At 71.7% G+C, this 55,075-nt stretch carries 50 protein-coding genes (1 of these 50 cut by a window edge); 23 read left to right on the top strand and 27 right to left on the bottom strand.

Annotated elements, in window-relative coordinates; translation table 11 throughout:
- Window positions 1–209 carry the beginning of a class I SAM-dependent methyltransferase gene (locus tag ACFVHO_RS27670; RefSeq protein WP_385720069.1) on the bottom strand. 391 nt of this gene lie to the left of the window's left edge, so only the first 209 of its 600 coding nucleotides appear in the window; its start codon is at window positions 207–209; its stop codon lies off the left edge, out of view.
- Window positions 210–362: 153 nt separating this feature from the next.
- On the opposite strand from ACFVHO_RS27670, the gene ACFVHO_RS27665 reads away from it, so the two are divergent.
- The 5 genes from ACFVHO_RS27665 to ACFVHO_RS27645 all read left to right on the top strand — a co-directional run bounded on the left by ACFVHO_RS27665 (window position 363) and on the right by ACFVHO_RS27645 (window position 5,275).
- Window positions 363–1,136, top strand: a complete 774-nt coding sequence (locus tag ACFVHO_RS27665; RefSeq protein ID WP_385720066.1) for an MHYT domain-containing protein — start codon at window positions 363–365, stop codon at window positions 1,134–1,136.
- Between the two features lie 61 nt (window positions 1,137–1,197).
- Window positions 1,198–3,774: a nitrate- and nitrite sensing domain-containing protein gene (locus ACFVHO_RS27660; RefSeq protein ID WP_385720063.1), complete on the top strand. Its 2,577-nt coding sequence runs from the start codon at window positions 1,198–1,200 to the stop codon at window positions 3,772–3,774.
- Window positions 3,771–4,205, top strand: coding sequence for a roadblock/LC7 domain-containing protein (locus tag ACFVHO_RS27655; RefSeq protein WP_385720061.1), 435 nt, complete (start codon window positions 3,771–3,773; stop codon window positions 4,203–4,205). The genes ACFVHO_RS27660 and ACFVHO_RS27655 overlap by 4 nt, the downstream gene beginning before the upstream one ends.
- 16 nt (window positions 4,206–4,221) lie before the next feature.
- Window positions 4,222–4,644 (top strand): DUF742 domain-containing protein, encoded by a 423-nt coding sequence (locus ACFVHO_RS27650; RefSeq protein ID WP_385720058.1) that lies wholly within the window; start codon window positions 4,222–4,224, stop codon window positions 4,642–4,644.
- A complete protein-coding gene (locus tag ACFVHO_RS27645; RefSeq protein WP_385720055.1) occupies window positions 4,625–5,275 on the top strand; it encodes an ATP/GTP-binding protein in 651 nt (216 codons plus the stop codon). Before ACFVHO_RS27650 ends, ACFVHO_RS27645 begins: the two co-directional genes overlap by 20 nt.
- A gap of 19 nt (window positions 5,276–5,294) precedes the next feature.
- Here ACFVHO_RS27645 and ACFVHO_RS27640 read toward each other — a convergent pair whose 3' ends face one another.
- Complete coding sequence (locus ACFVHO_RS27640; protein WP_385720052.1) at window positions 5,295–5,723, bottom strand: PPOX class F420-dependent oxidoreductase; 429 nt, start codon at window positions 5,721–5,723, stop codon at window positions 5,295–5,297.
- A 93-nt stretch (window positions 5,724–5,816) separates the two neighbouring features.
- Between ACFVHO_RS27640 and ACFVHO_RS27635 the strand changes: the two genes are divergently transcribed.
- The gene (locus tag ACFVHO_RS27635) at window positions 5,817–6,230 is read left to right on the top strand and encodes a roadblock/LC7 domain-containing protein (RefSeq protein ID WP_385720049.1); all 414 of its coding nucleotides are present in this window, start codon (window positions 5,817–5,819) and stop codon (window positions 6,228–6,230) included.
- Between the two features lie 283 nt (window positions 6,231–6,513).
- A complete protein-coding gene (locus ACFVHO_RS27630) occupies window positions 6,514–7,485 on the top strand; it encodes a DUF6397 family protein (RefSeq protein ID WP_385720174.1) in 972 nt (323 codons plus the stop codon).
- Window positions 7,486–7,504: 19 nt separating this feature from the next.
- Here ACFVHO_RS27630 and ACFVHO_RS27625 read toward each other — a convergent pair whose 3' ends face one another.
- The 3 genes from ACFVHO_RS27625 to ACFVHO_RS27615 all read right to left on the bottom strand — a co-directional run bounded on the left by ACFVHO_RS27625 (window position 7,505) and on the right by ACFVHO_RS27615 (window position 11,613).
- Window positions 7,505–8,032, bottom strand: a complete 528-nt coding sequence (locus ACFVHO_RS27625) for a tetratricopeptide repeat protein (RefSeq protein WP_385720172.1) — start codon at window positions 8,030–8,032, stop codon at window positions 7,505–7,507.
- Between the two features lie 67 nt (window positions 8,033–8,099).
- Window positions 8,100–9,002, bottom strand: coding sequence for an acyl-CoA thioesterase (locus ACFVHO_RS27620; protein ID WP_385720047.1), 903 nt, complete (start codon window positions 9,000–9,002; stop codon window positions 8,100–8,102).
- 37 nt (window positions 9,003–9,039) lie between these two features.
- Window positions 9,040–11,613: a DEAD/DEAH box helicase gene (locus ACFVHO_RS27615; protein ID WP_385720044.1), complete on the bottom strand. Its 2,574-nt coding sequence runs from the start codon at window positions 11,611–11,613 to the stop codon at window positions 9,040–9,042.
- 61 nt (window positions 11,614–11,674) lie between these two features.
- Between ACFVHO_RS27615 and ACFVHO_RS27610 the strand changes: the two genes are divergently transcribed.
- The gene (locus ACFVHO_RS27610) at window positions 11,675–12,469 is read left to right on the top strand and encodes a metal-dependent hydrolase (protein WP_385720041.1); all 795 of its coding nucleotides are present in this window, start codon (window positions 11,675–11,677) and stop codon (window positions 12,467–12,469) included.
- 83 nt (window positions 12,470–12,552) lie between these two features.
- On the opposite strand, the gene ACFVHO_RS27605 is transcribed toward ACFVHO_RS27610, so the two are convergent.
- Window positions 12,553–13,167 carry an FMN-binding negative transcriptional regulator gene (locus ACFVHO_RS27605; protein WP_385720038.1) on the bottom strand — a complete coding sequence of 205 codons (615 nt, stop codon included), beginning with the start codon at window positions 13,165–13,167 and terminating at the stop codon, window positions 12,553–12,555.
- Window positions 13,161–14,441 carry an MFS transporter gene (locus ACFVHO_RS27600; RefSeq protein ID WP_385720036.1) on the bottom strand — a complete coding sequence of 427 codons (1,281 nt, stop codon included), beginning with the start codon at window positions 14,439–14,441 and terminating at the stop codon, window positions 13,161–13,163. The genes ACFVHO_RS27605 and ACFVHO_RS27600 overlap by 7 nt, the downstream gene beginning before the upstream one ends.
- Window positions 14,442–14,717: 276 nt before the next feature.
- On the opposite strand from ACFVHO_RS27600, the gene ACFVHO_RS27595 reads away from it, so the two are divergent.
- Window positions 14,718–14,963, top strand: a complete 246-nt coding sequence (locus ACFVHO_RS27595; protein WP_385720034.1) for a chaplin — start codon at window positions 14,718–14,720, stop codon at window positions 14,961–14,963.
- Between the two features lie 96 nt (window positions 14,964–15,059).
- Here the strand turns inward: ACFVHO_RS27595 and dctA are convergent, their stop codons facing one another.
- The 5 genes from dctA to ACFVHO_RS27570 form a co-directional block, all read right to left on the bottom strand.
- A complete protein-coding gene (gene dctA, locus ACFVHO_RS27590; RefSeq protein WP_385720031.1) occupies window positions 15,060–16,463 on the bottom strand; it encodes a C4-dicarboxylate transporter DctA in 1,404 nt (467 codons plus the stop codon).
- 161 nt (window positions 16,464–16,624) lie between these two features.
- Window positions 16,625–17,710, bottom strand: a complete 1,086-nt coding sequence (locus ACFVHO_RS27585) for a tartrate dehydrogenase (protein WP_385720028.1) — start codon at window positions 17,708–17,710, stop codon at window positions 16,625–16,627.
- 130 nt (window positions 17,711–17,840) lie between these two features.
- Window positions 17,841–18,749, bottom strand: coding sequence for a LysR family transcriptional regulator (locus ACFVHO_RS27580; RefSeq protein WP_385720025.1), 909 nt, complete (start codon window positions 18,747–18,749; stop codon window positions 17,841–17,843).
- A 55-nt stretch (window positions 18,750–18,804) separates the two neighbouring features.
- On the bottom strand, window positions 18,805–20,586 hold the full coding sequence (locus ACFVHO_RS27575; RefSeq protein ID WP_385720022.1) for an ABC transporter ATP-binding protein: 1,782 nt from the start codon (window positions 20,584–20,586) through the stop codon (window positions 18,805–18,807).
- Window positions 20,583–22,583, bottom strand: coding sequence for an ABC transporter transmembrane domain-containing protein (locus ACFVHO_RS27570; RefSeq protein WP_385720019.1), 2,001 nt, complete (start codon window positions 22,581–22,583; stop codon window positions 20,583–20,585). Before ACFVHO_RS27570 ends, ACFVHO_RS27575 begins: the two co-directional genes overlap by 4 nt.
- 160 nt (window positions 22,584–22,743) lie before the next feature.
- On the opposite strand from ACFVHO_RS27570, the gene ACFVHO_RS27565 reads away from it, so the two are divergent.
- Complete coding sequence (locus ACFVHO_RS27565; protein ID WP_385720016.1) at window positions 22,744–23,514, top strand: L,D-transpeptidase family protein; 771 nt, start codon at window positions 22,744–22,746, stop codon at window positions 23,512–23,514.
- Between the two features lie 61 nt (window positions 23,515–23,575).
- On the opposite strand, the gene ACFVHO_RS27560 is transcribed toward ACFVHO_RS27565, so the two are convergent.
- From ACFVHO_RS27560 to ACFVHO_RS27545, 4 genes are all read right to left on the bottom strand, one after another.
- Complete coding sequence (locus tag ACFVHO_RS27560; protein WP_385720012.1) at window positions 23,576–25,048, bottom strand: Gfo/Idh/MocA family protein; 1,473 nt, start codon at window positions 25,046–25,048, stop codon at window positions 23,576–23,578.
- 118 nt (window positions 25,049–25,166) lie between these two features.
- Window positions 25,167–25,460, bottom strand: a complete 294-nt coding sequence (locus ACFVHO_RS27555; protein ID WP_385720009.1) for a hypothetical protein — start codon at window positions 25,458–25,460, stop codon at window positions 25,167–25,169.
- 224 nt (window positions 25,461–25,684) lie between these two features.
- Window positions 25,685–28,648, bottom strand: a complete 2,964-nt coding sequence (locus ACFVHO_RS27550; protein ID WP_385720006.1) for an FAD-binding and (Fe-S)-binding domain-containing protein — start codon at window positions 28,646–28,648, stop codon at window positions 25,685–25,687.
- 68 nt (window positions 28,649–28,716) lie between these two features.
- Window positions 28,717–29,160, bottom strand: coding sequence for a MarR family winged helix-turn-helix transcriptional regulator (locus ACFVHO_RS27545; protein WP_385720004.1), 444 nt, complete (start codon window positions 29,158–29,160; stop codon window positions 28,717–28,719).
- A 171-nt stretch (window positions 29,161–29,331) separates the two neighbouring features.
- Here ACFVHO_RS27545 and ACFVHO_RS27540 point away from each other — a divergent pair, with 171 nt between their 5' ends.
- The 10 genes from ACFVHO_RS27540 to ACFVHO_RS27495 all read left to right on the top strand — a co-directional run bounded on the left by ACFVHO_RS27540 (window position 29,332) and on the right by ACFVHO_RS27495 (window position 40,811).
- Window positions 29,332–31,140 carry an ABC transporter ATP-binding protein gene (locus tag ACFVHO_RS27540; RefSeq protein ID WP_385720001.1) on the top strand — a complete coding sequence of 603 codons (1,809 nt, stop codon included), beginning with the start codon at window positions 29,332–29,334 and terminating at the stop codon, window positions 31,138–31,140.
- 65 nt (window positions 31,141–31,205) lie between these two features.
- Window positions 31,206–32,042 carry an endolytic transglycosylase MltG gene (mltG, locus tag ACFVHO_RS27535; protein WP_385719998.1) on the top strand — a complete coding sequence of 279 codons (837 nt, stop codon included), beginning with the start codon at window positions 31,206–31,208 and terminating at the stop codon, window positions 32,040–32,042.
- Between the two features lie 243 nt (window positions 32,043–32,285).
- Entirely contained in the window at window positions 32,286–33,632 is a 1,347-nt protein-coding gene (locus ACFVHO_RS27530) for a S8 family peptidase (RefSeq protein WP_385719995.1), read from the top strand.
- Between the two features lie 438 nt (window positions 33,633–34,070).
- On the top strand, window positions 34,071–34,976 hold the full coding sequence (locus tag ACFVHO_RS27525; RefSeq protein WP_385719992.1) for a helix-turn-helix domain-containing protein: 906 nt from the start codon (window positions 34,071–34,073) through the stop codon (window positions 34,974–34,976).
- A complete protein-coding gene (locus ACFVHO_RS27520; RefSeq protein ID WP_385719989.1) occupies window positions 34,960–35,817 on the top strand; it encodes a hypothetical protein in 858 nt (285 codons plus the stop codon). The genes ACFVHO_RS27525 and ACFVHO_RS27520 overlap by 17 nt, the downstream gene beginning before the upstream one ends.
- A 151-nt stretch (window positions 35,818–35,968) precedes the next feature.
- Window positions 35,969–37,498 (top strand): MFS transporter, encoded by a 1,530-nt coding sequence (locus tag ACFVHO_RS27515; RefSeq protein ID WP_385719986.1) that lies wholly within the window; start codon window positions 35,969–35,971, stop codon window positions 37,496–37,498.
- A gap of 217 nt (window positions 37,499–37,715) precedes the next feature.
- Window positions 37,716–37,859, top strand: a complete 144-nt coding sequence (locus ACFVHO_RS27510; RefSeq protein WP_385719984.1) for a lasso RiPP family leader peptide-containing protein — start codon at window positions 37,716–37,718, stop codon at window positions 37,857–37,859.
- A 132-nt stretch (window positions 37,860–37,991) separates the two neighbouring features.
- The gene (locus tag ACFVHO_RS27505; protein ID WP_385719981.1) at window positions 37,992–39,974 is read left to right on the top strand and encodes an asparagine synthase-related protein; all 1,983 of its coding nucleotides are present in this window, start codon (window positions 37,992–37,994) and stop codon (window positions 39,972–39,974) included.
- 139 nt (window positions 39,975–40,113) lie between these two features.
- Window positions 40,114–40,377, top strand: a complete 264-nt coding sequence (locus ACFVHO_RS27500) for a lasso peptide biosynthesis PqqD family chaperone (RefSeq protein ID WP_385719978.1) — start codon at window positions 40,114–40,116, stop codon at window positions 40,375–40,377.
- Window positions 40,374–40,811, top strand: coding sequence for a lasso peptide biosynthesis B2 protein (locus ACFVHO_RS27495; RefSeq protein ID WP_385719975.1), 438 nt, complete (start codon window positions 40,374–40,376; stop codon window positions 40,809–40,811). The genes ACFVHO_RS27500 and ACFVHO_RS27495 overlap by 4 nt, the downstream gene beginning before the upstream one ends.
- Window positions 40,812–41,012: 201 nt before the next feature.
- Here the strand turns inward: ACFVHO_RS27495 and ACFVHO_RS27490 are convergent, their stop codons facing one another.
- The 6 genes from ACFVHO_RS27490 to ACFVHO_RS27465 form a co-directional block, all read right to left on the bottom strand.
- Window positions 41,013–42,110, bottom strand: a complete 1,098-nt coding sequence (locus ACFVHO_RS27490; protein WP_385719972.1) for an FAD-dependent oxidoreductase — start codon at window positions 42,108–42,110, stop codon at window positions 41,013–41,015.
- Between the two features lie 65 nt (window positions 42,111–42,175).
- Window positions 42,176–43,384 (bottom strand): LLM class flavin-dependent oxidoreductase, encoded by a 1,209-nt coding sequence (locus ACFVHO_RS27485; protein WP_385719969.1) that lies wholly within the window; start codon window positions 43,382–43,384, stop codon window positions 42,176–42,178.
- Between the two features lie 2 nt (window positions 43,385–43,386).
- Window positions 43,387–44,457, bottom strand: a complete 1,071-nt coding sequence (locus ACFVHO_RS27480; RefSeq protein WP_385719966.1) for an ABC transporter substrate-binding protein — start codon at window positions 44,455–44,457, stop codon at window positions 43,387–43,389.
- Between the two features lie 15 nt (window positions 44,458–44,472).
- Entirely contained in the window at window positions 44,473–45,339 is an 867-nt protein-coding gene (locus ACFVHO_RS27475) for an ABC transporter ATP-binding protein (protein ID WP_385719964.1), read from the bottom strand.
- Entirely contained in the window at window positions 45,312–46,214 is a 903-nt protein-coding gene (locus tag ACFVHO_RS27470) for an ABC transporter permease (RefSeq protein WP_385719961.1), read from the bottom strand. The genes ACFVHO_RS27475 and ACFVHO_RS27470 overlap by 28 nt, the downstream gene beginning before the upstream one ends.
- Window positions 46,215–46,401: 187 nt before the next feature.
- Window positions 46,402–46,485 carry a putative leader peptide gene (locus tag ACFVHO_RS27465; RefSeq protein ID WP_380832513.1) on the bottom strand — a complete coding sequence of 28 codons (84 nt, stop codon included), beginning with the start codon at window positions 46,483–46,485 and terminating at the stop codon, window positions 46,402–46,404.
- Between the two features lie 132 nt (window positions 46,486–46,617).
- Between ACFVHO_RS27465 and ACFVHO_RS27460 the strand changes: the two genes are divergently transcribed.
- Window positions 46,618–47,040: a secondary thiamine-phosphate synthase enzyme YjbQ gene (locus ACFVHO_RS27460; protein ID WP_385719959.1), complete on the top strand. Its 423-nt coding sequence runs from the start codon at window positions 46,618–46,620 to the stop codon at window positions 47,038–47,040.
- Between the two features lie 93 nt (window positions 47,041–47,133).
- Here the strand turns inward: ACFVHO_RS27460 and ACFVHO_RS27455 are convergent, their stop codons facing one another.
- From ACFVHO_RS27455 to ACFVHO_RS27445, 3 genes are all read right to left on the bottom strand, one after another.
- Window positions 47,134–47,655, bottom strand: a complete 522-nt coding sequence (locus ACFVHO_RS27455; protein ID WP_385719956.1) for a DUF4188 domain-containing protein — start codon at window positions 47,653–47,655, stop codon at window positions 47,134–47,136.
- A 151-nt stretch (window positions 47,656–47,806) separates the two neighbouring features.
- Window positions 47,807–48,415, bottom strand: coding sequence for a TetR/AcrR family transcriptional regulator (locus ACFVHO_RS27450; protein ID WP_385719954.1), 609 nt, complete (start codon window positions 48,413–48,415; stop codon window positions 47,807–47,809).
- Between the two features lie 10 nt (window positions 48,416–48,425).
- Window positions 48,426–50,246, bottom strand: a complete 1,821-nt coding sequence (locus ACFVHO_RS27445; RefSeq protein WP_385719951.1) for an FAD/NAD(P)-binding protein — start codon at window positions 50,244–50,246, stop codon at window positions 48,426–48,428.
- A 202-nt stretch (window positions 50,247–50,448) separates the two neighbouring features.
- Here ACFVHO_RS27445 and ACFVHO_RS27440 point away from each other — a divergent pair, with 202 nt between their 5' ends.
- Window positions 50,449–51,114, top strand: a complete 666-nt coding sequence (locus ACFVHO_RS27440; protein WP_385719948.1) for an LmbU family transcriptional regulator — start codon at window positions 50,449–50,451, stop codon at window positions 51,112–51,114.
- Window positions 51,115–51,206: 92 nt separating this feature from the next.
- Entirely contained in the window at window positions 51,207–52,433 is a 1,227-nt protein-coding gene (locus tag ACFVHO_RS27435) for a methyltransferase domain-containing protein (protein ID WP_385719945.1), read from the top strand.
- Window positions 52,434–52,506: 73 nt separating this feature from the next.
- Here the strand turns inward: ACFVHO_RS27435 and ACFVHO_RS27430 are convergent, their stop codons facing one another.
- Complete coding sequence (locus ACFVHO_RS27430; protein ID WP_385719942.1) at window positions 52,507–53,820, bottom strand: beta-ketoacyl-[acyl-carrier-protein] synthase family protein; 1,314 nt, start codon at window positions 53,818–53,820, stop codon at window positions 52,507–52,509.
- A 14-nt stretch (window positions 53,821–53,834) separates the two neighbouring features.
- A partial coding sequence (locus tag ACFVHO_RS27425) for a nucleotide disphospho-sugar-binding domain-containing protein (RefSeq protein ID WP_385719940.1) occupies window positions 53,835–55,075 on the bottom strand: 1,241 nt, incomplete at its 5' end.

The raw sequence follows: 55,075 nt of genomic DNA, 5'->3' as shown, positions 1-55,075 counted from the left end.
AGGACGGAGCCCGCGGGCCCCACGGCGTCCCGGAGGGCGGGCAGGGCGCGTCCGGTGCCGCAGCCCGCGTCCAGGACGCGGTCGCCCGGCCGCAGGCCGAGCTCGGCCACCGCAGCGCGGTACACCGGGCCGTCGTCCGGGAAGCGGCTGTCCCAGTCGGCGGCGCGCGCGGTGAAGAACTCCTGGACGTGCGTGTGGTCGTCGGTCATACGGCTCATGATCCCGCACGTGCAAGTGTTCGTGTGGGGCGCGATCGTTCAGGGACAGCAGGTGTCGCATCACGGCAGCATTCGAAACATCGGCGGCAGCTTTCGAACTGCGCCCCCGTCGTGCGCCCCCGACGGGTCTAGCGTCCATGGGCCATGGGACACCTGGACCACGCCACGTTCGGCTGGCTGACCCCCGTGCTGTCGTACGCGATGGCCTGCGTCGGTGCGGCGCTCGGACTGCAGTGCACCGTGCGAGCGCTGGGCACCACGGGACGTTCGCGCCGCAACTGGCTCATCACCGCCGCCTCGGCGATCGGCACCGGCATCTGGACGATGCACTTCGTCGCGATGCTCGGATTCGGTGTCAGCGGCACCGAGATCCGCTACGACGTGCCGCTCACGCTGCTGAGCCTGCTCGTCGCGATGGCCGTCGTCGGCGGGGGCGTCTTCGCCGTCGGCTACGGCCGGGACCGCGGCCGCGCCCTCGCACTCGGAGGGCTCACCACCGGCCTCGGGGTTGCGAGCATGCACTACCTGGGCATGGCCGCGCTGCGGCTGCACGGTGCCGTGCGCTACGACCCCGTGCTCGTCGCGCTCTCCGTCGTGATCGCCGTGGTCGCGGCGACGGCCGCGCTGTGGGCCGCCCTGAACATCACGTCACCCCTCGCGGTCGCCGGAGCGGCGCTCGTCATGGGCGGGGCGGTGAGCAGCATGCACTACACCGGGATGCTGGCCGTCGGTGTCCGCGTCACGCCGTCGGGCGCGGAGCTGCCCGGGGCGACGACGATGCAGTTCATCTTTCCGCTCGCCGTCGGCCTCGGCTCCTACCTCTTCCTGACCTCGGCGTTCGTCGCACTGTCCCCGAGCGCCGGGGAGCGGGCAGCCACCGTGTCGGCCCAGCGGCCCGTCGAAAGCGCCACCCCGTAGCGCACGCGGACCGGCCACGGCCGGGAGGCACACGTCGCGCACCCTGCCGAGCGAGGAGGCCATGGAGACAACCCGGACCACCCCCGAAAACGTTTCGCCGCACCCGGGCGCGGCCCGTGCCCGAGGCCGCCGTGCCCACGCGGGCCCGCCCGCCCACGAGAACCATGCCGAGGCGGAACCCCGTACGGACGGCCGGCCGGCCACTTCGTCGCCCACGGCACGCTGGCGACTGCGCCCGCGCACCGTCCGGGCCAAGGTCGTCTGCCTCCTCATGGTGCCGGTGGTCTCCCTGCTCGCCCTGTGGGCGTTCGCGACGGTCAGCACCGCCCAGGACGTCGCGGGCCTGCGACGGACGCAGCATGTGGATTCCGCCGTACGCGCGCCGGTCGTCGCGGCCGTCGCCGCGCTCCAAGCCGAACGCGCCGACGCCGTGCGGTACGCGACCAAGCCTGCCGTCGACCGCGCAGCCGCCCTCAAGCGGCAAGCCGCGCGCACCGACCGGGCAGTGGCGACGCTTCGCCTCGGCAAGGGCAACACCGTGGCCGACGGCGCAGGCCTGCCCGCACCCGTGGGGGACCGGCTCGCAGAGTTCGTCACGGGGGCCGAGAGGCTGCGCGCGGTGCGCACGTCCGTGCTCGACCGTCGCACCGGATGGGACGCCGCGTACGGGCAGTACACCAAGGCCGTCACCGCCGCCTTCAAAGTCAACGGTGCGCTCTCCGCCGTCCAGAGCGGCGAATCGGGCTCCCACGCGCGCGTACTGCTCGAATTCTCTCGGTCGGGCGAGATGCTGGCCCGCGAGGACGTGCTGCTGGCGAGCGCCCGGCTCGCGGGCACCTTCGACGGCGAGCGGCTGCGCAGGTTCACCGGCGCCGCCGACACCCGCCAGACACTCGTCGAGACGGCGACGACCGACCTGCGCGGCCCTGAACGCGCGGCGTGGCAACGTCTCGTGGCAGGAACGGCATACGCCGACGTGACCGCTGCCGAGGACAAGGTGCTCCTGGCCGAACCCGGCGAGCAGGCCCTCGAGGCGGCCCCGGCCGGCACCTGGGACACCGCTCACACGGCCGTCCTGGACAAGCAGCGAGCCATCGCCGACCGCGCGGCACGGGACGCGGCAGACCGTGCCGACCCTCTGACCCGAGGCGTGTTCACCGCGTCCGGCGCTGCCGTGTTCCTCGGACTCGTCGCCGTAGTGGCCTCCCTGGTCATCTCGGTGCGCATCGGCCGCGGCCTCGTCGTCGAACTCGTCGGTCTCCGCAACCGCGCCCTGGAGATCGCCCGCCGCCAACTGCCGCACGCCATCGGGAAGCTCAGGGCAGGCGACGAAATCGACATCCACGTAGAGGCACCCCAAGGACCTCCGGCCGAGGACGAGACAGGGCAAGTCGCCGACGCCCTCGGCACGGTGCACCGCGCCGCCCTGCGCGCCGCCGTCGAGCGTGCCGAACTCGCGAGCGGCATCTCCGGAGTCTTCGTCAACCTCGCCCGCCGCAGCCAAGTCCTCGTCCACCGACAGCTCAGCCTGCTCGACACCATGGAACGCAGGGCCGACGACCCGAACGAACTCAGTGACCTGTTCCGCCTCGACCACCTGACCACCCGCATGCGACGGCACGCGGAGAGCCTGATCATCCTCTCCGGAGCCGCGCCCGGCCGGGCCTGGCGCATGCCGGTCCCGCTCACGAACGTCGTCCGCGCAGCGCTCTCCGAAGTCGAGGACTACGCGCGCGTGGAGGTACGCCAACTGCCCGCCGCCGACGTCGTGGGCGCTGCCGTCGCGGACCTCACCCACCTCCTCGCCGAACTCGTCGAGAACGCCGCGCAGTTCTCACCGCCCCACACCAAGGTGCGGGTCAGCGGCGAACCCGTGGGCAACGGATACGCCCTGGAGATCGAGGACCGCGGACTGGGCATGGGCACGGAGGTCCTGGTCGAAGCCAACCGCCGCGTCACACAGTCCGAGGCACTGGACCTGTTCGACAGCGACCAACTGGGCCTCTTCGTAGTGAGCAGGCTCGCGGCCCGGCACAGCATCAAAGTGCACCTGCGGACCTCGCCCTACGGCGGCACCACAGCCGTGGTCCTGCTGCCGACAGCACTGCTCCACAGCACCACCGCCGAGCCCCCCGCCGGACGTACGACGGATCGTCAAGAGAGTGAAGACATGCGTGAGACCGAGGCCGCCGAGTACGCGGGTGTGGGCGGCGCGCCCCACAATGCCCACCTGGCCGCCACGGCCGGACGCCCCGCCCTCAGCCCGCCGACGGAACCCGGCCGCCCCGCCCCGCAGCCCCCTGGCGTCACCGCGCTCCACCTCCGCAAGCAACCGGAGGGCACCCCACCCGCGACTCCGGACGTCGGCTCCGCAGACGCCTCGGACGAACTCCCGCGCCGGGTGCGCCAGGCGAGCATCGCCCCACAGCTGCGCCACGGACCGCCCACTGCCCCACCCGGGGCAGCCGACGCCCGGCTCGGCAACGAGCGCAGCCCCGAGCGCGTACGGGACCGCATCGCCGCTTACCGGGCCGGATGGGCCCGCGGCGGTGGACGGCTGCCCGGCGTCATCGGAGCCGTGCCGGACCCGGAAGGGCCCCGCAGAAGCACTGACCGCAGCGAAGGAGAGCCCACATGATCCGGGATTCGAGCCGCACCGCCGGACGGTCCGGTGAACTGGACTGGCTGCTGGACGATCTGGTGCTGCGCGTCGGCGATGTGCGGCACGCCGTGGTGCTGTCCAACGACGGGCTCGCGGTCGGCGCTTCCACGGCGCTCACGCGTGAGGACGCCGAGCATCTGGCTGCCGTCGCCTCCGGGTTCCACAGCCTCGCCAAGGGCGCGGGCCGGCACTTCGGAGCCGGGGGCGTACGCCAGACGATGGTCGAGATGGACGACGCGTTCCTGTTCGTGGCCGCCGCGGGGGACGGGTCATGCCTCGCCGTGCTCAGCACGGTCACGGCGGACATCGGCCTGGTCGCGTACGAGATGGCACGCATGGTCAAGCGTGTCGGCGAGCACCTCGACACCCCGGCGCGCTTCTCCGGCCGCGAGCCGGGCTCCGGGTGACCGAGGCGGGGCAGCCATGACCGACGACAGGAGCGGTGCCGAGTACCGGCACGGGAGCCAGTGGTTCGACGTCGAGGCCGGGCCCCTGGTCCGTCCGTACGCCATGACCGGGGGACGGACCCGACCGGGGCCCAGCGGTGTGCGCTTCGACCTGATCGCCCTCGTCACCCTCACCGAATCCGGAACCACCGCGACCGGTCCGGGCGGCGACGCGGCACTCGGTCCGGAGCACCGCGCGCTCATCGGACTGTGCCGCGTCGAGAGCCAGTCCGTGGCGGAGCTCGCCGCCGGTGCCGACCTGCCCGTGGGCGTGGTCAGGGTGCTGCTCGGCGACCTCGTGGAGGGCGGTCACGCCATCGTGCACCGGCCCGTGCCGCCCGCCCAGCTACCCGACGAGAAGATCCTGCGAGAGGTGATCGATGGGCTCCGAGCGCTCTGACGCCAGGGGCGGCGACACTGCGGTGACCGGCGATAGCGCCGGTCGCGAGGGAACCGCCGAGAGCACAGCCATGGCATTGAAGATCCTGGTCGCCGGAGGCTTCGGCGTGGGCAAGACCACCTTGGTCGGTGCCGTCAGCGAGATCCGGCCCCTGCGGACCGAGGAACTTCTCAGTGAGGCGGGCCAGTCGGTCGACGACACCGAGGGCGTGAACCGCAAGATCACGACGACGGTCGCGATGGACTTCGGCCGCATCACCATCAGATCCGGCCTTTCGCTGTACCTCTTCGGCACGCCGGGACAGGACCGCTTCTGGTTCCTGTGGGACGAGCTGTCACAAGGGGCGCTCGGCGCCGTCGTCCTCGCGGACACCCGTCGGCTCGAGGACTGCTTCCCCGCCGTGGACTACTTCGAGCACCGCCAGATTCCGTTCGTCGTGGCGGTCAACTGCTTCTCCGACGCGCGGACGTACGGCGCGCACGACGTCTCGCGAGCCCTGGACCTCGACCGTGGGACGCCCGTGGTGCTGTGCGACGCACGTGACCGTGATTCAGGGAAGGAGGTGCTGATTCGGCTGGTCGAGTACGCCGGGCGGAGGCATACCGCCCGGCTGCTCGACTCCCTCGGGTGAGGTGCCCGCGGAGCGACGGTCAGTCGGCGACCGCGTCGTACGCGAGCACCTTGTCGATCCTGACTCGGACCAGCAGTTCTCCGGGCACACCGTTGCGCTTGCCGAACTCCTCGGCCCGGTCCTCGCCCATGTACCGGCCGCCGAGGCGGGTCGCCCAGTGACGCACCTGCTCGAGGTCATCGATCAATTCGGCCTGGCCCTGCAGGACGACGAAGGCGAACGGAGGCTGATCGTCGTCCACACAGAGCGCCACGCGCCCGTCGCGCGCCAGATTGCGCCCCTTGACGGTGTCCCTTCCGGTGTTGAACACCAGGTCATCCCCGTCGAGGACGAACCAGATCGGGGCGATGTGCGGGCTGCCGTTCGCGCGAACCGTCGACAGCTTGGCGGTGCGGGTGCCGTGGGAGACGAAGGCCCGCCATTGTGCATCGGTCATCTTCTGTGCCATGTCCCCATCATGCTTGCCGCGACGCCGGAGGTGGGGAAGGCTGGCAGGTCAGATCCTCCAGCCAGGGGGAGCGACGCAGGGGGAGAAGGGACCATGGCGCAGAACACGGGGCTCGGCTGGCTGCTCGACGACTTGACCAAGCGTGTGGAGCATGTACGGCACGCACTGGTGCTGTCCAACGACGGCCTGGTGACCGGGGCGAGCTCGGGCCTGGCGCGGGAGGACGCCGAACATCTGGCGGCGGTGTCGTCCGGGCTGCACAGCTTGGCGAAGGGATCCGGCCGCCATTTCCACGCGGGCAACGTACGCCAGACCATGATCGAGTTCGATGACGCGGTCCTGTTCGTGACGGCGGCGGGCGACGGCAGTTGTCTGTGCGTGCTCAGCTCCGCGCAGGCCGACATCGGCCAAGTCGCGTACGAGATGACGCTGCTGGTGAACCGCGTCGGCGAGCACCTCGGCGTGGGCGCCCGGCACCCGGAAAGGACTCCCGTTGTAGACCTCTGACCTGGGGAAATGGGCGCGCAGGCAGAGTTATCCACAGGCCGAGCGGGAAATGGGGCGGCCGGGCTACGGTTTTTCCACGAGCAATGACCACGCACGGGGGAGAACCGCCATGACTGGCGACACACAGACCATTTCCCATCTCGCAGCCGCAGTTGGACCGGCATCCGCATTTGGATCGGGGGCCGCGCCCGGATCAAAAACCGTGCCCGGATCAAGGGCGGCTGCTCAAGCTGGATCCACTTTCACCGGGCCCAGCCCTTCGGGCCCTTCAAGCCGCCCGCCGATCTCGCGGGCCGGGGCGCCGCCGACACTCGCGCGCAGCAGCGCCGCCCGCGAACTGGGGCTGAAACGCGGTGAGTTCGACCTAGCGGTGATGCTGGGCCGGATCCGCACCGTCGCGGATCCGGCCGGAGGGCGCCGTCGCGTACGGCGAGAGGAGATCGACCGCGTGCGCGCGGCACCGGGATTCCCCGAGTCCCTGCGGAAACGCGTCAAAACCGTGGGAACGGCGGAGGGCGCGGACCTCATGGACATCACACCGGCGCGGTTCACACGCCTCGCCCGCGCGGGTGTGCTGACCCCGGTGAAATTTTATGTGAACCGCTACAGGGCGGTCGTCTGGCTCTATCTCGAGGACGAGCTGCGCCAGTTCACCGCGTCCGAGGCCAGCACGCCCCTCCTCACCGGACGTGCCCCAGAAGGGCTCCGCACCCGGCTGGAAGCAGGCGCTGACCTGCGGGCACGCAACTGGCGGAGCAGGCACGCGGGGTTCCTGCTGCGCCAGTCGGAGGACCCCTGGGAGCGTGCCGCCGCCGGCGCGTCACTGCTCGACCCGGTGCAGCTCGCGGAGGTGGTCAGGGACCCCTACGAACGCGCCTACCTCAACCGGCTCAAGCCCGAGCCGCTGACACAAGCGGCACCCGAATCACCCACGACACGCATCGTCGAGCGGATCGTGACCGCAGACGACCCGAATGAGATCAGCTGGCTGCGGGCCAACCTGATCCTCGCCCTGGAGGAGGCCAGGCGGCTGCGGCCCGCACCCCGACCGGGCCGCCCGCCCATCTCCGCCTCGCCCCGTCCTCATCCGGCGCTCGACCCGGTGCCGTGGCCGACCGCGCACATCACCGAGGCGGCTCCCCACCAGCGGGCGCAAGAGACCGGGCTGAGAGAGGGCCGTATGCCGGAGCCTGGCGGGGACAGGCGGCGCGACGAGCCGAGAGGCCTCTTCAAGTGGCTGCGCAAGTGGACCTAGGCGACGCGGGCGGACCTGGCTAGACCGTCGCGTCGAGATCCTTGGCGTAGTGCTTGATGGCGGGGCCGTACACGGCGATGTCCTGGTCCCGGCTCGTCGTCGCGAGCAACTGCAGCAGGATCCCCATCGCGTCGTGGGCCTGGCCCGTGTTGTACAGCGCCATGGCGAGGAAGGTCTTGAGGGCTCCGTCGTCGGGGAACTCCTCCGACGCGTGGCTGAGCGCGGCGACGGCCTCGTCGTACCGTCCGAGGACCCGGTAGGTACTGCCGAGGCCGAGGAGCGCTCCGCGGCGGTCGCTCTCCGACAGGCCGGGCCGCTGGATCGCGCGCAGGTAGTGCGGCAGAGCCTCGGCTTCGAGGCCGAGGGTGTCGTGCACCCACGCGGTCTGGTACGCCACTTCGGGGTCGCCCGGGAAGCGCTCGCTGAGGGGGACCAGGAGGGCGCGTGCCTCCTCGCGGTGGCCGGACTCACGGAGCCATACGGCCTTGGCAAGGACTTCGTCGCGGCTGTCGTCGGCTTGCGGACCGGCGTTCGTGCTGGTGCTCATCGTCTCGCTCTCGTCCGGTCTGTGGCTGTCGTTCATGCCGGTTGTCCCTTGCGGTGGATGCTGTGGCTCAGGCGTCCGGAGTGGGCGTCCCCATGGGCCGGGGCGTGTGCGGACGGAAGAGCCCCTCCTGGACGACTGAGACGAGGAGTCGTCCCTCGACATCGTAGATACGGCCCCGGGCGAGGCCGCGGCCGCCCGTCGCGATCGGGGACTCCTGGTCGTACAGGAACCACTCGTCGGCGCGGAAGGGCCGGTGGAACCACATGGCGTGGTCGAGCGAGGCCATGTCGAAGCCGCGCGGGCCCCACAGCGGCTCCACCGGGATGCGGACGGCGTCGAGCAGGGTCATGTCGCTGGCGTAGGTGAGCGCGCAGGTGTGCACCAGCGGATCGTCGCCGAGCGGGCCGACGGCACGCATCCACACGGCGCTGCGCGGTTCGGCGTCCTTGATCTCCTCGGCGGTCCAGCGCAGCCGGTCCACGTAGCGGATGTCGAAGGGCTGCCGCCGGGCCATCCGCTCCAACTGCTCCGGCAGTGCCCCCAGGTGCTGCTTGATCTCTTCGACGACCGTCGGCAGTGACTCCGGAGCGGGCGCCTCGATGCGGGGCGGCAGTTGATGTTCGAAGGCGCCCTGTTCGGGCTGATGGAAGGAGGCGGTGAGATTGAAGATCGTACGACCCTGCTGGATCGCCGTGACGCGGCGCGTGGTGAACGAGCGACCGTCGCGCACCCGCTCCACCTGGTACACGATGGGCACCCCCGGGCGGCCGGGGCGCAGGAAGTACGCGTGCAGCGAGTGCACCGGCCGGTCGCCCTCGGTGGTGCGGCCGGCCGCCACCAGCGCCTGCCCGGCGACCTGCCCGCCGAAGACGCGCTGGAGGGACTCCTGCGGGCTGCGGCCGCGGAAGATGTTGACCTCGATCTGTTCCAGGTCAAGCAGATCGACCAGGCGGTCGGCGGGATTGTTCATGACGGTTCTTCGACTCCTGTCCGGGGGCTCGGGGCGCTCAGAGCTGGCCGACGTCCGTGACGCGGACGACGGCGCGGCCCTCCTCGTCGGAGGCCGCGAGGTCGACCTCCGCGCTGATGCCCCAGTCATGGTCGCCGTTCGGGTCGGCGAACGTCTGGCGGACGCGCCACAGACCGTGCTCCGGATCCTCCTCGATGCGCAGCAGCTTGGGACCGCGCGCGTCGGGGCCGGTGCCGAGGTCCTCGTACTCGTCCCAGTACTTGTCCATGGCGGCGCCCCAGGCGTCCGCGTCCCAGCCGGACTCGGCGTCCAGCTCGCCCAGCTCCTCCACGTGGTCGAGGGCGGCGAGTTCGACGCGGCGGAACAGCGCGTTGCGGACCAGGACGCGGAAGGCGCGGGCGTTGGCCGTGACCGGCTTGACCTGGTCGGCCTTCTCCTGGGCCTCCTCGGCCGTCATCACCTCGGGGTTGGCGAGCTGCTCCCACTCGTCCAGGAGGCTGGAGTCGACCTGACGGACCATCTCGCCGAGCCAGGCGATCAGATCCTCCAGGTCCTCGGACTTCAGGTCGTCCGGGATGGTGTGCTCCAGGGCCTTGTACGCGCTCGCGAGGTAGCGCAGGACGATGCCCTCGGTGCGGGCGAGTTCGTAGAACGAGGTGAACTCGGTGAAGGACAGCGCCCGCTCGTACATGTCCCGGATCACGGACTTCGGGGACAGCGGGTGGTCGCCGACCCACGGGTGACTGGTGCGGTACGTGTTGTAGGCGTGGAAGAGGAGCTCCTCCAGCGGCTTCGGGTACGTGATGTCCTGAAGGCGCTCCATCCGGTCCTCGTACTCGACGCCGTCGGCCTTCATCAGCGCGACGGCCTCACCGCGCGCCTTGTTCTGCTGGGCGGCGAGGATCTGGCGCGGGTCGTCGAGGGTGGACTCCACGACGGAGACCATGTCGAGGGCGTACGACGGCGACTCGGGCTCGAGGAGTTCGAAGGCGGCGAGGGCGAACGTCGACAGCGGCTGGTTGAGCGCGAAGTCCTGCTGGAGGTCGACGGTCAGGCGCACGATGCGGCCGGTGGCGTCCGGCTCGTCGAGCTTCTCGACGATGCCGCCGTCCAGCAGGGAGCGGTAGATGGCGATCGCGCGGCGGATGTGGCGCAGCTGCTGCTTGCGCGGCTCGTGGTTGTCCTCCAGGAGGTGACGCATCGCCTCGAAGGCGTTGCCCGGCCGTGCGATCACCGAGAGCAGCATGGTGTGGGTGACGCGGAAACGCGAGGTCAGGGGCTCGGGCTCGGAGGCGATGAGCTTCTCGAAGGTGCCCTCGGTCCAGCCCACGAAGCCCTCGGGGGCCTTCTTGCGCACCACCTTGCGGCGCTTCTTCGCGTCGTCGCCCGCCTTGGCGAGCGCCTTCTCGTTCTCGATGACGTGCTCGGGGGCCTGCGCGACGACGAAGCCCGCCGTGTCGAAGCCCGCGCGCCCGGCGCGGCCGGCGATCTGGTGGAACTCCCGCGCGCGCAGAGTCCGGACGCGATTGCCGTCGTACTTGGTGAGAGCGGTGAACAGCACGGTGCGGATGGGCACGTTCACGCCGACGCCGAGGGTATCCGTGCCGCAGATGACCTTGAGGAGGCCCGCCTGGGCGAGCTTCTCCACCAGACGGCGGTACTTCGGCAGCATGCCCGCGTGGTGCACGCCGATCCCGTGCCGCACATAGCGCGAGAGGTTCCGGCCGAACTTGGTGGTGAAGCGGAAGTTGCCGATCAGCTCGGCGATCTGGTCCTTCTCGGCCCGCGTGCACATGTTGATGCTCATCAGCGACTGCGCCCGCTCCACGGCCTGCGCCTGAGTGAAGTGCACGATGTAGACCGGCGCCTGCTTGGTCTCGAGCAGCTCGGTCAGCGTCTCGGTGATGGGGGTGAGGCGGTACTCGTAAGAGAGGGGGACGGGGCGGGTCGCGGAGCGGACCACCGACGTGGGGCGGCCGGTGCGGCGGGTGAGGTCCTTCTCGAACATCGAGACGTCGCCGAGCGTCGCCGACATCAGGATGAACTGTGCCTGCGGCAGTTCGAGCAGCGGGATCTGCCAGGCCCAGCCGCGGTCCGGTTCCGCGTAGAAGTGGAACTCGTCCATGACGACCTGGCCGATGTCGGCGTTCTTGCCGTCGCGCAGCGCGATGGAGGCGAGGACCTCGGCGGTGCAGCAGATCACCGGGGCGTCGGCGTTCACGGAGGCGTCGCCGGTCAGCATGCCGACGTTCTCGGTGCCGAAGAGCTTGCAGAGGTCGAAGAACTTCTCCGACACCAGCGCCTTGATCGGAGCGGTGTAGAAGGTGACCTTGTCCTGGGCGAGCGCGGTGAAGTGCGCACCGGCCGCGACCAGGCTCTTGCCGGAGCCGGTCGGTGTCGACAAGATCACATTTGCCCCGGAGACCACCTCGATCAGCGCCTCCTCCTGGGCCGGATAGAGAGTGATCCCCTGGTCCTCGGCCCACGACGAGAAGGCTTCGAAGAGGGCATCGGGGTCGGCATCCGGCGGCAACTGATCGATAAGGGTCACACCCCCATCTTGCCTCCCTTCCTGCCCGATCAGGGAACCGGACGGTCGCACGAAGATCACGAACGCTACGCTGTGTCGCCAACAGGCCGTCAGAACAACAGGAATGGGGCGGGGAGCAGCGATGATGGGACCGGCACACTCACTGTCGGGGGCGGCGGCCTGGCTGGGCGTCGGCGCCGCCGCGGCGGCCGCGGGGCACTCGATGCCCTGGCCGGTCCTGGTGGTGGGAGCCCTGATCTGCGCCGGGGCCGCGCTCGCGCCCGACCTCGACCACAAGTCGGCGACCATCTCGCGCGCCTTCGGGCCGGTCTCGCGCGGCCTGTGCGAGATCGTCGACAAGCTCTCCTACGCCGTCTACCGGTCGACCCGGAAGCCGGGAGACCCGCGCCGCTCCGGCGGCCACCGGACGCTCACGCACACCTGGGTCTGGGCGGTGCTGATCGGCGCGGGCTCGTCGGTGCTCGCGGTGACTGGGGGGCGCTGGGCGGTGCTCGCGCTCCTCTTCGTGCACATGGTGCTCGCCATCGAGGGCCTGCTGTGGCGGGCCGCGCGCGGGTCGAGCAGCGATGTCCTGGTGTGGCTCCTGGCCGCGGCCAGTGCGTGGATCATGGCGGGGGTCCTGGACAAGCCGGGCAACGGTTCGGACTGGCTGTTCACGGCGCCGGGCCAGGAGTACCTGTGGCTGGGGCTGCCGGTCGTGCTCGGTGCGCTGGTGCACGACATCGGGGACGCGCTGACCGTCTCCGGCTGCCCGATCCTGTGGCCCATCCCGATCGGCCGCAAGCGCTGGTACCCGATCGGACCGCCGCGGATGATGCGGTTCCGGGCTGGGAGCTGGATCGAGCTGAAGGTGCTGATGCCGGTGTTCATGCTGCTCGGCGGAGTGGGCGGCGTGGTGGCGCTCAACGTCATCTGAGTCGGGGAGCGCCTGGCTGCGACGGAGGGGCGGCGGGTTGTCCCCGGCCGGGTGGCGGGTCGTACCCGGCCGGGTAGCAGGGCTCAGCCGCCCGATCTGCGCAGCAGGTGTTCCCGTGCGGCTGCATCCCGTGGCTCGTCGCGGGTCAGCAGGCGGGTGGCGACTGCGGAGCGGTGCGCCTCGTCCACATTGCCCCCGAACTTGAATTTGCCGGTGACCTCGCCGATGGTCAGCCGCAGGGCGCGGATCTCTCGGAGACGGTGCTCGTGGACCGAGGGGTCCGCGATGCCGCTCTCCGGCTCCAGCTCCTGGAGCTGCTGCCGCAGCACATCGAGCTTCTCCTCCGGGGTCTCCAGGACCTCGGCTGTGCATCGCAGTTGCACAGCCGCGTAGTAGACCGTGGGAATTCCTCGTGCGGGATCCTCGTCGTTGATCGCCTTCCAGGCGCCCGGAATGTATGTCCAGTCGCCCACGACGCTCAGCAGGACGGCGGGATTCTCGCGTACTGCGGCGAAGACGGGATTTCCCGAGGCCAGGTGCAGCAGGACCGTCTCGCTGTGGGGCAGGATGAACTGCGTGGGTACCGCTACGGGGAAATCGCGGTTGCGCCCGGCGGCGATGAGCTGACCGAATCCGTGACTGCGTGCGAATTCCAGTGACTCCTCGCGGCGGCCGCGATCGTGTGGGCGTATCAGCATGCGGCTTCCGCCTCGTCTCGTTCTCCGTCGGGTTTCGCGGCTGTGGCTTCCTGGTGTGTTCGGGTTCGTGTGCCCCAGCGTTCAAGCGGTGGGCCGCAGGCGCCCGCGGCGGCGAAGAACGCGCCGAGGAGCAGCCAGCCGACCGTGCCGAGGCCGAGTACGACGGTGGTGAGGATGGCGGGGGCGAGCGCCTGGCCCGCGCTGAAGCCGAGCCCGAGGAGCCCTTGGTACTGGCCCTGGGCGTGGTCCGGCGCCAGGCCGAAGCCGAGGGCGAAGCCGGCCGAGGACTCCCAGATCTCCCCGAGGCTGTGGACGAAGATCGCCGCGACCGCGAGGCCGACGGCAGCCCAGACAGGGGCGTACGCGGTGAGCGCCATCATCGGGCAGCTGAGGAGGAAGAGCAGTCCTGCCGTGCGGAACGCCCTGCCGCCGTCGCGAGGGGTTTCGATGCGGGATCCGATCCTGGTCTGCAAGAGGACGCAGACAGCGGAATTGAACGCGGATACCGCGGCCACGGTCCAGCGCGGTGCGTCCGTGTGCTCCGCGATCCAGATCGGCAGGATCAGGGACACCACTGTGTATTGCAGTCCCATCGCCCCGTAGAGCGCGGTGAAGGTCACGAACGGACGGTCGGCGAGAGCGATCCAGCGGCGCTGGAGAGGCGGTGATGACAAAGCCTTGTATTGGGGAAGCAGGAACAGGAGGAGGGCGCAGAGGGCGAAGCTGGCGGCGTTGCCCAGGATCAGCGCGATGTAGGCGGCGCGCGTGTTCACTGTCACCGCGAATCCGGCGCCCACGGTTCCCAGGACGACGCCCAGGTTGACGTACGTGCGGAGCTTCGCCCTGAACAGTGCTGGGCGGTCGGTGCCGACCCGGACGACCAGGGCTCCCCAGGCCGCGCCGCCGACGGCCGCGGCGAGCTGGTCGACGGTGGCGATGATCGCGAGGGCGGCCCAGCTCTCGACAAGCACGAGAGCGGACATGGCCAGCGCCTGAACCATCAGGGCGAGCATCATGATCGTGCGCGGCCCGCGTCGATCGGCCAGGTGGCCGCCCGGTATCCCCGCGAGGAGGCCGATGAGGCCGGCGACAGTGAGGGCGGCACCCACCTGCACGGCCGGGAGATCCACGATCAGGGTGAAGTAGAGCGCCGCCACCGCGTTGAAGAGCCCGTTGCCGACTCGATTCACGAAGCTGGCCAGGATCAGTACGCGCTCTGACCTGTTGTTCCCCGCCATGTGACGTATTCGGCGCGACGATCTCCCCTTGATCATGAGCGCAGGCTAACAGCGGTCGTACACACCGTCACGGGTGCGAAGTTGCAGGCCGTGCGCCGCCCGCCGGTCTCGGCACATCGAGTCGCGGCGAGCCCGACCCGGGCAGGGTCCGCCGGTTTCTCGCACCCGACGGCGGAACTGCGGGAGAGGCCGTGTCCGGGCGCCGGGAAGAGCGTTGATCAACTCGTGCGGTCGGCAGGGGTGCTCCCTGTGCGTGATGCCGTGTGTGCCTTGTCGAACGCCCTCCCTTGCAACTCACCTAAGGAGAACGACATGTCCGCGATGAAGATGAAGAAGATGGCTGTTGTGGTGCTGGGCGCCGGTGCGCTCGTGCTGGGCGGCGCCGGTCTCGCGTCCGCCGACTCCGACGCCGCGGGCGTTGCCCAGAACTCCCCCGGTGTGATCTCGGGCAACGTCATCCAGGTCCCGGTCCACGTCCCGGTCAACGTGTGCGGCAACTCGATCGACATCATCGGCCTGCTCAACCCGGCCTTCGGCAACACCTGCGTCAACGACTGACCGGATACATCACCGGAGCCTGCCGGCTCGACACGGTATGAGTGAGCACGCCGCCGACCTTCCCTTCCGGCGGCGTGCTCGCATGTGTGACCGGGGTCAGGTCTTGACCAGTGCCGGTGGCGATCCGGTGTCGTGCCCCGAGGGCGGGGCGGACTCCGGTTCCGGCTCCGGAGGTGGTTCGGGAGCCCCGGTGCGCAGGACCCGGTTGACGCGCGCGGTGTCGAGGGCGCCTTCCCAGCGGGCCACGATGAGAGTGGCGACGCTGTTGCCGGCGAGGTTCGTCAGGGCGCGGCACTCGGACATGAACTTGTCGATGCCGAAGATGAGCATGATGCCGGCCGCGGGCACCGTGCCGACGCTGGACAGCGTCGCGGCGAGGGCGATGAACCCGGCGCCGGTGACGCCGCCCGAGCCCTTGGACGTGAGGATCATGACGGCGAGCAGGCCGAGTTGCTGTCCGAGGGACAGCGGGGTGTCCGTGGCCTGGGCGATGTAGACGGCCGCCAGGGACAGATAGATGGAGCTGCCGTCGAGGTTGAAGGAGTAGCCCGTCGGCACTGTCAGGCCGACGATGTCGCGGCGTACCCCGAGCCCCGTGAGCTTGGTCATCAGGCGGGGCAGCACGCTCTCGGAGGAGGACGTGCCGAGGACGATGAGGAACTCCTCGCGCAGGTAGTGCAGCAGTCGGAAGATGCTGATCCGCAGGAGTGCGAGGACGCCGCCGAGGACCACGACGACGAAGAAGAGCGAGGTCCCGTAGAACAGGCCGATGAGGCGGCCGAGGCTGGTCAGGGTCGAGATGCCGTACTTGCCGATGGTGAAGGCCATCGCTCCGAAGGCGCCGACGGGGGCCGCCAGCATGACGTAGTGCAGGATCTTGAACACGACGGTGCTCAGCCGGTTGATGCCCTCGACGATCGGGGCTCCGGTCGGTCCCACGGCCTTGAGCGCGATGCCGAAGAGCACCGAGAAGAAGATGACCTGCAGGATGTTGCCCTCGGCGAAGGCGCCGACGGCGCTGGAGGGCACCACGTCGGTCAGGAAGTGCCACCAGCTCTGGCCCTCGCCGTCCTTGACGTACTGGGCGGCGTCCCCGGCCAGGCGCAGTTCGCCGGGGTCGGCGTGGACTCCGGCGCCGGGCCGGAAGACGTTCACCGCGAGCAGACCGAGAGCCAGGGCCACCAGCGTGCCCGCCTGGAAGCAGGCGAGGGACTTGAGCCCGACCCTGCCGACGCGGCGCAGGCTGTCGACTCCGCCGATGCCGCCCACGATGGTCAGGAAGACGATCGGCGCGATGAGCATCTTGATGGCGGACACGAAAGTGGTGCCCACCGGCTCCAGGCCGACCCCGATGTCCGGCCAGAGCCAGCCCGTCAGGATGCCGCAGACGATCGCGGTCAGGACCCAGAAGTAGAGCTGCTTGTACCAGGGCTTGGACGGTGGGCGATCAGGGGCGGGCGCGGTGGCGGGGGAGGAGCCGGGGGACGCGGGCGCTGCCATGGTGGTTCTCCTCGTCTCTCCTCGTCGAGGAACGCGGAACGCGGGAAGGGAACGCGGGACAGGGAACGTGGGCGCGGCCGGGCCGTCGGAGCGGTTCGACGGCCGGACAGGGCCGGACAGTTGGACGGCCAGGTGGATCGACGACCGGGTGGGCCGGGCCGTCAGAGCAGTTCGAGGAGCTTGTCGGTGAACTCGGCGGTCGTCGCGCCGCCGCCGAGGTCCGGGGTGCGGACATCGGTCTTGGCGAGGACCGCGGCGATGGCGTCGGTGACGTCCTTGGCCGCCTCGGGGTGCCCCAGGTGGTCGAGCATCATGGCGGCCGACCAGATCGCGCCGAGCGGGTTGGCGATGCCGCGGCCCGCGATGTCGGGTGCGGAGCCGTGCACCGGCTCGAACATCGAGGGGAAGTCGCGCTCGGGGTTGAGGTTCGCGGCCGGGGCGATGCCGATGGACCCGGCGACGGCGGCGGCGAGGTCGCTGAGGATGTCACCGAACAGGTTCGAGGCGACGACCACGTCGAAGCGGGCCGGGTCGAGGACGAACTTCGCCGCCAGCGCGTCGATGTGCTCCTGGTCCCACGGGACCTGCGGGTGAGTGGCGGCACGCTCGGCGACGAGCTCGTCCCAGAACGGCATGGTGTGCACGATGCCGTTGGACTTGGTGGCCGACGTCAGCGTCCCGCCGCGCCGTGCGGCGAGGCCGAAGGCGAAATCGAGGACCCGGGTCACGCCGGCACGCGTGAAGACCGCTTCCTGGACGGCCAGTTCCTCGGGCGTCCCCCGGTTCAGGCGGCCGCCGATCTCGCTGTACTCGCCCTCCACGTTCTCGCGTACGACGACGAACTCCACCCCACCGTCGACACCACCGGCGGAAGCCGCGCGCAGGGGGCTTTCGACTCCTTCGAAGACGCGGATCGGCCGCAGGTTGACGTACTGGCGGAAGCCGCGCCGGATCGGGATCAGCAGCCCCCACAGGGAGACATGGTCGGGCACGCCCGGGTAGCCCACGGCGCCGAGCAGGATCGCGTCCTTGTCGCGGAGCTGGTCGAGGCCGTCGGAGGGCATCATCGCGCCCTCGCGGAGGTACCGCTCACAGGACCAGTCGTACGAGGTGTACGAGAAGCCGATGCCGTGGCGGGCGCCGACGGCGTCAAGGACCTGCTGGGCGGGCGGCAGGACTTCGGCGCCGATGCCGTCGCCGGGGATGAGCGCGACGCGATGGCGGGTCTTGGGGTGATGGCGGGTCATGCGCCGATTGCAGCAACCAGGCCGACGGACCGTCCAAGTCGCTCTGCCGATCTCGCACATAAGGCCGACTTATCAGAGTCTGACCTGTGGGTTTGCTCAGCACGAGCCGTTCTGGGCGTGCCCCGCGTCCTTAATGGCCCCCGTCAATGGCCCCCGTCTTCTCCATGGCCCCCAGCGCGCAGGTCACGAAGGTGCGGGCGGCCGGGGACAGCCCCGTGCGACGGCTGACCAGGGCGATCCGCAGGGTCGTCTTCGGCTCGATGTCCATGACCAGCGCCCCGGCCCGCTCGGCCATGGTGCGCCAGGACTCGGTGACCACGGCGAGCCCCACACCGGCGAGGACCAGCGGAAGGATCGCCACCCGGTGCTCGGTCTCCGCCGCGACGGTGATGTCGATGCCGCGCTCGCGCAGGCCGTCGACGTACGCGCGCATCCCCGTGCCCCGCTGCCCGACGATCAGCCGCTGCCCGGACAGCTCCTCGCAGGCGATCGACCGGCCGGCCGGAAACGGTCCGTCGGGCGGCGTGACCAGGACGAATCGCTGTTCCCCGGCGGCATGGGACACCACTTCCTTGTCGGGCAGCGGCTCCGACGTGGCGAGGAGACCCAGCTCGGCGGCGCCGGTGCGCACCATGTCAACGACGTCGCGGGAGGTGAAGGCGGCCCGGACACACACCGACACGCCGGGGTAGGGGCCGCTGAACGCACGGACCATCGTGGTCAGCGGCTCGACCGCCTGGGAGGGCATGGCGGCGATGTCCAGCCTGCCTTCGCGCAGCTCGTGCACGGCCGCGACGCTGGCCCGGGCCGTCTCCAGGCCGCGCACGGCGGCCCGGGCCGGTTCGATCAACGCCGTCCCGGCTTCGGTGAGCACCGCACGGCGGCCGATCCGGTGGAACAGGGTGCCGCCCAGGTCCCGTTCCAGCGCCCGCACGGACTGGGAGAGCGCGGGCTGCGAGACGTACAGGGCGTTCGCCGCCCGGTTGAAGCCTCCGTGATCGACGATCGCGAGGAAGTACTCAAGCTGCCGGATGTCCATGACCGCCATCCTGCCTGGGGCACGCCGGACCTCCGGCGCGCCCCAGCGCCACGTCTCACCCGTGCCAGGACCTCCACAACGCCGCGTACGCCCCCTCCGCCCGCACCAGCTCGTCATGGCTGCCGAGTTCGCTGATGCGACCGTTCTCGACCACGGCGATGACGTCCGCGTCGTGGGCGGTGTGCAGCCGGTGGGCGATGGCGACGACCGTGCGGCCGTCGAGGACGCGGGCCAGGGAGCGCTCCAGGTGGCGGGCCGCGCGCGGGTCCAGGAGCGAGGTCGCCTCGTCCAGGACCAGCGTGTGCGGGTCGGCCAGGACCAGGCGGGCCAGTGCGATCTGCTGCGCCTGCGCGGGGGTGAGCCCGGAGCCGCCCGAACCGACCTCCGTGTCGAGGCCGTCGTCCAGGCCGCGCGCCCAGTCGCCCGCGTCGACGGCGCCCAGGGCCGCCCACAGTTCGGCGTCCGTCGCGCCGGTCCGCGCGAGCAGCAGGTTGTCCCGCAGCGAGCCCACGAAGACGTGGTGCTCCTGGTTGACGAGCGCCACGTGCGCGCGGACGTCCTCGGCGGGCATCCGCGTCAGTTCGGCGCCGCCGAGCGTGACCCGGCCGGTGCGCGGACCGTAAATCCCGGCGAGCAGTCGGCCCAGCGTGGACTTGCCCGCGCCGGAGGGACCGACCAGCGCCACGCGTGAACCGGGCTCGACGGCCAGGGAGACCTCACGGAGCACGTCCACCCCCGCGCGGTAGCCGAAGTGGACGTCGTCCGCGTGGACGGCACGTCCCTCCGGCCGCACGGAGGGGTCGCCCGCGTCCGGCTCGATGTCGCGTACGCCGACGAGGCGGGCCAGCGACACGTGCGCGACCTGCATCTCGTCGTACCAGCGCAGAATGATGTTCAGCGGGTCCACGAGCATCTGCGCGATCAGCGCGCTCGTCGTCAGCTGGCCCACGCCGATCCAGCCCTGGAGGACGAAGACGCCGCCGATCATCAGGACCGAGCAGAGCACGATGATGTGGGTGGCGTTGATGACGGGGAAGAGGACCGACCGCAGATAGAGGGTGTAGCGCTCCCAGGCGGTCCACTCCTTGATGCGCTGTTCGGACTGCTCGACGCGGCGCGCCCCGAGCCGGTGCGCCTCCACGGTCCGGCCCGCGTCGACGGTCTCGGCGAGCGCGGCGGCGACGGCCGCGTACCCGGCGGCCTCCGAACGGTACGCGGACGGCGCCCGGTTGAAGTACCAGCGGCAGCCGACCACGAGCAGCGGCACGGCCAGGAGCAGCGCGGGCGCGAGCGGCGGCGCGGTGACGGCGAGACCGCCGATGAGCAGGCCCGCCCAGACCACGCCGATGGCGAGCTGCGGCACGGCCTCGCGCATGGCGTTGGCGAGCCGGTCGATGTCCGTGGTGATGCGGGACAGCAGGTCGCCGGTGCCCGCGCGTTCCAGGACCCCCGGCGGCAGGCCGACCGACCGGACCAGGAAGTCCTCGCGCAGGTCCGCCAGCATGCGCTCGCCGAGCATCGCCCCGCGCAGCCGCACCTGGTGCACGAAGAACGCCTGCACGAGGAGCGCGACGGCGAACAGGCCGATGGTGCGCTCCAGATGGAGCTCGCGGGCGTTGTCGGAGACGCTCTCCACGAGATCGCCGAGGAGGTACGGACCCACCATGGAGGACGTCACGCCGATCGTGTTCACGGCGATGAGCGTCAGGAAGGCGCGCCGGTGGCGCCGGAACAGTTCGCGCACATAGGCCCGTACGGTGGCGGGCGCCCCGACGGGCAGCGTCTCCGCGGTGGTCGGGGCGGCCGGGTCGTACTCCGGCGGCGCCAGGCCGATCATGCGGGCTCCTCGATGTCGATGCCGATGGTGAGGTCGGTTGTGGTTCTGGTGGCGGTGGCGGTTCTGGTGGCGGCAGCAGCGGTGAGGCTGTCGCTGTCGACCGCGCCCGCCTCGTCGTCCGTCTCGCGGGTCACCACGGCCCGGTAGCGGGGCTCGGCGACGATCAGTTCGCGGTGCTCGCCGACCGCGGCGACCGCGCCGTCGTGGAGGAACACGACATGGTCGGCCCGGTCCAGGAGCAGCGGCGACGAGGTGAGGACGACGGTCGTGCGGCCGGCGCGCAGGTCGCGCAGGCCGTCCGCGATCCGGGCCTCGGTGTGCGAGTCGACGGCGGACGTCGGTTCGTCGAGCACCAGGGCCTCCGGGTCGGTGACCAGCGACCGGGCGAGCGCGAGGCGCTGGCGCTGGCCGCCGGACAGGGAACGGCCGCGCTCGGTGAGGCGGGCGTCCATCGGATCGTCGGCGACCGAGCCCTGGACGAGGGCGTCGAGCACGTCGTCGCACTGTGCGGCGGCGAGGGCCTGCTTGGCGCTCACGGCTCCCGACGACGGTACGTCGAGGAGCGCGCGGAGCGTTCCGGACAGCAGGACGGGGTCCTTGTCCTGGACGAGGACGGCGGTGCGGGCGGTGTCCAGAGCCAGGTCGTCCAGCGGTACGCCGCCGAGCCGCACGGCCGGCAGCTCCGCCGCCTCCTCGAACGCCGGGTGCCCGCCGAGCCGTTCCGCGAGCCGCCCGGCCGCGTCCGGGTCGCCGCAGACCACGGCGGTGAGGCGGCCGGCCGGGGCGAGGAGTCCGGTGGCCGGGTCGTGCAGGTCACCGGAGGGCACGGCGAGGTCGGACGTGACCTTCGCGGGCGTACCGGACGAGGTGTTCGGGACGTCAGAGGACGCGGAGTCGGCGGCGGGAGAGGACACAGAGTTCGGGGCGGTAGCGGACGCGGGCTCGGCGGCCGGAGAGGACGCGGAGTTCGAGGCCGCCGAGGGTGACCCCTTCGCCTCCGTCGTCCGCTGGAGCCCGAGCACCCGCGCCGCCCGCTTCGCCGACGGCCGCGAGAAGGAGTACGCCATCGCGATCTCCTCGAAGTGCCGCAGCGGATAGTTGAGCAGCATCACCGCGCTGTACACGGTGACCAGCTCGCCCACCGTGATGCTGCCCTCCCGGGCGAGATGGACGCCGTGCCAGAGCAGCACGACAAGCAGCACTCCCGGGAGCAGGACCTGGATCGCCGAGATCACCGCCCACATGCGCGCGCTGCGTACCGCCGCCGTCCGCACCTCCTGCGAGGCACGGCGGTAGCGCTCCAGGAACAGCTCCTCGCCGCCGATGCCGCGCAGCACCCGCAGACCCGCGACGGTGTCCGACGCCAGCTCGGTGGCGTGCCCGGCCTTCTCCCGCTGGACGTCCGCGCGCCGTGTCGCGCGGGGCAGCAGGGGCAGGACAGCGAGCGCGAGGACCGGGATGCCGACGGCGACGACGATGCCGAGCGAGGGCTGGTAGACGAGCAGGCCCACGCAGACCGCGACCACGGTGAGCGCCGCCGCCGCGAACCGCGACAGCGCCTCCACGAACCAGCCGATCTTCTCGACGTCCCCGGTGGACACGGCCACGACCTCACCGGCGGCGACGCGCCGGGTGAGCGCGGCACCGAGCACCGCGGTGCGGCGCGCGAGCAGTTGCTGGGTGCGGGCGGCCGCCGTGATCCAGTTGGTGACGGCGGTGCGGTGCAGCATGGTGTCACCGGCCGCGACGGCGAGCCCGGCGAGCAGGATCACACCGCCCGCGATCGCGAGGCGGGTGCCGGAGCGGTCGACGACGGCCTGCACCGCGAGCCCCACGGTGTACGGGAGCGCGGCGATGCCGAGGAAGTGCAGCAGGCCCCAGCCGAGCGACTTGAGCTGGCCGCCGAGTTGGTTGCGGCCGAGCCAGAGCAGGAAGCGAGGGCCGGAGCGGGTATCGGGTTCGCCCGGATCTGCATACGGAAGATCGCGAATGTGCATGATGTCCCAGCGCGCGGAGGTAACAAACCGTGAAAGGTTCGCCTCGTACGGTGGTGCGAAGCAAACGATTTTCCGTGGCCGGGCAAAGAGTCGGCCATTCCATCGGGGCGGCGCGCGTCCGCGGCGGGGGGCGTGAGTGCCCGGTGCGACGATGGGGGACATGCGAATAGCTGCTCTGGTGCGAACGGCGGCCGCGGCGGCGGCCTGCTCCGTTCTGTTGACGTCCTGCGGTGGTTCGGGCGACGACGGGGACGAGGGCGCGGCGCGGAAGGCGGGACGTGCGGACGCCCGCGCGGCCGAGAGCTCGCGGCGGATTCCGGACGTGGGCGACCGGCTCCAAGCGAAGATCCCGAAGAACTCCCGTCAGGTCGTGGCGGTGTACGGGGAGAGCAGGAACTCGGCGGACGCGACGGTCGTTCTCTACACGAAGACGGACGGCGGCAAGTCAGGCACGGGGAAGTCCGGGTCGGGCTCGTCCGGTCCCACCTGGAAGAAGACCCGCAGCTGGCCCGCGCACAACGGCAAAAGGGGCTGGACCCTCGACCACCGCGAGAACGACAAGCGCAGTCCCGTCGGCGTGTTCACGCTCAGCGACGCGGGCGGCGTCCTCGCCGACCCCGGCGCCCGGCTCCCGTACACCGAGTCGGCCGCCTTCCAGGCCCCGCACTACTGGCCCAAGACCCACTGGCACGACTTCGACCACGTCATCGCCATCGACTACAACCGCGTCAAGGGCACCCCGCCCAACGACCCGACGCGCCCCCAGGGACAGCGCAAGGGCGGCAGCATCTGGCTGCACATGGACCACGGCAGCGGCACGTCCGGGTGCGTGAGCCTGTCGAAGTCCGGCATGCGGTATCTGCTGCGCACGCTCGACCCGAAGCAGCACCCCGTCGTCGTGATGGGGGACAAGGCCGCCCTGCAGGGCTGAGGCAGCTGGCAAGACTGGGACGAGGGGTGGGCCCGGTGGGCCCGGGCCCACCCCCGCGCGCTCAGGACTCCTTGGGCTTCTCCGAGTCCATCCCCGGGCGCGCCTTCTTCCACAGCCCCCGGGTGAAGTCCGGGATCGCCTGCGGAGCGCCCTTCGCCTTGATCGAGGCGTGGCTCAGCGGCACCGGCGCCGTCCACGTCGCCGCGTCGTACACGTCGAAGTCCGGAAGGAGTCCGAGCCGCATGCACTGCATCAGACGGAAGATCATGATGTAGTCCATGCCGCCGTGCCCGCCGGGCGGATTGGCGTGTTCCTTCCACAGCCAGTGGTCGAACTCGGCGGCGTACTTGCCGAAGTCGCCCCACTCGTCGTTCGTGTGGTCGGGCTCGATGTAGATGCGCTCCGGGTAGTCCTCGAAGACGCCCCTCGTGCCGCCGAGGCTGTTGATGCGGCTGTAGGGGTGGGGCGTGGAGACGTCGTGCTCCAGGCGGATCACGCGGCCCTTGGCGGTCTGGACGAGGCTGATCGTGCGATCGCTCTCGATGTACGTCTCCTTCCAGCTCGGGTCGCCGGGCGGCATGTGCTCCTTGCGGTACTCGGCGAGGCCCAGCGAGGGCGTGCCGAAGCTGGATATGTGCGTGACGCGGTCGCCGCGGTTGACGTCCATGTAGTTGGCGACGGGGCCGAAGCCGTGGTTCGGGTAGAGGTCGCCGCGCAGCCGCGTGTGCCACCGGCGGCGCCACGGGCCCTCGTAGTACTTGGGGTCGAACATCAGGCCGCGCAGGTCGTGGTTGTACGCGCCCGCGCCGTGCAGCAGGTCGCCGAACTTGCCCGCGTGCGCCATCCGCAGGACCCGCATCTCGTTCTTGCCGTAGCAGCAGTTCTCCAGCTGCATACAGTGTCTGCGGGTCCGCTCGGACAGGTCGACCAGCGCCCACAGCTCGTCCAGGCGCATCGCGATCGGACACTCCACGCCGACGTGCTTGCCGTTCAGCATCGCCGACTTGGCCATGTCGAAGTGCAGCTCCCAGGGCGTCGCCACGTACACGAAGTCGATGTCGCCGCGCTGGCAGAGCTTCTCGTAGTCGTGGTCGCCATTGGTGTACGTCGCCGGGGCCGGCTGGCCCGCGGCCACGACCTTCTTCGCGGCCGCGGCCGTCTTGTCCTTGACCGGGTCGCACAGGGCGACCACGCGGACGTCCGGCAGCGCCAGGAACAGGTCGATCATGCTGCCGCCGCGGTTGCCGAGGCCGACGATGCCGACGCGAACCGTGGAGCGGGGCTCGAACGGTACGCCGATCATCGTCTTGCCCTTGCGGGCGGGGGCCGCCGCGGGGGTCTGGGCCGTGCCCGCGGCGGCGCCCGCGGGGACGTGGGCGGGGGCGTCGGCGTGGGCGGTGCCGGACGCGAAGGCACCGAGGCCCAGGCCTGCTCCGGCGATGCCCGCCGTGCGGAGGACCGTGCGCCTGGAGTGACCGCCAGTGGACTCGTCGGTGGACTCTTCGGGTGCCGGTGTCGCGTTCTCGTCGTGCATCGGACCTCCGTCATCGCGGTGCCTACCTATGGGCGGAAGACACCTTGATGGCGGGGCGGTCGAGGCGCAAGAGACCGAAGTGGCCAGGGGGTTGGACTTTTCGACGAGTCCTGTCCGGTCAGCCGGTGACGACGTTGTGCGCCGGGATGATCTGCGGCTCGCCGTCGGCGTGCCCCAGGTCGGCGAGGATCGGCTGGAGGATCTTCGAGAAGGACTCGAGCGCTTCCTCGGACTCCCACACGTCGACGACCCGCCACCCGCCGTCGACCGGTCCGGCCGCGTGGGCGATCAGTCCGGGGGCGGGGATGTCGGCGAGCGAGGTGAACTCGCCGCCGTCGGTGAGTCGGCTGATGCAGGCGTCGTAGAGCTCCTGCCCGACGCCAGGAATCTCGAAGGTGACGATGATGGCCATGTGGTCCCCCCACTGGTCGCTCACTGCGTACGGCGATCGCTCCGGACGGTGCGATGCCCTTCATGCCTACCCGACCGCTGACGGCGCGTCGACGCCTGGCGGGGGGCCGGGCGGAGGGAGCCGAGGCGTGCCGGAGGGATCCGCGCCCCGGGGTGATCCGACTGCCACCCGGCGTGCGCCGCACCAGGGCCGTTCGAGGGATTGCCCGGCGGGCGGAAGGGAGGCTAGGGCCTGTCCGATGGGTCGGTGGGCCGCGTGGCGCGCTCCAGCTCCTGCAGCACCGACCCGTACTCCCGGCCCGTCGCGTGCTGCATGCCCACCTCGCACAGGCGGTTCGCCGAGAGGTGGGCGTCGAAGTGACGGGACGTCACCTCCGCGGCCTCCCGGTGCGTGGCCGACTCGGTGAGCTCCTTGTGGAGCATGCCCCGGTCGCCCGCGAAGGCGCAGCAGCCCGCGTCGTCCGGGACCACGACCTCGTCGGCGCAGGCCTCGGCGACGGCGGCCAGCTGCGCCTCGTCGCCCAAGTGGCGCATGGAGCAGGTGGGGTGGAGGACGGCGGAGGGCGCGGTGCGGTGGACGGTCAGGTGGGGGAGGAGGTCGTCGGCGGCCCACACGACGGAGTCGAGGACCGTCAGCTCCCTGTGCAGCCGACGGTTGTCGGGCGTGAGGTACGGCACGACCTCGTGTGCGATGCTGAGCGTGCAGGACGAGGCGTCCACGACCAGGGGCAGCGCGCCGCCCGCCGTCCAGCCCCAGGCGGCCTCCACGATGCGGTTGGCCATCACGCGGTTCCCCGCCTCGTACCCCTTGGAGTGCCAGATCGTGGCGCAGCACGTCCCGGCGACGTCGTCCGGGATCCACACCGGCTTGCCCGCGCGGGCCGAGACGGCGACGACGGCCTGCGCGAGGGGGATCTCGCCGGGGCTGGCGAAGATGCGGTTCACGCACGCCGGGTAGTAGACGGCGGCCGCGCCCACGCGCGCGGTGTGCGGGAGCCGGGCAGGGGCCGCTCCGGGGATCTCCGGCAGCCATTCGGGGACCAGGTCGGGGCGGACGGCCCTGCGGGCGGAGCGGGTGACGGCGCTCAGGAGCCGGTCGCCCCGGCCGCCGCCGACACGGGCGCCGATCCGGTCGGCCGCGGCCACCGCGAGCCGGGCCGACGCCTCGACCACCTTGAAGTTCCGCGCGGCCAGCGCCGCCGCCCTCTCCTCGCGCGGCGAGTGCCGGGTGTGCCGGAAGTCCTTCATCAGGGCGCCCGTGTCGATGCCGACCGGGCAGGCCAGCTTGCACGTCGAGTCGCCCGCGCAGGTGTCCACGGCGTCGTATCCGTACGCCTCCACGAGGCCGTCCTCGACCGGTGAGCCCGACGGCTGGCGCAGCATCTCGCGGCGCAGCACGATGCGTTGGCGCGGGGTGGTCGTCAGGTCCTCGCTGGGGCAGGTCGGTTCGCAGAAGCCGCACTCGATGCACGGGTCGGCGAGCAGCTCGATCTTCGGGATCGTCTTGAGGCCGCGCAGATGGGCGCGCGGGTCGCGGTCGAGGACGACGCGGGGCGCGAGCACGCCGTCCGGGTCGATGACGCGCTTCGTGCGCCACATCAGCTCCGTCGCCTTCGGGCCCCATTCGAGCTCCAGGAACGGCGCGATGTTGCGGCCCGTGGCGTGCTCGGCCTTGAGCGAGCCGTCGAACCGCTCGACGGTGAGGCGGCAGAACTCGTCCATGAACGCGGCGTAGCGCTCCACGTCGGCGGGCCTGCCCGCGTCGAAGGCGAGCAGGAAGTGCAGGTTGCCGTGCGCGGCGTGCCCGGCGACGGCCGCGTCGAAGCCGTGCCGCGTCTGGAGCTCCAGCAGGCTCTGGCAGGCGTCCGCGAGGCGCGAAGGGGGTACGGCGAAGTCTTCGGTGATCAGTGTCGTGCCCGCCGGACGGGAGCCGCCGACGGCTGTCACGAACGCCTTGCGGGCCTTCCAGTAGCCCGCGATCGTCTTCGCGTCACGTGTGAAGCCGTTCGTCACGGAGGCGACCGGCGCCACGAGCGTGAGGTCGCCGAGAACCTGTGCGGCCGCCTCCTCGTACGCCTCCTGGCGGGCCTCGTCCGGTGCGCGGAACTCCACCAGGAGCGCGGCGGTGTCCTTCGGCAGCCGCGCCCAGTCGGCCGGGACTCCCTGGACGCTGACGGACGCGCGCAGGGTGTTGCCGTCCATGAGTTCCACGGCGAGGGCGCCCGCCTCGTTGAAGCGCGGCACGGCGGCCGCGGCGGCGGGCAGGGAGGGGAAGAAGAGCAGCGCGGTCGACACGCGCCGGTCCAGGGGCAGCGTGTCGAAGACGACTTCGGAGATGAAGCCGAACGTGCCCTCGGAGCCGACCATCAGGCCGCGCAGGATCTCCACGGGCGTGGTGCCGTCGAGGAACGCGTCCAGGCGGTACCCGTTCGTGTTCTTGATCTCGTACTTCGCGCGGATGCGGGCCGTCAGCTCCGGGTCCGCCTCGATCTCGCGCTTGATGGCGAGCAGTCCCGCACACAGGGCGGGCTCGGCGTGCGCGAGCCGGTCGTCGGCGTCCGGCTCCGCGGTGTCGACGACCGTGCCCGAGGGCAGCACGAACGTCAGGGACGCCACTGTGCGGTAGGAGTTGCGGGTGGTGCCCGCCGTCATCCCCGAGGCGTTGTTCGCGACGACGCCGCCGACGGTGCAGGCGATGGCGCTCGCCGGGTCCGGGCCGAGCACCCGCCCGTGCCGGGCGAGGGTGGCGTTGGCGCGCGCGATCGTCGTGCCGGGACCGATCCGCGCGCGCGTGCCGTCCCCGACGACCTCGACGCCCACCCAGTGCTTGCGTACGTCCACGAGGATGTCCTCGCCCTGCGCCTGGCCGTTGAGGGAGGTCCCGGCCGCGCGGAAGACGACCTCGCGGCCCCGGCCGTGCGCGTACGACAGGACGGCCGAGACGTCGTCGATGTCCTCGGCGACGACCACGACCTGCGGCACGAAGCGGTAGGGGCTCGCGTCGGACGCGTACCGGACCAGGTCCGACACCTTCGTGAGGACCTTGTCGGCGCCGAGGATCGCGGACAGGTCGGCGCGCAGCGGCTCGGGGGTGCCACCGGCGCGGCCGTCCGGGACCCGGTCGGGGGACGGCGCGCGGCCGTCCGGGGCGGGGCGCAGTGCGTCGGGGTCGGGCTCCAGCAGGGGCATGGCCTCTCCTCGGCAGATCGGCGGATCGGCTGCGGTTCCTCGCGGTCCCGCCGCGGTCCCCGGCGGGGTCAGCAGCGGTGCCGCTCCGGCACGTCGAACAGGGCGTCGAGCAGGCCGCCCAGCTGCTCGCGCTGCGCGGCGTCCAACGGAGCCAGGATGTCCTCCGCGGCGGCCCGGCGCGCGCCGCGCAGCCGTCCGAGAGCCTTGAGCCCGCCGTCGGTCAGCTCGATGCGGATGACCCGGCGGTTCGTGGGGTCGGGGACGCGGCGCACCATGTCGGCCGCCTCCAGGCCGTCGACCAGGCTGGTCACGGCGCGGGGCACGACTTCCAGGCGCTCCGCGAGGTCAGCCATGCGGGGCGGCTGTTCGTAGTGCGCGAGGGTGCGCAGGAGGCGGGACTGCGCCGGTGTGACGCCGATGGGCTCCAGGTGGCGCTTCTGGATGCGGTGCAGCCGACGGGTGAGCCGCAGCAGCTGCTCGGCCAGCAGTCCGTCGGGGTCCGGGGTGTTCATGGGCGGAAGTCCGGGGTGCTCATGCCAGGAATATTATCAGGACCTGTTTCATTGTGAGTATAGGTAACAATGAGCTACGCTCTCATGGTCATCGTCGGTGCGCTGTCGACGTCGGTGCGGATGCACCGCCGCCCGCGCGCGCCGCCCTCCGTCACCCTCCCGTAGGAGCCCATGCGTCACGACCACCCCCTGTGGAAACCCCCGACCGAGGATCCCGACGCCGCGGAACCACCGCGCCAGCTGCGCCGGATCCTGGGTCTCTTCCGTCCCTACCGCGCCCGCCTCGCGCTCGTCGGCCTGCTGGTCGCCGCCGCGTCGCTGGTGTCCGTGGCCACCCCCTTCCTCCTGAAGGAGATCCTCGACACCGCGATCCCCGAGGGCCGCACGGGCCTGCTGAGCCTGCTGGCGCTCGGCATGATCCTCAGCGCCGTCGTCACCAGCGTCTTCGGTGTCCTGCAGACCCTGATCTCCACCACCGTCGGCCAGCAGGTCATGCACGACCTGCGCACCGCCGTGTACGGCCGCCTCCAGCGGATGTCGCTCGCCTTCTTCACGCGCACCCGCACCGGCGAGGTCCAGTCCCGCATCGCCAACGACATCGGCGGCATGCAGGCGACGGTCACGTCCACGGCGACGTCCCTGGTGTCGAACCTGACGAGCGTCGTCGCGACCGTCGTCGCCATGCTCGCCCTCGACTGGCGCCTGACGGTCGTCTCCCTGCTGCTGCTCCCGGTGTTCGTCTGGATCAGCCGCCGCGTCGGCCGCGAGCGCAAGAAGATCGCGACCGAACGACAGAAGCAGATGGCCGAGATGGCCGCCACGGTCACCGAGTCGCTGTCCGTCAGCGGCATCCTGCTCGGCCGCACGATGGGCCGCGCCGACTCGCTGACCCGCTCCTTCGAGGAGGAGTCCCGCCTGCTCGTCGACCTCGAGGTCCGCTCGAACATGGCCGGACGCTGGCGCATGGCCGTGATCACGATCGTGATGGCCGCCATGCCCGCCGTCATCTACTGGAGCGCGGGTCTCGCCTTCCAGTTCGGCGGCCCCACCGTCTCGATCGGCACCCTCGTCGCCTTCGTCTCGCTCCAGCAGGGCCTGTTCCGGCCGGCTGTCAGCCTGCTGTCGACCGGCGTGCAGATCCAGACGTCCCTGGCGCTGTTCCAGCGCATCTTCGAGTACTTGGACCTGCCCATCGACATCACCGAGCGCGACGACGCGATCCGCCTGGAGACGATCAAGGGCGAGGTCCGGTTCGAGAACGTCTCGTTCCGGTACGACGGCCAGGGCGCCGCCCTCCTCGACGGCATCGACCTCAGCATCCCCGCGGGCGGCAGCCTCGCCGTCGTGGGGCCGACGGGATCGGGCAAGTCCACCCTGAGCCACCTGGTGCCCCGGCTGTACGACGTGACGGGCGGCCGCGTCACGCTCGACGGCGTCGACGTGCGGGACCTGGACTTCGACACGCTCGCCCGCGCTGTGGGCGTCGTCTCCCAGGAGGCGTACCTCTTCCACGCCTCGGTCGCGGAGAACCTGCGCTTCGCCAAGCCGGACGCCACGGACGAGGAACTGCACGCGGCCGCGCGGGCCGCCCAGATCCACGACCACATCGCCTCCTTGCCCGACGGGTACGACACCGTCGTCGGGGAGCGAGGGCACCGCTTCTCCGGGGGCGAGAAGCAGCGCCTCGCCATCGCCCGCACCATCCTGCGCGACCCGCCCGTCCTCATCCTCGACGAGGCCACCAGCGCCCTCGACACGCGCACGGAGCACGCGGTGCAGCAGGCCATCGACGCCCTGTCGGCCAACCGGACGACACTGACGATCGCCCACCGCCTGTCGACCGTCCGTGACGCCGACCAGATCGTGGTCCTCGACTCCGGCCGCATGGCCGAGCGCGGCACCCACGGTGAGCTCCTTGACCGGGGCGGCCGGTACGCCGCGCTGGTCCGCAGGGACGCCCAGCTGGAGCCGGTGACGTGAGGCAGTGGGGCGAGCTGCGCCCGGATATGCAGCACATATGAGGAATGTCGGGTTAGCGTGCCCGCATGCACAACACGACCCCCCGACGGGGCTTGAAGCGGGGCGCGATCCGGCTGACGCGCCGGGGCCGGATCGCCGCGATCGCCATCGGTACGGCGGCAGCGGCGACCGCCGTGGCGGTGCCGCTCCTGCTGCCCGAGGAAGAACCCCGGCCCAAGACGCTGACCATCCCCGAGGGCTGGCGCTCCGTCCAGGTGTACGAGGCCGTCGACAAGGCGCTTGACGTGCCGTCCGGCACCACGAAGCAGGCCGTGTCCAAGACCGACCTCAAGCTCCCGGGCGACGCGGGCGGCAACCCCGAGGGCTATCTCTTCCCCGCGACGTATCCCCTGAGCTCCCAGTCGACGCCCGCCTCCGTCCTGTCGTACATGGTCAACACCGCGAACAAGAAGTTCAGCGGCGGCCACGTCACCGCCGGGGCCGACCGGAACGCGGTGAACATCTACCAGACCGTCACCATCGCGAGCATGGTCGAGGCCGAGGCGGACAACCCGGCGGACATGGGCAAGGTCGCCCGCGTCATCTACAACCGCCTCGACCGGGGCATGCCGCTCCAGATGGACTCCACCATCAACTACGCCCTGAACCGCTCCACCCTCAAGACCACCAGCCGCGACACGAAGATCGGCAGCCCCTACAACACCTACGCCCGCATGGGCCTGCCGCCCACCCCCATCGCCAACCCCGGCGAGGCCGCCATGCGCGCCGCGACCAGCCCGACGCAGGGGGACTGGCTGTACTTCGTGACCGTGAAGCCCGGGGACACGCGGTTCACCGCGAACTACGAGGAGCAGCAGCGGAACGTGGCGGAGTTCAACCGGAACCGCCAGCCGGCCGCGTGAGGAACGGGCGGCCGACCGCCTGAGGCGGCCCGAGCCTCGTGCTGCCCCGAGGCCCGAAGCTCGAGTTGAGCCTTGTGCCGCCCCGAGGCGGCGCGAGACGCTGGCGTGCGCTCCCCGCCGTACCGCAGGCACCCCCTGCGCCGCGCCGAACCACAGGCACCGTACGCCCGGGCGCGCGAGACGCAATGCACCGCACATGATCCGACCCATCCATGGTCCATGAAAGGTTCAGGTGCACCGCAGATGAGAACGTCCATACGTCGTCGCCCGGCAGCGCTGGTGCTGCCCGGCGTGCTGCTCGTCGCAGGCCTTCAGTTCGGCGCCGGTTCCGCCGCCCGGGCCACGCCCGCCACCGATGCCGTGTCCGACCGCGCGGCCCCAACGGAGAAGTTACGGCTGGCCGGTGCCGGTGAGACCGCCGTGCCGGACAGTTGGATCGTCGTCCTGAGAGAACGCGCGGGCGCCGCGCCCGCCGCCGCCTCCACCGACACCCCCGCCACCACTGCCTCCGCCTCCGCCAACGTGCGCGCGGCGGCGCGCGACCTCCTCGCGCGAGCCGACGGGGCGCGCCTCGGGCATGTGTACCGGGCGGCGCTGCACGGCTTCTCCGCGCGGATGAGCCACGCGCAGGCGGCCCGCACGGCCGCCGACCCCCGCGTCGCGTACGTCCGCCAGGACACCCGCGTTCGCATCGCCGCGGCGCCGACGCACCCGGCACCGACGCATGCCACCGCCGTCGACCAGACGCAGCCCAACGCCCCCTGGGGCCTCGACCGCATCGACCAGCGCCTGCTGCCGCTGTCCACGACGTACACGTACCGGACCACCGCGCCGGACGTCAGCGTGTACGTGATCGACACCGGATTGCGCACCACGCACACGGAGTTCGGCGGCCGGGCCTCGGTCGGGATCGACACCGTGGGCGACGGGCAGGACGGCAACGACTGCAACGGCCACGGCACACACGTCGGCGGTGTCGCCGCGGGTGCCACCTACGGGGTGGCCAAACAAGCCAAGCTCGTGGCGGTGCGCGTGCTCAACTGCCAGGGGTCGGGCACGACTTCAGGAGTCGTCGCGGGCGTCGACTGGGTGACGGCCAAGGCGGCGAAGCCCGCCGTCGCGAACATGAGCCTGGGCGGTGGGGCCAGCGACGTCATGGACCGCGCGGTGCGCAACTCCATCCGGTCCGGCGTCACCTACGCCGTCTCGGCGGGCAGTGCCGGACAGCCGGGCGGCGCCTGCTCCACCTCGCCCGCGCGGGTGCCCGAGGCGATCACCGTCGCCGGAAGCGACCGCTCCGACCGCGTGACGTCCTCCTCCAACACCGGCAAGTGCGTGTCGCTGTACGCACCCGGCGCGCAGATCCCCTCGGCCTGGAAGGACAGCGACACCGCCACGGCCACGCTCAGCGGTACGTCGATGGCGACGGCGCACGCCACCGGGGCCGCGGCGCTGCACCTCGGGTTCCGGCCCGGGGATCCCCCGGCGCAGGTGAAGAAGGGCCTGGTGGACACCGCCACCACCGGAGTGCTCCAGGGCCCCACGCCGGTCGTGCCCGACAAGCTCCTCTACACCCTGTACCTGCCCTAGCCGACCCACTGCTGTCTCGGCGTCGCGTCCCGGCGGGTGCGGCGGCGCTCCTCGGCGCCGCCGCACCCGGCAGGCTCCGGTGAGCGGTGACCGAGGTCCGGTCGGAGAGGTCGCGCTGCTGACATCTGGTCAGTAACTGACTTTTCCTCGCATCGATTTGAGTCAGCATGGGTCATTGATTGTTCCCCGATCGCCAGTTTCAGTCGCCGAAGTCGCGCGAAGGTTCCATGCTGGGCTCCCGGTTCCCGGCACGAGGGCGTCCACGGGCGCCCGAGGGGTCGGCTCCGGACTTGGACGCGTATCTCGAACGTGAATAACGCACATGACGCACATGACGTATTTGAGGAGCCTGATGTACAGGCGAGACAGGCAAGACCCAGGCGGCGGGTACGGCGAGCTGGGCCCACCACCGGCCGGCCGGGGTGAGGAGGGCACCGGGTGACCGCCCAGCCCATGTCGCCCGAGGACCTCCCGCGCAGCAAGCGGGGCCGCAAGCTCGGGCCGATCACGGCCGGGACGGGGCGTGCGCACCGCGCCTGGCTGGAGCCGTTGCGCGGGTCCTACCAGGCCAGCGGTCTCACCATCGGCCAGTTGGAACGCGAGACGGGCTGGTCCCGCTCGAAGATATCCGAGCTGCTGCGTGCCGCGGGCCGCTACCCGCGCTGGGAGTTCACACGCAGCCTGCTCACCGCGCTGCACTGGCCCGCCCCGTCGATGGCGGACATGCGGGCGCTCTGGGCCCTCGCCGCCCGCGAGGCCAACAAGCGAACCATCTGGATCAACAGCTGCCTGCAGGGGGACGGCCTGTCCGCCGACGACCGCCTTCCCGTGCACTTCTCCGCGTTCCAGGACCTCTACCGCGACGCCTACACCGGCTACGCGCACACGTTCCTGCGCCGCCGGGCCGAGGCGCGCCGCGCGGTCAACGACGTCTTCATCCTGCTGCTCTTCCTCTGGGACGAGGCGCTCACCAGCGACAACCCGGAGCGGTTCGCCTGGCAGATCCTGCGTCAGACCGTCATGGAGCGCACCCCGCACCCGGACCACAGCCCCGCGCTCGTGGAGGCGGCCTTCGACACCCTCGCCCTGCGCACGGCCGCCGACCCCGTCGCGCAGATCGAGGAGTCGATGTTCCTCTTCGACGGGCTGCGCAAGCTGCCGGCCGGGCAGCTCGACGTGATGGTGCTGCTGCATCTGCGCGGCCTCGACGAGAGCGCTGTCGCCGCCGTCCTCGGCATTCCGCTCGCGGCGGTGCGCTCCACCGCCCGGCATGCCCGGCGCCACCTCGACGGCCGTCTCCACGCCGCCACCCAGGAGGGATCCCCCGGTGACCGTAGCGATTGACGAACTGCTCGCCCGCGCCCGGCTCCTCGACGACACGGACACGCCCTACGACCACGTGCGCACGGTCCGCCCCGGCGCCGCCCCCGCGCGGCTCGCGGCCACCGGCGCCGGTCTGTCCGCCGCTGCCGGTGTCCCCCCGGGGGCGGCGCACACCGTCGCCCCCCTGGCGGGCCGCGGCAAGAAGGACGGTGTCGCCCGGGCCGCGGCGCGGGACCTGCAGAGCCTGTGCGAGGCCGCCGTGACCACCGCCGCGATCACCTCGCTGAGCGACTTCCTCACCCAGGCGCTGCCCAAGCCGCCGGGTGCCCGGGTCCTCGGCTGCATCCTGCAGTTGAGCGGGGAGGAGGACTCGGCCCGCTTCTGGTGGCAGTACGCGGCGGGCGCGGGCGACACCGCCGCCTCGTACTGCCTCTATCTGCATCACCTCTCGCTCGGGGAGCGAGGTGAGGCGGCGTGGTGGCAGCAGCAGACGCCGAGCGCGGCGCTCCCCGCGCGGGCCGCCGACGAGCCGGGCGGCTGCCCGGAACCGGGCTTTCCGCTCAATTACCCGCCCGTGCGGACGGACCGGAGCGTGCCGACGACGCTGCGCGTCCTGAGCGGGCTGAAGGTCTCCGAGCGGGCGGCGGGTCCCGGGGCCAGGCCCGCGGTGGTGGGCGCGGTCATGGACTATGTGGTGACCGCCGTCCGCTATGTCGACCCCGACCTCGAACTCCCGCTGCCCGACGCCGACTTCACCGATCACATCCGCGTCCTGACGGCGAGTCCCACCGGCGCCTCCCGCACGACGCCGCGGCGTCGCCCGCTCGACGTACGTCGGAGGGCGCGTTCGGAGGGCGGGTGACCAGGGCGGAGAAAAGGCGCACAGCGGGCATATGGGTGATACTTGGACGGACTTTCCCCGGCAGGTCTGACAGGTAGGTACTCAGAGGGCCTCCGGCCCGGCGCGCGGAGAGCGCACGGGGCCGGAGCGCCGCGAAGGGATGAGATGTCCCGTGGCCCGTGACCTGGACTCCTCGGGCCCCGCCGCGGACAGCAGTCCGACGCCCGGCCGCGGCCGCTGGGCCGCGCTCGCCGTGCTGTGCGCCAGCCTGCTCCTGGTGGCCATGGACGCCACCATCCTCAATGTGGCGCTGCCCTCGCTGATCGACGACATGCGGCCCACGGCCGTCGAGCAGTTGTGGATCATCGACATCTACGGCCTTGTCCTCGGCGGCCTGCTCGTCACCTCCGGCGCGGTCAGCGACCGCCTCGGCCGCAAACGCCTGTTCCTCACCGGCTTCGTGCTCTTCGGTCTCGCCTCGGTCGTGGCCGCGACCGCAGCGGACCCGTGGCAGCTCATCGCCGGACGCGTCCTGCTCGGCATCGGCGGCGCGATGGTCATGCCGTCGACGCTCTCGCTGATCCGCAACGTCTTCACCGATCCGCGCGAGCGCGCCCTCGCCATCGGCATCTGGGCGGCCGTCGCGGGCGCGGGGGCCGCCGTGGGCCCGCTGGTCGGCGGCCTGCTCGTGGAGAGCTCCGGCTGGTCGGCGGCGTTCTGGGTCAACGTCCCCGTCGTCGTGGTGACCGTGGTCGCCGGTGTGCGGCTGCTGCCCGAGTTCCGCAGCGACGGAAAGGGCCCCCTGGACTGGCCGGGCGCCACGCTGTCCGTCGTGGGCGTGATCGCGCTCGCGTGGGGCATCAAGCACGTCGCCAAGGGCAGCCTCGCCGTCGGGGACCTGGCGATCCTGGCCCTCGGCATCGTGCTCCTCGTGGTGTTCGCCCGCAGACAGCTCACGCTCGCCGACCCGCTGCTCGACGTCCGGCTCTTCACCAACCGCGCGTTCACCGCGGCCGCGCTCGCCACGTTCCTCGCGATGCTCGCCATCGGCGCGGCACTCTTCCTGATGTCGCTGTGGCTGCAGTACGTCCACGGGTACTCGCCGTTCGGCGCGGGCCTGCGGACGCTGCCCGCCGCCGGGGCGATGCTCGCCGGTTCGCTGCTCTCGCCGCTGCTGATGGAGCGGTTCGGGGTGCGTGCCGTGATGGCCCTGGGGCTCGGCGGGCTGATCGCCGGGTTCCTGCTGCTCGCCCTGTCGGCGGAGCCGACCCCGTACGGCGTCGTGGCGGTCGTGTTCGTCGCGCTCGGCCTCGGCGACGGACTCGCGATCACCGCGGCCGCGTCCGTCCTGGTGTCCACCGTGCCCGCGGAACGGGCCGGGCAGGCCGGTGCCGTGTCGGAGACCTCGTACGAACTCGGCATCGGCCTCGGCGTCGCCCTGCTCGGTTCCATCCACGGCTCCGTGTACGCCGCCCACATGGACGGACGGACGGCGCAGGCGCGGGAGTCCGTCGGCGGGGCCGTGGAGGCCGCCGACCGCCTGGGCGGCGCGGCCGGGGAGCGGCTCATGGACGCGGCCAGGGCGGCGTTCGAATCCGCCCTGACGACCACGGCGTACGTCAGCGCCGGGATCGTGACCGCCGTCGCGCTGCTGGTCGTGTGGCTGGTGCCGCGGGGGCTGCGGGCGAGCGGCGGGCACTGAATCCCGGGTTCCGGGGGCAGTTGGGGCGGCAGGTGGGGTGCGGGTCGCGACGTCTCCACGTGATCTCGATGCATCTGTGGCGCAAGTGGCGGTGTAGACGGATGAGTTGGGGGGTAGTCCGCTTTTCGGCAAGCAGTTCGAATACTTGCCGCGCGTCACCCGGGGCCCTCGGAACGAGGGCTCCTTCATCTGTCAGGGCACCTCACAGGAGGCATCCATGGAAGACAAGACGGGTATCGAAGAGCGCGACCAGGCCGTCAGCTACGAGCCGCCGGCTCTCATCGCCGTCGGCGACTTCTCCGAGGACACGTTGGGCTTCGGCAACCGCTACAACGACGTCCTCGGCGAGCAGGGCTGGTAACCATCCGACGCGGAGCCCGACACCAGAGCGTTGTGGTGCGGGCCCCCCTTCCTAGGGCGGGCCTCGTGCGCGAGGCAGGCCCCTTTTGAGATCGATGGTTCATGAGCTCGATGAGAACTGAGGCCGTGTGACATGAGTGCCGGTTTCGTCGTCCTTCCGGACACGCCGGGTACGCCGCCGCTCGACGACGCGTACCCCTTCGCGGCGCCCCGGCTGATACCCCATCCGTCAGGCCGTCTGTGGCTGGTGGGGAGCTGGGAGCCGGACGAGGTCCGGCAGGTGACGGTGGGGCCGGTACGGGTGGTGGTGATCGGGCGGTGCCCGGTCACCACCACCCACCTGGAACGGCTGTGCCGACGGCTGCGCACGCTGGCCGATGTCGACGCCCTGGCACGGCAGTTGCCGGGCAGCTTCCACCTGGTGGCCGCCGCGGGGAACGCCACCCGCGTACAGGGGAGCGTGACCGGGCTGCGACAGGTGTTCCACGCGCGCCTCGACGGCGGGATCCCGGTCGCCTCCGACCGGGCCGACGCGCTCGCGGTGCTCACCGGCGCCGGGATCGACGAGCACACCCTCGCCCTGCGCGTCGTCTGCGGCGGCATGCTGCCGCCCCCGCTCTCCGACCGCAGCGCCTGGACCGGCGTGTCCACGGTGCCGCACGACCACTGCCTCGTCCTGGAACCCGACCGGGCCCGCGAACGCCGCTGGTGGTCGCCGCCCACCCCCGAACTCGGCCTGGCGGAGGGCGCGTCGGCGGTCCGGGAGGCGCTGGTCACGGCGGTGGACGGGCTGAACGGGGTCAGCGGGGCGGGGCAGGCCGGTGGTGACGCGGCCGGGGTGGCCACTGCTCCGTACGACAGGAGCGGCCCGAGCGCCGACAACGGCCTGAGGGCTGACAGCGGCCTCAGTGTCGACGGCGGCCTGAGTACCGAAGGTGGCCTCAGGGCGGACGGCGGCCTGAGTACCAGCACCGGTCTCAGCGCCGATATGTCCGGCGGCATGGACTCCACCTCCCTCGCCTTCCTCGCCGCCCGGCACACCCCCGACCTGCTCACCTTCCGCTGGGCCGAGGCCGAGGCGGGCAACGACGACGCCCGCTTCGCCGCGCTCGCCGCGGCCGAACTGCCCGGCGCCCGCCACCTCGTGGTGGCCCAGGGCGACCTGCCGTCGATCTTCACCGACCCGGCCGCGCTCGCCGACACCGAACGGCCCTACCTCTACACCCGCACCCAGGCCCGCATGCGGCACACCGCCGCCGTCCTCGCCGAGCACGGATCCCGGCGGCACGTGGCCGGGCACGGCGCCGACGAGCTCTTCGGCCGCATGCCCGGCTATCTGCACCGCCTCGCCCGCCGCCACCCCCTGACCCTCCTGCGGCACCTGCGCGGCAGCCGGGCGCTCGGCCGCTGGCCGCTGTGGGGCTGTCTCACCCAGCTCGCCCGCGCCGAGAGCGTCGCCCAGTGGTGGCGCGCCCAGGCCGACGACCTCACCGCCCCGCCGCCGCCCGCCCGCCTCCCGTCCATCGGCTGGGGCCTCGCACCGCTGCGCGCGCCCGCCTGGGCCACGGACGCCGCGATCGACGCCGCCCGCGCCGCCCTGCGCGCGACCGGCGAGGACGCCCGCCCCCTCGCCGGGGACCGGGGCTCCCACCAGCACCTCGCCGCGCTGCGGATCACCTCGCCCGCCTACCGCCAGGTGTCCCGCCTGTTCGCCGCCGAGGGCGTCCGCCTCGAACAGCCCTTCCTGGACGACCGGGTCGTCGAGGCGGTCCTGGCCGTCCGCCCGCACGAACGCACCACGCCGTGGCAGTACAAACCGCTGCTCGCCCGGTCCATGCGTGGGCTCGTACCGGACGCGGTCCTCGACCGGACGACGAAGGGCGACTTCAGCGCGGACCTGCGGGCCGGTCGTCGGGCCAACCTCACCGCGATCATCGACGTGTTCTCGTCCGGCACCGTCCTCGCCGACCTCGGACTCGTCGATCCGGATTCGGTGCGCGCCTATCTGCTCGCTCCGCAGGCCGACTCCTCCCGGGACATCGCCGTGGAGCAGCTCCTCGGCTGCGAGACCTGGGCCCGCGCCGCCCGCAGGCCGCTCCCGCTCGGAAGCCCGTGACGGCCCCGACGGCCGCCGCCCCGACGTCGTACCGATGCCCTTGACCGTCGTTGAGGCACCGCCGACCCCGACCGACAGACCGTGCCGACCCCGACGACCGTGACTGACTGACCCCGACGACCGTGACCGGGAGACCCCGATGACCCTGACCCTGCACCCCGACGTCTCCCTGGCCGAGACCGACGACGGCGCCGTCCTGCTCCACCAGCGCACCGGCCGCTACTGGCAGCTCAACCCCACCGGCGTCCTGGTCCTCAGGAACCTGCTCGACGGCCGCACCCACGACCAGGCCGCCCAGGAGCTGACCACCCGCCACAGCGCCGCCCCCGACGCCGCGCACCGCGATGTGTCCCGACTCGTCGAGGCGCTGCGCGAGGCCCGTCTCGTGGTGGAGTCGCGATGAGCGCCCCCGTCGCCCTGTCCGCCCGGGACCGGCTTCCGCTGCACCGCAGGATGCTGCCGCTGCTCGCCGTCGCGGTGGCCCGGATGCTCGCGGGCACCCGCCCGGCCCGGGTGCGCGCCGTCCTTGAGTTCCTGCGCCGCGGGGCCCGGCCCGCCACCGTCGAGCAGGCCGCCGCGGCACGCCGCGACATCGTGTCGGTGAGCCTGCGCTGCGCGGGCCAGGCCTGTCTGCAGCGGTCCATCGCGACGGCCCTGCTGTGCCGGAGCCGGGGGGTGTGGCCGACGTGGTGCACGGGGGTGCGGACCAGCCCGTTCCAGGCGCACGCGTGGGTGGAGGTCGCGGGCGAGCCGGTGGGGGAGCCGGATCCGGCGGGGCACTACCAGAAGCTGCTCGCGATCCCGCCGGTCGAGTCGGCGCGAAGCCGGAGTGCCTGACGGCGCATCAACCTGCAAATCGGCCCAGTTCAGGGCGATCTGACAGCACGTCAACTAATGACTAGGCCGAGTGCAGAGCAGCCGACGGTGAACAACCGTCAAGTCGGCCGAGTGCAGGTGCGCCTGACAGTGCGTCATGCGTCAACGCGGCCGACCAGGCGGTCGGCCCGGCCGTGAGTCCAGTCCGCCCGGAACGGGCCGTCACACCACGACGGGTTCCCCCGCAAGCAGCCGCACGATCTCCCGCACCGCCGCCCGCCCCGCCCGGTTGGCGCCGATCGTGCTGGCCGAAGGGCCGTACCCGACCAGGTGCACGCGCGGGTCGGCCGCCGCGCGCGTACCGTCCATGCGGATCCCGCCGCCCGCCTCGCGCAGCCGCAGCGGTGCCAGATGCTCGATCGCCGCGCGGAAGCCGGTGGCCCAGAGGATGACGTCGGCCTCGACGTGCCGTCCGTCGTCCCACTCGACGCCGGTCGGGGTGATCCGGTCGAACATCGGCAGGCGGTCGAGGACGCCGTCCTCGCGCGCCTTGCGCACCGCGTCGTTGACGGGGAGGCCGGTGACCGACACCACGCTCAGCGGCGGCAGGCCCTGCCGCACCCGCTCCTCGACCATCGCGACGGCGGCCCGGCCCCGGTCCTCGCTGAAGGGGCCCTCGGCGAAGACGGGCGGCCGCCGCGTCACCCACCAGGTCTCGGCCGCGTACGGCGCGATCTCCATAAGGTGCTGGGTGCCGGACGCGCCGCCGCCCACGACGATCACCCGCTGGCCGCGGAAGGCCTCGGGGCCCGGGTAGATCGCGGTGTGCAGCTGCCGGCCCCGGAAGGTGTCCTGCCCGGGGTAGCGCGGCCAGAAGGGCCGATCCCACGTGCCGGTCGCGTTGATCAGCGCCCTGGTCGACCAGACGCCCGCGGAGGTCTGGACGAGCAGCCGCCCGTCCGTTCCCTCGCTGACGCGGTGGACGTCGACGGGACGCCGTACGCGCAGGTCGAAGCGCTGCTCGTAGCGGTCGAAGTACTCCGCGATCACCTCGGAGGAGGGGCGCTCGGGGTCCGCGCCCGTCAGCTCCATGCCCGGCAGCGCGTGCATGCCGTGCACCTTGCCGTACGTCAGCGAGGGCCACCGGAACTGCCACGCGCCGCCCGGCCGGGGCGCGTGGTCGAGGACGACGAAGTCCCGCTCCGGCTCGAACCCCCTGCGCCGCAGGTGATAGGCGCTGGACAGGCCTGCCTGACCAGCGCCTATCACCACTACGTCCACGTCGGTGACGCCCGCGTCTCGTACCCCGATGTCGTTCACGCTTCTACTAACTACGACAGGAGCTGAGATCTTCCCCGCAGGCCCGGGCCCAGGTCCAGGCGCCCTCAGCGGCCCCCGGCCACAAGCAGCGGCGCGCCGCCGGGAGCGGACGCGGGCCGCCCGTTCGCCGCCGGGACGCCGGTCAGTGGCGAGGCCGGGATGCGGGGGAGGAGCCCGCGTGCCGCGAGGTCGGGGAGCACACCCTCGCCGAACCAGTACGCCTCCTCCAGATGCGGATAGCCGGAGAGCACGAAGTGCTCGATGCCGAGCGCGTGGTACTCCTCGATCCGGTCGGCCACCTCGGCGTGGCTGCCGACGAGCGCGGTGCCCGCGCCGCCGCGCACCAGGCCGACGCCCGCCCACAGGTTGGGCGAGATCTCCAGGTCGTCGCGGGAGCCGCCGTGCAGCGCGAGCATGCGCTGCTGGCCAACGGACTCGCTGCGGCCGAGCGCCTCCTGGGCGGCGGCGACGGTGTCCGGGTCGAGGTCGTCGAGCAGCCGCGCCGCGGTGGCCCAGGCCTCCGCGGAGGAGTCGCGCGAGATGGTGTGCAGCCGGATCCCGAAGCGCACGGTGCGCCCTTCGGCCTCGGCGAGCCCCCGGATCCAGTCGATCTTCTGCTTCACCTGTGCGGGCGGCTCGCCCCAGGTCAGGTACACATCGCTGTGCCGGGCGGCGACCGGGCCCGCGGCCGCCGACGAACCACCGAAGAAGATCTCCGGCAGCGGGTCCGGCGGCAGCGCGGTCAGGCCGCCCTCGACGCGGTAGTGCTCGCCGTCGAAGTCGTAGGGGCGGCCGCCCCATACGCCGCGGACCACCGAGAGGAACTCGTCGGTGCGGGCGTAGCGGCGGTCGTGGTCCAAGTGGTCGCCGAAGCGACGCTGTTCGGTGGAGTCCCCGCCGGTCACGACGTTCAGGAGCAGCCTGCCGCGGGTGATGCGCTGGTACGTCGCCGCCATCTGCGCCGCGAGGACCGGTGAGATCACCCCGGGCCGGAACGCCACCAGGAACTTGAGGCGTTCGGTGTGCTGGGCGAGCGCCACGGTGGTGAGCCAGGCGTCCTCGCACCAGGTCCCGGTCGGCGTGAGGACGGCCTCGAAGCCCAGCTGCTCGGCGGCCTTGGCGATCTGGGCCAGATACTCGATGTCGGGCGCGCGCACGCCGGTGACCGGGGTGACGCGGGAGCGGGTGATGCCGCCGTCGGTGTAGGCGTGCCGGTCCACGAGGGTGCGGCCGTCGCCGCCCGTCGGCAGGAACCAGTGGAGGTGCACGGTCATGCTCAGGACTCCTTGTACGTGCGGGGCGCGGTGGTGGAGGGCGGCAGCGAGCCGTTGAACCGGGTGTCCGTGAAGTCGCCGAAGTCGACGCGGCGCGGGATGAGTTCGAGCCCGGCGAAGGCGTCGACGATTCGTTGCTCGGAGTCGATGACGTTCTTGTCGACGGCCACGAACACACGGGTGCCGTTGGTGCGCTTGACGGCGTCGAGCGCCACCTCGTACGGAAGGCCGGTGTCCTTCGCCCACACCTTCGCCCACGCCTCGGGGTGCTTGAAGACCCAGTCCTGGGCCTTCCGCAGCCGCTTCAGATAGTCGGCGATGGCCGCGGACTTCTTCTTGTCCTTGAGCGCGCCGGGCGCGGCCACCTGGAAGCTGAGCCCGTTGACGACGCCCTCGCCGTCGGTGAGCACCCGGGCCTTGCCCCCGCGCAGCACCTGCGAGGTGTACGGGTCCCACACGGCCCACGCGTCCACCTTGCCGCCGCTGAACGCCGCGAGCGCGTCGGCGGGCTGCAGATACTTGACGTGGACGTCCTTGAGCGTGAGGCCCGCCTTCTTGAGGGAGGCGAGCAGCTGGTAGTGCGCGGACGAACCCTGCGCCACCGCCACGGACTTGCCCTTGAGGTCGGCGGTGTCGCGCAGCTCGGAGTCCTTCGGCACGGCGATGACCTCGCCGTGCGAGGTGCCGTGCGTCGCCGCGACCACGGAGATCTTCGAGCCCGCGCCCGCGGCGAACACCGGCGGTGTGTTGCCGACCGCGCCGAGGTCGACTGCCTTGGCGTTCACGGCCTCCAGAAGCGGCGGACCGGACGTGAACGTCGACCACTTGATCTTGTACGGGAGGTCGTCGAGCTCCCCGGCGGCGCGGAGCACGGCCTCCGAACCTCCCTTCTGGTCCCCGACGTTGAGGGTGAGCGAGCCCTTGCCGTCGGTGTTGCCGCCCCCGAGGCCCCCGCTGGAGGTGTTGGCGGAGGAGGCACCGCACGCGCTGAGCGTCAGGGCCAGGGGGAGGAGCAGGAGAGGGGAGAGATGTCGGAGTCGGCGCGCGTGCGGGGAGTGCGGCGGGCGTGGCATGGGTGGCGGTCCGTTCTACGAGGTCGCGGGGAGGGAGCGGGCGGTTTTCGGGGACGAGGCGGGGGAGGTGGGCGAGGAAAGAGAGGTAGAAGAGGCGGCTGGGGCAGGGGCGGCGCTCGGGGCCTCGACGCCGAGGCGTTCCAGGAGCCCGGTGCGCAGGGCGGCGAAGCGGGGATCGGCGATGTCGCGCGGGCGTGGCAGGTCGATCCGCTGCTCGTGCGCGATGACGCCCTCGTCCATGACCAGGACGCGGTCGGCGAGCAGCACCGCCTCCTCCACGTCATGGGTGACGAGCAGGACGGCGCAGCCGCGGCGCTGCCACAGCTCGTCGACGAGGCGCTGCGCCTTGACCCGGGTCAGCGCGTCGAGGGCGCCGAACGGCTCGTCCAGGAGCAGCAGGTCCGGTTCCCGCACCAGCGCGCGGGCCAGCGAGGCGCGCTGGGCCTCGCCGCCGGACAGCGTCTTGGGCCAGGCCTGCGACCGGTGGCTGAGCCCCACCTCTGCCAACGCCCGCTCCGCGACGGCCCGTTCGGGCTTGCCGGGCAGGCCGAGGAGGACGTTGCGCCACACCCGCTTCCAGGGCATGAGGCGCGGCGCCTGGAACGCGACGGCCTTGCGGCGCGGCACGAGCGCGGTGCCCTTGATGTCGCGGTCGAGCCCCGCGAGGATCCGCAGGAGGGTGGACTTGCCGCAGCCGCTGCGTCCGAGCAGGGCCACGAACTCCCCGGCCCGGACGTCGAGATGGAGCTGATCGATGACGGCGCGGCCGTCGAATGCGCGGGTGAGGCCGTCCACGCGGACGACGGTGGCGGGGGCGGGCGGGGTGTCGTCGGCGGCCCGGGTGGAGGTGCCGGTCACCGGCCGGTGAACGTCGGTCGCCATTGCAGCAGCAGCCTTTCGAGAGTGCGGACCACGAAGTCGGCGAGCAGGCCGAGGAAGGCGTACACGATCAGGCAGACCACGATCACGTCGGTCCGCAGGAAGTCCCGGGCCTGGACCATCAGGAAGCCGATGCCGGAGTCGGCGTTGATCTGTTCGGCGAAGACGAGGGCGAGCCAGGCGATGCCGAGGGAGTAGCGCAGGCCCGTCATGGCGCCGGGCAGGGCGCCGGGGAGGATCACGTGTCGTACGAGTCCCCAGCATGAGAGCCCCAACGACTCACCGGCCTCGATGAGTTGGGAGTCGACGCCGCGGATTCCGGCGTACACGTTGAGGTACAGCGGAAACGAGACGCCGAGCGTGATGATGGCGATCTTGGGCGTCTCGCCGATGCCGAACCAGATGATGAACAGCGGGATGAGACCGACGAACGGCACGGTCCGCAGCATCTGCACGCTGGCATCGACCAGGTCCTCACCGATGCGGAAGAGGCCGGAGACGAGCGCGAGGCCGGTGCCCACGAGGGTGCCGAGGAGCAGCCCCACCGCGACGCGCTGGAGCGACACGCTCATGGCGGAGGTCAGCGAGCCGTCCTCGATCAGGTCCCCGGCGACCCGGGCGATGGTTCCGGGGGAGGCGAGCACGTCGCCGCTCAGCGCCCCGGTGGCGCTGAGGAGTTGCCACAGGGCGAGCAGCAGCACGGGCCCTGTGGTGCGGCGGAGCCAGCGGGGGACGCGGGTGCGGCGGGAGGATGCGGGGACGAGTGCGACGAGATCGGGTGGAGTCGGCGCGGGCCCTGTCTCGACGGAACCCTTCTCGGCTTTTCCTGAAATGTCGGGTGCGGGAACGGGTGAGGGCGGGGCGTGACTGATGCTCATGGGGCTCCAGGGCAGGGCGAGTTCAGCGCGGGGGAGCACTCCGGCGTGGGGAGAGAGGCCGGGGCCTCCCGGCGGGCGGGCGTCCCTCAGGGCCGGGTGGGTTCAGAGGGGACGGCCGGGGCCGGGCAGGACCGCGAGAAGAGCGGCGGGATAGCCGGAGGGCGGAGAAAGAGGAGGAAAGGAGGCGTCAGTGGCCGCGACGACACGCGGCGGAAGCCACTCGCAGCAGGTCGATGTGACCGCGCGAAGTGAGCAGAGCTGAACGCAACATGCGGCAGAACGTAGCGATCCGTTCCGGGAACGGTCAACGATGTCTCGCGGACTGGACGCCTCGTATCACCGAATGGAACATCACCCGCTGCGCGGAGTGGCCGGAAGACCGGACTGGTGGAGGATGGGAGGCATGTCCGATGCCTTCACCACCCGCATCCTGAACGTCACGACCGGCTCGGCGGAGACCGTCGTCGACCTCACCCACGAGTGCGAGAACTTCCTGCGCGAGGCTGCCCGAGGCCGTGACGGCCTGCTCAACGTGTTCGTCCCGCACGCCACGGCCGGCATCGCGGTCCTGGAGACCGGCGCGGGCAGCGACGCCGACCTCATCGCCGCGCTGCACACCATCCTCCCGGCCGACGATCGCTGGCAGCACCGCCACGGCAGCCCCGGCCACGGCCGCGACCACGTCCTCCCCGCCCTGGTCGCCCCGCACGCGACCCTGCCCGTGATCGGCGGCGCACTGGAGCTCGGGACGTGGCAGTCTGTGTGCCTGGTCGACACGAACAAGGACAACCCGAACCGGCAGGTGCGGCTGAGCTTCCTGGGCTGAGCAACCTCGGCTTGGGCTTTCTGGGCTGGGCTTCCTGGGTTGAGCTCCCTGGGCTGGGCTGAGTCGGCGGCCCCGGGCGACCGGCTCCAGCCCTCAGGGCCGCGCCGCGGAGCTCCCGCTCTCCGACCGGTGCGCGAGCCGCTGCGCCGCCCGCCGCCCGCGGCTCTCCACGGGCAGGCTGCCGGTGGCCGCCGCGAGGCCGAACGGCGGCATGTCGAAGTAGATGGACTCGTACGAGCCCTCGGGGGCGATGTACGTCTCGTGCCACAGGCCGACGTGTCCGCGCAGCCTGCCCGCGCGCTGCTTGCGGTTGGCGATGCCCCAGGCCTTGTGGTGGAAGGCGTCGGGCGCGGCGGCGTACGCGTACAGCTTCTCCTTGGACTCCCAGTACTGCACCACGTAGTACGTGCGCGGTGACGCGGTCAGGAGGATGCGGCCGAGCAGGCCGCGGTCCGGATCCGCGGCGAGTTCGCGCAGCATGCGCAGCATCGCGTAGAAGACCGGCACCCACTGGTGCACCGCCCAGAAGTGGTTGACGCGCATGCCGATCAGCAGGACCACCGTGTCGCCCTCCGCGGCCGCGGTCGTGTGGCCGGTGGCTGTCTTGGCGTACATGCGGCCTCCAGGGGCGGGGAGGGTGGGCTGGCTGCGCGGTCGTGGGCGCGAGCTGTGTGAGCACTGCTTACATGGTGTGTGAGCGGTGATTACATCAGGGGGCGAGGGGCCGGTCAAGAGGTAAGAGGCCGCGCGGCAAGGGCAGTTGGGGTCAGGTCGACGGGATGTTGGCGATGCCGATGCCGAAGAGGTCGAGCACCTGCTCGGCCAGGTGCTCCGCCTCGGCCTCCGGCAGGAAGCCGTCGACGATCATCTGGGAGAGGCCGTAGACCAGGGCCTGCCCGGCGAGCGCCACCAGGGCGGGGTCGCCCGGACGCAGCGTGCCGGACTCCTGGTCGGCGACGATGAGGTCGGTGAAGGCCCGCTCGAGGCCGGAGACCCTGGCCTGCACGCTCGCGGGCTGATCGGGTCGGTACACACTGGACTTGACCAGCTCGAACCGGTGCGGATGGCGGATCGCGTAGCGCACGAAGCCCAGGCCGATCGCGCGCGTCGCCGGAGCCTCGGCGGCGGCCACCTGGGCGTGCTGCCACTGCTCCAGGTCCTCCAGGATCAGGTCCGCGACCGCCGTGAGCAGCGCCTGCCGGTCCGCGAAGTGACGGAACGGCGCACCCGGCGACACCCCGGCGCGCCGCGCCACCTCGCGCACCGTCACCTTCTCGAGGCCCTGCTCGTCGAGGAGTTCCAGCGCCGCCGCGGTGAGCGCCGAGGGCAGGGAGCCGTGGTGGTAGCCGGTGCGTACGGCGGGCTTGTCCTTCATGGCAGCAGTGCTACCACAGGGCGTCGGCGGGCCGGGCCGCCGCCCGCAGCAGGACGGCGCGGGCTATCTCGTCGTTGCGGCGGAAGAACCCCGCGTCGGTGCCCGCGTGCGGGAACTGCTCGGGACCGGCGACGTACCAGGTGTGGTGGACGTGTCCGGCCGCGTCGAGCGGGTGTCCTTCGCGGATCCGCAGGGCGCCGGTGGGGCGGGGGCTGCCCGTGGCGTCCGGTGCGGTCTCCTCGCTGATGTGGCCCGCCGCGAGGAGACGGCGCAGCAGCGGGTCGGCGGTGCGGGCGAGATCGGGCTCGGGCAGACGGGCGTCCAGGAGGATCCGGGCCGTGTACGCCGCCCGGACGTGCGGGCTCGCGGCCCGGAAGACCGACGCGCCCTCGTCGGCGGTCACGGTCGTGTCGGGGCCGGTGAAGGTGACGACGCCCGCCTCGCTCAGCGCGATCAGCTGCTCCATGCGCAGCGGCGGCGGTCCGCTGCTGAGGAAGGCGCCGACGGAGAACCGGCGCAGTGCCACGGCGGCGGCCGCGGGCGGGAGTTCCCCCGCGTTGTACAGGTCCCCGAGGACACCGCCGACCGCGCCGAGCGCACGGATCACCGCCACGTGCGCGCTGTGCCGGGGCTCCCGCCGTCGGCGCACGCTGTCCCGCAGGTGCGCGCGGACACGGCGCTGCAGCGCGCGCGGATCGGGGGAGAGGTGCCCGGCGAGCGGGGCCGTGAGCCGTTCGGGGTCGAAGTGGTCGTCGGGGTCGGGGACGGCGGCGCCGACGAGCTTGGCGGCGCGGTCGTCGTTGCCGACGAAGCGCTCGTACTGCGCGGCGAACGACGCCCAGTCCATGCGGGTGCGGTCGGGGTGGGCCGTGAACAGCTCGTGGTAGTACGCCCAGGCCAGCTCCTGGAGCGCCGGTGCCCACAGGTCGCGGTCGAAGTCGAACCCCGGGCGGCCGAGCCGGGCGCGGCACATCTCCGGGGTGAGCTGACGCGGCGGCGGGGCGGGGGAGGCCAGGGTGTACGCGGGTTTGGGGTACGGCGGGACCCCGCGCCGGGAACCCGCGTACAGGACGGGCTCGCGGCCGGAGGGGCGGTAGCCGAGACGGCCGTCGCGGCGGGAGCGCGTGAAGCGGCCGCCTCGGCCCTCGGTGAGCAGCAGCAGGCAGTCGATGAAGACGAGCCCGAGGCCGCGCACGACGACGGGTGCGCCGGTGGGTATCCGGTCGAGCCCGTCCTCGTCGGCGCGCCCGGGGCCGATACGGGTGAGGCCCCGGGGGGCGTCCGTGACGACGTCCGTGTGGCCCTGGGCGAGCACGAGTTGGGCCGCGGGCACCGGTCGGTGGCCGTTGTCGAGGACGACGGACTGGCGGTCCGTACCGGCGTGGCGGACATCGACGGCGGTCGCGCGGTGCAGGTGCAGACGCAGGTTCGGGGCCATCCGGGCGCGTACACCACGCAAGAACTCCTGCAAATAGCGGCCCTGCGCGGGGCGCGACGCGTAGTGGCCGTCGTGGAGCGGGCCGCGGCCCGTCTCCGCCAGCCACCGGCCCGTCGTCGGCCCGGGGTGCGCGGGCCCGGCGCACCGCACCGAGCTGTCCGGGAACATCGTCACCTGCTCGGCCGCCGAGTTCATCCAGAGGAGTTCGCTCTGCGACGTCCGCCAGGTGCGCCCTGAACCGGGCGGAAAGGGGTCGACCAGATGGATCGCGAATTCCCTGTCGCCAATGATCTCCGGCGCGTTCGCCGCGATGCGTTCCAGGATCGACGTTCCGCGCGGGCCCGCGCCGATGACGCACACGGCCGCTGAAGGATCACCACGGTCCTGCTTCATGGTCCTCTTTCCGGCAGGGTGCACGGGACGGGTGGGGCGCGAGCGAGCGGACGGGGCGGCGGCACGAGCGGCCGGAGCGGTGCTGCGGGCGGCGGCTGAGAACGACGCACATCCCTTGTGTCACGCCGGACCGCTCATTACTGTTTCTTTACTGACCGCTCGAATCGCTTCATGATGAGCCGTCACCGGGGGAGACAGCGCCATGCCGAATCTACGACATCCCACACCGAACATCAGCAGCCAGCAGGAGAAGTTAACCGTGGACGACCGGGCGCGCACGCGACGGTCCTCGCTCTCCTTGCCCGAGTATCTGCCACTGGAACACTGGAAAACCATCGGAGAGCAGATATTTGCCATTGTCGATTCATCCGCGTGGTGGTTGGGAGACTGGCTGGTATTCGGCCAGCAGACCTATCCCCGCCGATATCGCGATGCGATCGAGCAAACATCCCTGGATTACCAGACGTTGCGCAACTACGCCTGGATCGCCCGCAAGTTCCCGCCGTCCCGCCGGCGGGACGGTCTGAGCCTCCAGCACCACGCCGAGGTCGCGGCGCTGCCCGCACCGGCACAGGACCACTGGCTGAGCCAGGCGGAGGCGCACGGCTGGTCGCGCAACGAGCTGCGCCGTCATCTGCGGGCCGCGCGCACTGCGGCGCAGGATGCGGGGGCGACCGAGGATGTGCAGGTGACCGCGTCCGCCGAGCAGTGCGACCGCTGGGAGAAAGCCGCCCAGCACATGGAGAGCGACCTCAACGACTGGATGATCCGAAAAGTCGACGAGGCCGCTGCCACCGCCCTCGGCCCGGAAATCGCGGACGACCCGGCCCGTTCCCCTCACCCCGACTCGTCCGTAGCCTCTGAGTAATTCCCCGGTCCGGTGGCCGCGATATCCGTGGTCGCCGCATCGCGGCGTCCTGCCGCGGCCGGGGAGCAATCCGCTCACGGAGGAGAGGCAACATGCCGGAGTCTGCCGCGTGCCGCGTCTGCGGCGGTGAGGTCGTCGAATTCATGGACTTCGGGAAACAGCCGATATCGGACTGCTTCCTGCCGCCCGAATCAACGACTCCTGAACACTTCTTCCGGCTGGTCGTCGGAGCCTGTGACTCGTGCACGATGGTGCAGCTACTCCATGAAGTGCCACGCGAGCGTATGTTCCACGATCATTACCCTTACCATTCCTCCGGATCCGCCCGAATGCGGGAACACTTCCGGGCCGTCGCCGAACGCTTCGTCGGGACCGAACTGACCGGCGACGACGCGTTCATCGTCGAACTCGGCTGCAACGACGGGGTCATGCTCGCGACGGTCGCCGAAGCCGGCATCCGGCATCTGGGCGTCGAGCCCTCCGGCTCGGTCGCCGACGTCACCGCCGCGCGCGGCATCCGGGTGCGCAAGGACTTCTTCGAGGAGGAGACCGCGCGCGCCATCCGCGCCGACGACGGCCAGGCCGCGGTCATCTACGCCGCCAACACCCTGTGCCACATCCCGTACATGGGCTCGGTCCTGCGCGGCGTACACGAACTCCTCGCCCCCGACGGGGTGTTCGTCTTCGAGGACCCCTACTTCGCCGACATCGTGCGGCAGACGTCCTTCGACCAGATGTACGACGAGCACTTCTACTACTTCACCGCCCGGTCGGTGGCGGAGATGGCGCGCCGTCACGGCCTTGACCTCGTCGACGTGGAACGCCTGACCGTGCACGGCGGCGAGGTGCGCTACACCCTGGCCCGCGCGGGCGCACGCGAGCGCACCGCGACCGTGGGCGAACTGCTCGCCGAGGAGGCGGCCGCGGAGCTGACCGCGCGCCACACCCTGGAGGGTTTCCGCGACCGGGTCCTGAAGGCCCGCGACGACCTCACCTCGCTCCTGCGGGAGCTGCGCGCCCAGGGCAAGGACATCGTCGGCTACGGCGCCACCGCCAAGAGCGCCACGGTCCTCAACTACTGCGGCATCGGCCCGGAGTCGATCGCGTACGTCACGGACACCACGCCCGCGAAACAGGGGCGGCTGACCCCCGGATCCCACATCCCGGTGGTGCCCCACCAGCGCTTCGCCGACGACCGCCCGCCGTACGCGGTGCTGTTCGCGTGGAACCACGCGGAGGAGATCATGGCGAAGGAGCAGGAGTTCCGGGACGCGGGCGGACGGTGGATCCGGTACGTGCCCGAGGTGCGGGTGGACTGAGGGGCGGGCGGCGCCGAGGGGCGGGTGGGCCGGGGACGGGCGGCGCCGCGCGGCCCGGGCCCGCGGGGTGCCGTCAGCCCCGCCAGCGCCGCAGGACAAGGACGGCGTTGTGGCCGCCGAAGCCGAAGGAGTGGCTGACGCCGACCTCCACGTCGTGCTCCTGGGCCTGGTGCGCGACGAAGTTCATCGCCGGGTCCTCGGGGGAGTCGCAGTTGAGGGTGGGCGGCACGACGCCCGTGCGGATGGCCTCCGTGACCACCGCGGCCTCCACGGCGCCGCCCGCGGCGAGCATGTGGCCCGTCATGCTCTTGGTCGAGCCGACGGGGACACGGGGGGCGTGGTCGCCGTACACCCGGCGGATCGCGGTGAGTTCGGTGGCGTCGTTGAGCCGGGTGCCGGTGCCGTGGGCGTTGATGTAGCCGACGTCGGCGGGCGTCGCGCCGGCGGACTCCAGGGCGGTGCGCATCGCGCGTTCGGCCTGGGCGCCGTCGGGGGAGGGCGCCGTCAGGTGGTGGGCGTCCGTGGTGGCCGCGTAGCCCGCCAGCTCGGCGTGGACCACGGCGCCGCGGCGCCGGGCGTGGGCGGCGCTCTCCAGGACCAGGACGCCCGCGCCCGCGCCCATCACGAAGCCGTCCCTGTCCTTGTCGAAGGGGCGGCTCGCGGTCGTCGGGTCGCCCGTCCTGCGGGAGAGCACCCGTGCCCGTGCCGCCGCCGCGAGTTCGAGCCGGTCGAAGGCGTCCATCCCGCCGGCCACGACGACATCGGCGCGGCCCTCGCGGATCCAGCGGGCCGCCTCCCCGACGCACACCGTGCCGGTGGCGCAGGCGGCGACCATCTCGGCGGACGGGCCGCGCGCACCCAGCTCCAGGCAGACCTCGGCGGCCGAGCTGATGCCCATCGTGGGGAACACCTGCGGGCTGACCGCGGCATAGCCCTCGTCACGCATGGCCATGGCGTTGCGCGAGGCCACACGCGTGGAGCCGATGATGGACCCGACGGCGACCCCGACCCGCGGCGCGAGCTCCTCGTCGAGCTCGATCCCGGCCTCCTGGAGCGCCATGCGGGCCGCCGCGACGACCACCTGGATGGTCCAGTCGGTACGCCGTACGACGTGCCGAGGCAGGTGGCGCTCGGGCTCGAAGCCGGGCACTTCACCGCCGATGCGGACCGGCAGGTCGCCCACCTCGAACCCGGTGATGTCGCGGATGCCGCTCTTCCCGGCGACGAGGGCGGCCCAGGTGTCGGGCCAGTTCGGCGCGAGCGGGGAGACGACGCCGCGGCCGGTGACGACGACGCGGTCCGGGTGCGTGTCCCGGCCGGGGGGAGGGGTGCGGGGCGCGTGTCCCGGCGCCGCGGGGGAGTGGTCGTGTCCTGGTGTGCTGGTCATGTCGTCGCCTGCCTTCACTTGGTCTTCGCCTGAGGGTGGTGCACGGCTGCCAGGGGTGGGCGTCGGTGCCGTTCGGCGAGGCGGAGCAGATGGGGAACGGCTTCGGCGGCGCTCGGCATGGCCCGCAGGTCGGCGCGGAGCCGCCGGGCGCCCTCGGTGAAGGAGGGGTCGGTCAGGAGCCGCTGGACTTCGTGCGCGACGCGTTCGCCGGTGGCTTCGGCCACCTGGAGGTCGATTCCGGCGCCGTAGGAGGTGACGCCGCGGGCGAGCCAGATCGCGTCGAGCTGTTCGGCGATGGCGAGTTGGGGGACGGCGTGCAGGGAGGTCGTGCCGATCGTGCCGAACCCGCCGTGATGAACCATCACCGCACACGTCGGAGCCAGCGCCGCCAACGGCACGAACTCCTCCACCCGCACCCGGTCCCCCACCACCGCACCCAACTCCTGACGGATCTCCCCCGCACCCGGCAGAGCCGCCACCACCTCCACATCCAGCCCCGCCAGAGCCTTCAGGATCTCCACCACCGACACCGAATACCCCGCAAGCCGCTCCACCGCACTCAACCCCAGCGTGAACCCCACCCGAGGCCGCACCGGCACCTCCCACAACCACCGCGGCACCACCGACACCCCGTTGTAGACGCCGTAGCGGACGGGGACGTAGTCGATCGCCGTGTCGAACCGGAAGGGGGCCGGGAGCAGATCGGCGGTGAACTGACCCGTCGTCAACTCCTCGTCGAACTCCACTCCGTACCGTCCCGCCAAGGCCCCGAGCCACTCGCCCAGCGGATCCCCGCCCCCACCTCCGGCCGCCGCTTCCTCACCCGCGAGGCGGACGAACTCCTCCCGCACCCGCCCGAAGAAATCCACCCCCCACGTCAACCGCCCATGCGCCGCACCACACACCCGCGCCGCCACCCCACCCGCAAACGTCCCCGGCTCCCACACCACCAACTCCGGCTCCCACCACCGGCACAACCCCACCAACTCATCCACCAACGGCTCATTCACCAACCGGAACCACCACGGCACCACATCCGCATAACCCGACCGCAAATACTCCAACGACAACAACTCACCCGGCACATCCGCCACATCGAACGGCGGCAGTGCCGACCAGCGTTCGTCGCCGTGCCGGGTCTTGAGCACGCGCCAGAGCTGGTGGTCGCGGCCGACGGGCACGGCCGTCAGACCGGCCCGCGTGATCTCAGGAACCAGCTCCGGCTGACTCGCCACCCGCACCTCATGACCGGCCG

The sequence above is a fragment of the Streptomyces sp. NPDC127108 genome (assembly GCF_042677545.1).
In the GTDB taxonomy this organism is placed as follows: domain Bacteria; phylum Actinomycetota; class Actinomycetes; order Streptomycetales; family Streptomycetaceae; genus Streptomyces.
Note: the sequence above shows the minus strand (reverse complement) of the source record. Positions and strands in the feature narration are given on the sequence as shown.

What these genes read in the sequence shown, in the direction of transcription:
- ACFVHO_RS27485 (WP_385719969.1), bottom strand. Translation starts at nt 43,384, where the DNA reads ATGACCGTGCACCTCCACTGGTTCCTGCCGACGGGCGGCGACGGCCGC.
- ACFVHO_RS27445 (WP_385719951.1), bottom strand. Translation starts at nt 50,246, where the DNA reads ATGAAGCAGGACCGTGGTGATCCTTCAGCGGCCGTGTGCGTCATCGGC.
- ACFVHO_RS27645 (WP_385720055.1), top strand. Translation starts at nt 4,625, where the DNA reads ATGGGCTCCGAGCGCTCTGACGCCAGGGGCGGCGACACTGCGGTGACC.
- ACFVHO_RS27560 (WP_385720012.1), bottom strand. Translation starts at nt 25,048, where the DNA reads ATGCACGACGAGAACGCGACACCGGCACCCGAAGAGTCCACCGACGAG.
- ACFVHO_RS27600 (WP_385720036.1), bottom strand. Translation starts at nt 14,441, where the DNA reads ATGATCAAGGGGAGATCGTCGCGCCGAATACGTCACATGGCGGGGAAC.
- ACFVHO_RS27665 (WP_385720066.1), top strand. Translation starts at nt 363, where the DNA reads ATGGGACACCTGGACCACGCCACGTTCGGCTGGCTGACCCCCGTGCTG.
- ACFVHO_RS27580 (WP_385720025.1), bottom strand. Translation starts at nt 18,749, where the DNA reads ATGGACATCCGGCAGCTTGAGTACTTCCTCGCGATCGTCGATCACGGA.
- ACFVHO_RS27540 (WP_385720001.1), top strand. Translation starts at nt 29,332, where the DNA reads ATGCGTCACGACCACCCCCTGTGGAAACCCCCGACCGAGGATCCCGAC.
- ACFVHO_RS27495 (WP_385719975.1), top strand. Translation starts at nt 40,374, where the DNA reads ATGAGCGCCCCCGTCGCCCTGTCCGCCCGGGACCGGCTTCCGCTGCAC.
- ACFVHO_RS27610 (WP_385720041.1), top strand. Translation starts at nt 11,675, where the DNA reads ATGATGGGACCGGCACACTCACTGTCGGGGGCGGCGGCCTGGCTGGGC.
- ACFVHO_RS27505 (WP_385719981.1), top strand. Translation starts at nt 37,992, where the DNA reads ATGAGTGCCGGTTTCGTCGTCCTTCCGGACACGCCGGGTACGCCGCCG.
- mltG (WP_385719998.1), top strand. Translation starts at nt 31,206, where the DNA reads ATGCACAACACGACCCCCCGACGGGGCTTGAAGCGGGGCGCGATCCGG.
- ACFVHO_RS27530 (WP_385719995.1), top strand. Translation starts at nt 32,286, where the DNA reads ATGAGAACGTCCATACGTCGTCGCCCGGCAGCGCTGGTGCTGCCCGGC.
- ACFVHO_RS27430 (WP_385719942.1), bottom strand. Translation starts at nt 53,820, where the DNA reads ATGACCAGCACACCAGGACACGACCACTCCCCCGCGGCGCCGGGACAC.
- ACFVHO_RS27655 (WP_385720061.1), top strand. Translation starts at nt 3,771, where the DNA reads ATGATCCGGGATTCGAGCCGCACCGCCGGACGGTCCGGTGAACTGGAC.
- ACFVHO_RS27595 (WP_385720034.1), top strand. Translation starts at nt 14,718, where the DNA reads ATGTCCGCGATGAAGATGAAGAAGATGGCTGTTGTGGTGCTGGGCGCC.
- ACFVHO_RS27625 (WP_385720172.1), bottom strand. Translation starts at nt 8,032, where the DNA reads ATGAGCACCAGCACGAACGCCGGTCCGCAAGCCGACGACAGCCGCGAC.
- ACFVHO_RS27635 (WP_385720049.1), top strand. Translation starts at nt 5,817, where the DNA reads ATGGCGCAGAACACGGGGCTCGGCTGGCTGCTCGACGACTTGACCAAG.
- ACFVHO_RS27585 (WP_385720028.1), bottom strand. Translation starts at nt 17,710, where the DNA reads ATGACCCGCCATCACCCCAAGACCCGCCATCGCGTCGCGCTCATCCCC.
- ACFVHO_RS27500 (WP_385719978.1), top strand. Translation starts at nt 40,114, where the DNA reads ATGACCCTGACCCTGCACCCCGACGTCTCCCTGGCCGAGACCGACGAC.
- ACFVHO_RS27475 (WP_385719964.1), bottom strand. Translation starts at nt 45,339, where the DNA reads ATGGCGACCGACGTTCACCGGCCGGTGACCGGCACCTCCACCCGGGCC.
- ACFVHO_RS27605 (WP_385720038.1), bottom strand. Translation starts at nt 13,167, where the DNA reads ATGCTGATACGCCCACACGATCGCGGCCGCCGCGAGGAGTCACTGGAA.
- ACFVHO_RS27660 (WP_385720063.1), top strand. Translation starts at nt 1,198, where the DNA reads ATGGAGACAACCCGGACCACCCCCGAAAACGTTTCGCCGCACCCGGGC.
- ACFVHO_RS27550 (WP_385720006.1), bottom strand. Translation starts at nt 28,648, where the DNA reads ATGCCCCTGCTGGAGCCCGACCCCGACGCACTGCGCCCCGCCCCGGAC.
- ACFVHO_RS27570 (WP_385720019.1), bottom strand. Translation starts at nt 22,583, where the DNA reads ATGCACATTCGCGATCTTCCGTATGCAGATCCGGGCGAACCCGATACC.
- ACFVHO_RS27620 (WP_385720047.1), bottom strand. Translation starts at nt 9,002, where the DNA reads ATGAACAATCCCGCCGACCGCCTGGTCGATCTGCTTGACCTGGAACAG.
- ACFVHO_RS27575 (WP_385720022.1), bottom strand. Translation starts at nt 20,586, where the DNA reads ATGATCGGCCTGGCGCCGCCGGAGTACGACCCGGCCGCCCCGACCACC.
- ACFVHO_RS27640 (WP_385720052.1), bottom strand. Translation starts at nt 5,723, where the DNA reads ATGGCACAGAAGATGACCGATGCACAATGGCGGGCCTTCGTCTCCCAC.
- ACFVHO_RS27440 (WP_385719948.1), top strand. Translation starts at nt 50,449, where the DNA reads ATGCCGAATCTACGACATCCCACACCGAACATCAGCAGCCAGCAGGAG.
- ACFVHO_RS27470 (WP_385719961.1), bottom strand. Translation starts at nt 46,214, where the DNA reads ATGAGCATCAGTCACGCCCCGCCCTCACCCGTTCCCGCACCCGACATT.
- ACFVHO_RS27450 (WP_385719954.1), bottom strand. Translation starts at nt 48,415, where the DNA reads ATGAAGGACAAGCCCGCCGTACGCACCGGCTACCACCACGGCTCCCTG.
- ACFVHO_RS27435 (WP_385719945.1), top strand. Translation starts at nt 51,207, where the DNA reads ATGCCGGAGTCTGCCGCGTGCCGCGTCTGCGGCGGTGAGGTCGTCGAA.
- ACFVHO_RS27460 (WP_385719959.1), top strand. Translation starts at nt 46,618, where the DNA reads ATGTCCGATGCCTTCACCACCCGCATCCTGAACGTCACGACCGGCTCG.
- ACFVHO_RS27545 (WP_385720004.1), bottom strand. Translation starts at nt 29,160, where the DNA reads ATGAACACCCCGGACCCCGACGGACTGCTGGCCGAGCAGCTGCTGCGG.
- dctA (WP_385720031.1), bottom strand. Translation starts at nt 16,463, where the DNA reads ATGGCAGCGCCCGCGTCCCCCGGCTCCTCCCCCGCCACCGCGCCCGCC.
- ACFVHO_RS27555 (WP_385720009.1), bottom strand. Translation starts at nt 25,460, where the DNA reads ATGGCCATCATCGTCACCTTCGAGATTCCTGGCGTCGGGCAGGAGCTC.
- ACFVHO_RS27565 (WP_385720016.1), top strand. Translation starts at nt 22,744, where the DNA reads ATGCGAATAGCTGCTCTGGTGCGAACGGCGGCCGCGGCGGCGGCCTGC.
- ACFVHO_RS27455 (WP_385719956.1), bottom strand. Translation starts at nt 47,655, where the DNA reads ATGTACGCCAAGACAGCCACCGGCCACACGACCGCGGCCGCGGAGGGC.
- ACFVHO_RS27480 (WP_385719966.1), bottom strand. Translation starts at nt 44,457, where the DNA reads ATGCCACGCCCGCCGCACTCCCCGCACGCGCGCCGACTCCGACATCTC.
- ACFVHO_RS27510 (WP_385719984.1), top strand. Translation starts at nt 37,716, where the DNA reads ATGGAAGACAAGACGGGTATCGAAGAGCGCGACCAGGCCGTCAGCTAC.
- ACFVHO_RS27650 (WP_385720058.1), top strand. Translation starts at nt 4,222, where the DNA reads ATGACCGACGACAGGAGCGGTGCCGAGTACCGGCACGGGAGCCAGTGG.
- ACFVHO_RS27465 (WP_380832513.1), bottom strand. Translation starts at nt 46,485, where the DNA reads ATGTTGCGTTCAGCTCTGCTCACTTCGCGCGGTCACATCGACCTGCTG.